The 55,135-nt window shown below is 67.2% G+C and carries 52 protein-coding genes, 1 tRNA gene and 1 pseudogene (2 of these 54 only partly in view); 22 read left to right on the top strand and 32 right to left on the bottom strand.

Annotation, left to right across the window (positions count from 1 at the left end; genetic code table 11):
- Positions 1–843 carry the 3' portion of a serine/threonine protein kinase gene (locus BLU17_RS02515; protein ID WP_091993937.1) on the top strand. 201 nt of this gene lie to the left of the window's left edge, so only the last 843 of its 1,044 coding nucleotides appear in the window; its start codon lies beyond the left edge, outside the window; the stop codon is at positions 841–843.
- A 29-nt stretch (positions 844–872) separates the two neighbouring features.
- Here BLU17_RS02515 and BLU17_RS02510 read toward each other — a convergent pair whose 3' ends face one another.
- Positions 873–2,831, bottom strand: coding sequence for a DUF3857 domain-containing transglutaminase family protein (locus BLU17_RS02510; RefSeq protein ID WP_091993934.1), 1,959 nt, complete (start codon positions 2,829–2,831; stop codon positions 873–875).
- Positions 2,832–3,267: 436 nt separating this feature from the next.
- Here BLU17_RS02510 and BLU17_RS02505 point away from each other — a divergent pair, with 436 nt between their 5' ends.
- Entirely contained in the window at positions 3,268–4,668 is a 1,401-nt protein-coding gene (locus tag BLU17_RS02505) for an L-lactate MFS transporter (protein WP_091993931.1), read from the top strand.
- 12 nt (positions 4,669–4,680) lie between these two features.
- A complete protein-coding gene (locus tag BLU17_RS02500; RefSeq protein ID WP_091993929.1) occupies positions 4,681–4,809 on the top strand; it encodes an MFS transporter small subunit in 129 nt (42 codons plus the stop codon).
- Between the two features lie 90 nt (positions 4,810–4,899).
- Here BLU17_RS02500 and BLU17_RS02495 read toward each other — a convergent pair whose 3' ends face one another.
- The 14 genes from BLU17_RS02495 to BLU17_RS02430 form a co-directional block, all read right to left on the bottom strand.
- Positions 4,900–5,922: an XdhC family protein gene (locus BLU17_RS02495; protein ID WP_091993926.1), complete on the bottom strand. Its 1,023-nt coding sequence runs from the start codon at positions 5,920–5,922 to the stop codon at positions 4,900–4,902.
- A complete protein-coding gene (locus tag BLU17_RS02490) occupies positions 5,895–6,470 on the bottom strand; it encodes an SRPBCC family protein (protein WP_091993924.1) in 576 nt (191 codons plus the stop codon). Before BLU17_RS02490 ends, BLU17_RS02495 begins: the two co-directional genes overlap by 28 nt.
- A complete protein-coding gene (locus tag BLU17_RS02485; protein WP_091993921.1) occupies positions 6,461–7,741 on the bottom strand; it encodes a vWA domain-containing protein in 1,281 nt (426 codons plus the stop codon). The genes BLU17_RS02490 and BLU17_RS02485 overlap by 10 nt, the downstream gene beginning before the upstream one ends.
- Positions 7,742–7,746: 5 nt before the next feature.
- Positions 7,747–8,634, bottom strand: a complete 888-nt coding sequence (locus BLU17_RS02480) for an AAA family ATPase (protein ID WP_091993918.1) — start codon at positions 8,632–8,634, stop codon at positions 7,747–7,749.
- 79 nt (positions 8,635–8,713) lie between these two features.
- On the bottom strand, positions 8,714–9,511 hold the full coding sequence (locus BLU17_RS02475) for an FAD binding domain-containing protein (protein WP_091993916.1): 798 nt from the start codon (positions 9,509–9,511) through the stop codon (positions 8,714–8,716).
- A 13-nt stretch (positions 9,512–9,524) separates the two neighbouring features.
- Complete coding sequence (locus tag BLU17_RS02470) at positions 9,525–11,915, bottom strand: xanthine dehydrogenase family protein molybdopterin-binding subunit (RefSeq protein WP_091993913.1); 2,391 nt, start codon at positions 11,913–11,915, stop codon at positions 9,525–9,527.
- Positions 11,916–11,929: 14 nt separating this feature from the next.
- A complete protein-coding gene (locus BLU17_RS02465; RefSeq protein WP_091993910.1) occupies positions 11,930–12,427 on the bottom strand; it encodes a (2Fe-2S)-binding protein in 498 nt (165 codons plus the stop codon).
- A 506-nt stretch (positions 12,428–12,933) separates the two neighbouring features.
- Positions 12,934–14,346 (bottom strand): branched-chain amino acid transporter BcaP, encoded by a 1,413-nt coding sequence (gene bcaP / locus BLU17_RS02460; protein WP_091993907.1) that lies wholly within the window; start codon positions 14,344–14,346, stop codon positions 12,934–12,936.
- A gap of 298 nt (positions 14,347–14,644) precedes the next feature.
- Complete coding sequence (rqpR, locus tag BLU17_RS02455) at positions 14,645–15,301, bottom strand: response regulator transcription factor RqpR (protein ID WP_091993904.1); 657 nt, start codon at positions 15,299–15,301, stop codon at positions 14,645–14,647.
- Entirely contained in the window at positions 15,298–16,269 is a 972-nt protein-coding gene (locus tag BLU17_RS02450; protein WP_245746688.1) for a sensor histidine kinase, read from the bottom strand. The genes rqpR and BLU17_RS02450 overlap by 4 nt, the downstream gene beginning before the upstream one ends.
- Positions 16,270–16,675: 406 nt before the next feature.
- Positions 16,676–17,446, bottom strand: coding sequence for a ferredoxin--NADP reductase (locus BLU17_RS02445; protein WP_091993902.1), 771 nt, complete (start codon positions 17,444–17,446; stop codon positions 16,676–16,678).
- A 565-nt stretch (positions 17,447–18,011) separates the two neighbouring features.
- Positions 18,012–18,656: a LysE family translocator gene (locus tag BLU17_RS02440; protein WP_091993899.1), complete on the bottom strand. Its 645-nt coding sequence runs from the start codon at positions 18,654–18,656 to the stop codon at positions 18,012–18,014.
- A gap of 122 nt (positions 18,657–18,778) precedes the next feature.
- Positions 18,779–19,576 carry an endonuclease/exonuclease/phosphatase family protein gene (locus tag BLU17_RS02435; RefSeq protein WP_091993896.1) on the bottom strand — a complete coding sequence of 266 codons (798 nt, stop codon included), beginning with the start codon at positions 19,574–19,576 and terminating at the stop codon, positions 18,779–18,781.
- Positions 19,577–19,608: 32 nt separating this feature from the next.
- Entirely contained in the window at positions 19,609–20,085 is a 477-nt protein-coding gene (locus BLU17_RS02430) for a hypothetical protein (RefSeq protein WP_425434056.1), read from the bottom strand.
- Positions 20,086–20,611: 526 nt separating this feature from the next.
- Here BLU17_RS02430 and BLU17_RS02425 point away from each other — a divergent pair.
- From BLU17_RS02425 to BLU17_RS02415, 3 genes and pseudogenes are all read left to right on the top strand, one after another.
- Positions 20,612–21,001, top strand: coding sequence for a hypothetical protein (locus BLU17_RS02425; protein WP_143189159.1), 390 nt, complete (start codon positions 20,612–20,614; stop codon positions 20,999–21,001).
- 128 nt (positions 21,002–21,129) lie between these two features.
- Positions 21,130–22,254, top strand: a pseudogene (locus tag BLU17_RS02420) (NAD(P)/FAD-dependent oxidoreductase); the annotation flags it as partial.
- 174 nt (positions 22,255–22,428) lie between these two features.
- Positions 22,429–22,740, top strand: a complete 312-nt coding sequence (locus BLU17_RS02415; protein WP_091993887.1) for a high-potential iron-sulfur protein — start codon at positions 22,429–22,431, stop codon at positions 22,738–22,740.
- 58 nt (positions 22,741–22,798) lie between these two features.
- Here BLU17_RS02415 and BLU17_RS02410 read toward each other — a convergent pair whose 3' ends face one another.
- Both BLU17_RS02410 and BLU17_RS02405 read right to left on the bottom strand, forming a co-directional pair.
- Positions 22,799–24,313 carry an amidase gene (locus BLU17_RS02410; RefSeq protein WP_091993884.1) on the bottom strand — a complete coding sequence of 505 codons (1,515 nt, stop codon included), beginning with the start codon at positions 24,311–24,313 and terminating at the stop codon, positions 22,799–22,801.
- A gap of 195 nt (positions 24,314–24,508) precedes the next feature.
- A complete protein-coding gene (locus BLU17_RS02405; RefSeq protein WP_091994204.1) occupies positions 24,509–25,207 on the bottom strand; it encodes a dienelactone hydrolase family protein in 699 nt (232 codons plus the stop codon).
- A 620-nt stretch (positions 25,208–25,827) separates the two neighbouring features.
- Here BLU17_RS02405 and BLU17_RS02400 point away from each other — a divergent pair.
- Entirely contained in the window at positions 25,828–26,973 is a 1,146-nt protein-coding gene (locus BLU17_RS02400; protein WP_091993881.1) for a branched-chain amino acid ABC transporter substrate-binding protein, read from the top strand.
- A 94-nt stretch (positions 26,974–27,067) separates the two neighbouring features.
- Here the strand turns inward: BLU17_RS02400 and BLU17_RS02395 are convergent, their stop codons facing one another.
- The gene (locus BLU17_RS02395) at positions 27,068–28,324 is read right to left on the bottom strand and encodes an MFS transporter (RefSeq protein WP_342713798.1); all 1,257 of its coding nucleotides are present in this window, start codon (positions 28,322–28,324) and stop codon (positions 27,068–27,070) included.
- A 115-nt stretch (positions 28,325–28,439) separates the two neighbouring features.
- Here BLU17_RS02395 and BLU17_RS02390 point away from each other — a divergent pair, with 115 nt between their 5' ends.
- Complete coding sequence (locus BLU17_RS02390; protein ID WP_091993874.1) at positions 28,440–29,108, top strand: HugZ family pyridoxamine 5'-phosphate oxidase; 669 nt, start codon at positions 28,440–28,442, stop codon at positions 29,106–29,108.
- Between the two features lie 413 nt (positions 29,109–29,521).
- Complete coding sequence (locus BLU17_RS02385) at positions 29,522–29,830, top strand: H-NS histone family protein (protein ID WP_091993872.1); 309 nt, start codon at positions 29,522–29,524, stop codon at positions 29,828–29,830.
- Here BLU17_RS02385 and BLU17_RS33000 read toward each other — a convergent pair.
- On the bottom strand, positions 29,821–29,988 hold the full coding sequence (locus tag BLU17_RS33000; protein WP_176928889.1) for a hypothetical protein: 168 nt from the start codon (positions 29,986–29,988) through the stop codon (positions 29,821–29,823). The genes BLU17_RS02385 and BLU17_RS33000 overlap by 10 nt on opposite strands.
- 158 nt (positions 29,989–30,146) lie before the next feature.
- Between BLU17_RS33000 and BLU17_RS02380 the strand changes: the two genes are divergently transcribed.
- Positions 30,147–31,328 carry a cation diffusion facilitator family transporter gene (locus BLU17_RS02380; protein ID WP_091993870.1) on the top strand — a complete coding sequence of 394 codons (1,182 nt, stop codon included), beginning with the start codon at positions 30,147–30,149 and terminating at the stop codon, positions 31,326–31,328.
- Positions 31,329–31,353: 25 nt separating this feature from the next.
- Here the strand turns inward: BLU17_RS02380 and BLU17_RS02375 are convergent, their stop codons facing one another.
- The 3 genes from BLU17_RS02375 to BLU17_RS02365 form a co-directional block, all read right to left on the bottom strand.
- Entirely contained in the window at positions 31,354–31,824 is a 471-nt protein-coding gene (locus tag BLU17_RS02375; protein ID WP_174480071.1) for an Lrp/AsnC family transcriptional regulator, read from the bottom strand.
- A gap of 77 nt (positions 31,825–31,901) precedes the next feature.
- Positions 31,902–32,534, bottom strand: a complete 633-nt coding sequence (locus tag BLU17_RS02370) for a 3'-5' exonuclease family protein (RefSeq protein ID WP_091993866.1) — start codon at positions 32,532–32,534, stop codon at positions 31,902–31,904.
- Between the two features lie 8 nt (positions 32,535–32,542).
- On the bottom strand, positions 32,543–33,193 hold the full coding sequence (locus tag BLU17_RS02365; protein ID WP_091993863.1) for an MBL fold metallo-hydrolase: 651 nt from the start codon (positions 33,191–33,193) through the stop codon (positions 32,543–32,545).
- Positions 33,194–33,959: 766 nt separating this feature from the next.
- On the opposite strand from BLU17_RS02365, the gene BLU17_RS02360 reads away from it, so the two are divergent.
- Positions 33,960–34,559, top strand: a complete 600-nt coding sequence (locus tag BLU17_RS02360) for a septal ring lytic transglycosylase RlpA family protein (RefSeq protein WP_091993860.1) — start codon at positions 33,960–33,962, stop codon at positions 34,557–34,559.
- A gap of 159 nt (positions 34,560–34,718) precedes the next feature.
- Here the strand turns inward: BLU17_RS02360 and rsmI are convergent, their stop codons facing one another.
- Complete coding sequence (rsmI, locus tag BLU17_RS02355; RefSeq protein WP_091993858.1) at positions 34,719–35,621, bottom strand: 16S rRNA (cytidine(1402)-2'-O)-methyltransferase; 903 nt, start codon at positions 35,619–35,621, stop codon at positions 34,719–34,721.
- A 16-nt stretch (positions 35,622–35,637) separates the two neighbouring features.
- Between rsmI and BLU17_RS02350 the strand changes: the two genes are divergently transcribed.
- From BLU17_RS02350 to BLU17_RS02330, 5 genes are all read left to right on the top strand, one after another.
- Positions 35,638–36,168 carry a YraN family protein gene (locus BLU17_RS02350; RefSeq protein WP_245746687.1) on the top strand — a complete coding sequence of 177 codons (531 nt, stop codon included), beginning with the start codon at positions 35,638–35,640 and terminating at the stop codon, positions 36,166–36,168.
- A 115-nt stretch (positions 36,169–36,283) separates the two neighbouring features.
- Positions 36,284–36,871 (top strand): phosphoheptose isomerase, encoded by a 588-nt coding sequence (locus BLU17_RS02345; RefSeq protein ID WP_091993852.1) that lies wholly within the window; start codon positions 36,284–36,286, stop codon positions 36,869–36,871.
- 28 nt (positions 36,872–36,899) lie between these two features.
- Positions 36,900–37,685: a BON domain-containing protein gene (locus BLU17_RS02340; protein ID WP_091993850.1), complete on the top strand. Its 786-nt coding sequence runs from the start codon at positions 36,900–36,902 to the stop codon at positions 37,683–37,685.
- The gene (locus BLU17_RS02335) at positions 37,685–38,020 is read left to right on the top strand and encodes a c-type cytochrome (RefSeq protein WP_091993847.1); all 336 of its coding nucleotides are present in this window, start codon (positions 37,685–37,687) and stop codon (positions 38,018–38,020) included. Before BLU17_RS02340 ends, BLU17_RS02335 begins: the two co-directional genes overlap by 1 nt.
- A gap of 67 nt (positions 38,021–38,087) precedes the next feature.
- Positions 38,088–38,163 (top strand) — tRNA-Ala (locus tag BLU17_RS02330).
- A 409-nt stretch (positions 38,164–38,572) separates the two neighbouring features.
- On the opposite strand, the gene BLU17_RS02325 is transcribed toward BLU17_RS02330, so the two are convergent.
- Positions 38,573–39,019 carry an SRPBCC family protein gene (locus BLU17_RS02325; protein WP_091993844.1) on the bottom strand — a complete coding sequence of 149 codons (447 nt, stop codon included), beginning with the start codon at positions 39,017–39,019 and terminating at the stop codon, positions 38,573–38,575.
- Between the two features lie 146 nt (positions 39,020–39,165).
- On the opposite strand from BLU17_RS02325, the gene BLU17_RS02320 reads away from it, so the two are divergent.
- Positions 39,166–39,459 carry a hypothetical protein gene (locus tag BLU17_RS02320; protein WP_091993841.1) on the top strand — a complete coding sequence of 98 codons (294 nt, stop codon included), beginning with the start codon at positions 39,166–39,168 and terminating at the stop codon, positions 39,457–39,459.
- A gap of 252 nt (positions 39,460–39,711) precedes the next feature.
- On the opposite strand, the gene BLU17_RS02315 is transcribed toward BLU17_RS02320, so the two are convergent.
- A complete protein-coding gene (locus tag BLU17_RS02315; RefSeq protein ID WP_091993839.1) occupies positions 39,712–40,020 on the bottom strand; it encodes a DUF4148 domain-containing protein in 309 nt (102 codons plus the stop codon).
- A gap of 277 nt (positions 40,021–40,297) precedes the next feature.
- Between BLU17_RS02315 and BLU17_RS02310 the strand changes: the two genes are divergently transcribed.
- The 4 genes from BLU17_RS02310 to BLU17_RS02295 all read left to right on the top strand — a co-directional run bounded on the left by BLU17_RS02310 (position 40,298) and on the right by BLU17_RS02295 (position 44,152).
- Positions 40,298–40,552, top strand: coding sequence for a BufA1 family periplasmic bufferin-type metallophore (locus BLU17_RS02310; protein WP_091993837.1), 255 nt, complete (start codon positions 40,298–40,300; stop codon positions 40,550–40,552).
- Complete coding sequence (gene bufB / locus BLU17_RS02305; RefSeq protein ID WP_245746686.1) at positions 40,549–41,418, top strand: MNIO family bufferin maturase; 870 nt, start codon at positions 40,549–40,551, stop codon at positions 41,416–41,418. Before BLU17_RS02310 ends, bufB begins: the two co-directional genes overlap by 4 nt.
- Positions 41,415–42,194 (top strand): HvfC/BufC N-terminal domain-containing protein, encoded by a 780-nt coding sequence (locus BLU17_RS02300; RefSeq protein WP_091993835.1) that lies wholly within the window; start codon positions 41,415–41,417, stop codon positions 42,192–42,194. The genes bufB and BLU17_RS02300 overlap by 4 nt, the downstream gene beginning before the upstream one ends.
- A 653-nt stretch (positions 42,195–42,847) precedes the next feature.
- The gene (locus tag BLU17_RS02295) at positions 42,848–44,152 is read left to right on the top strand and encodes a solute carrier family 23 protein (protein WP_091993833.1); all 1,305 of its coding nucleotides are present in this window, start codon (positions 42,848–42,850) and stop codon (positions 44,150–44,152) included.
- Between the two features lie 84 nt (positions 44,153–44,236).
- Here BLU17_RS02295 and BLU17_RS02290 read toward each other — a convergent pair whose 3' ends face one another.
- Positions 44,237–45,904, bottom strand: a complete 1,668-nt coding sequence (locus BLU17_RS02290) for a Na+/H+ antiporter (RefSeq protein WP_091993830.1) — start codon at positions 45,902–45,904, stop codon at positions 44,237–44,239.
- A 520-nt stretch (positions 45,905–46,424) separates the two neighbouring features.
- Here BLU17_RS02290 and BLU17_RS02285 point away from each other — a divergent pair.
- Positions 46,425–47,687, top strand: a complete 1,263-nt coding sequence (locus BLU17_RS02285; protein ID WP_091993828.1) for an EAL domain-containing protein — start codon at positions 46,425–46,427, stop codon at positions 47,685–47,687.
- A gap of 109 nt (positions 47,688–47,796) precedes the next feature.
- Here BLU17_RS02285 and BLU17_RS02280 read toward each other — a convergent pair whose 3' ends face one another.
- From BLU17_RS02280 to BLU17_RS02255, 6 genes are all read right to left on the bottom strand, one after another.
- A complete protein-coding gene (locus BLU17_RS02280) occupies positions 47,797–51,426 on the bottom strand; it encodes an indolepyruvate ferredoxin oxidoreductase family protein (RefSeq protein ID WP_091993826.1) in 3,630 nt (1,209 codons plus the stop codon).
- A gap of 209 nt (positions 51,427–51,635) precedes the next feature.
- Positions 51,636–52,577: an ion channel gene (locus tag BLU17_RS02275; protein WP_176928900.1), complete on the bottom strand. Its 942-nt coding sequence runs from the start codon at positions 52,575–52,577 to the stop codon at positions 51,636–51,638.
- A gap of 302 nt (positions 52,578–52,879) precedes the next feature.
- A complete protein-coding gene (locus BLU17_RS02270) occupies positions 52,880–53,125 on the bottom strand; it encodes a hypothetical protein (RefSeq protein WP_091993823.1) in 246 nt (81 codons plus the stop codon).
- A 73-nt stretch (positions 53,126–53,198) separates the two neighbouring features.
- Positions 53,199–53,420 carry a hypothetical protein gene (locus BLU17_RS02265; RefSeq protein ID WP_091993821.1) on the bottom strand — a complete coding sequence of 74 codons (222 nt, stop codon included), beginning with the start codon at positions 53,418–53,420 and terminating at the stop codon, positions 53,199–53,201.
- Between the two features lie 215 nt (positions 53,421–53,635).
- Positions 53,636–54,610: a carbohydrate kinase family protein gene (locus tag BLU17_RS02260; RefSeq protein ID WP_091993819.1), complete on the bottom strand. Its 975-nt coding sequence runs from the start codon at positions 54,608–54,610 to the stop codon at positions 53,636–53,638.
- A gap of 4 nt (positions 54,611–54,614) precedes the next feature.
- On the bottom strand, positions 54,615–55,135 hold the end of the coding sequence (locus tag BLU17_RS02255) for an AGE family epimerase/isomerase (RefSeq protein WP_091993817.1). It continues 844 nt past the right edge of the window; only the last 521 of its 1,365 coding nucleotides appear in the window; the start codon falls outside the window, past its right edge — the gene reads right to left on this strand; the stop codon is at positions 54,615–54,617.

Raw genomic sequence — 55,135 nt, 5'->3', positions numbered from 1 at the left:
GGGCCGCCGCTCGTCGCCAAGTTCTATCGCCCCGGCCGCTGGAGCAGCGAAGCGATTCTCGAGGAGCACGCGTTCGTCGCCGAACTGGCTGCGCGCGAGATTCCCGCGGTGCCCGCGCTCGTCTTCGAAGGACACACACTGCACGCGTTCGACGGTTTTCGCTTCGCGCTCTTCGAGCGGCGCGGCGGCCGCGCGCCCGACCTCGATCGCAGCGACACGCTCGAATGGCTGGGGCGCTTCATCGGCCGCATTCATGCCGTGGGCGCGACCGGGCAGTATCGCGCGCGCCCCGCGCTCGACATCGAAACCTACGGCTACGAGCCGCGCAGGTTTCTGCTGGAGCATGGTTTCGTGCCCGCCGATCTACGCGAAGCGTGGCAGGCCGCCGTGACGCTCGCGCTGGAAGGCGTGGAGGCGGCGTTCGAGCGCGCGGGCGAGGTTCCCAGGCTGCGCCTGCACGGCGACTGCCATCCGAGCAACGTGCTCTGGACCGATGCCGGCCCGCATTTCGTGGATTTCGACGACAGCCGCATGGGTCCCGCTATCCAGGATTTGTGGCTGCTCTTGCCCGGCGACCGCGCAGGCGCCTCGCGCGCGCTGGCCGATCTGCTCGCCGGTTATGAGGACTTCTGCGAATTCGAGCCGCGCGAGTTGCATCTCGTCGAAGCGCTGCGCACGCTGCGCCTCCTCCACTACTCGGCGTGGCTCGCCCGCCGCTGGCACGATCCCGCGTTTCCCGCGGCCTTCCCGTGGTTCAACACGCAGCGCTATTGGGAAGAGCGCATTCTCGAACTGCGCGAGCAGATCGGCGCGATGCAGGAAGGGCCGCTCTGGCCGGTCTAACCGCTGGCCGGTCTGACGCGCGCGCCGGTTCACTGGGCGCGCGCCGGGCTTTCCGGCGTTGCCCCCTGCGCAGACGGCTTGACGATCAATTGCGCGCGCAGATCGCGCGCCATTGTCTCGAACGCGGGGCGCATCTGCGCGAAATCGTCGGCGCTGCAGACATCGCTCGCGAAGTGCGTGCGCCCCGTGCGCGTGACGCGCAGCACGTTCGAGGCCGGGTCGAGCGCGTATTGCGAGCTGAAGTCGATGAAGCGGTTATCGGCGTGCTGCGGCATCGGCACGTCGAGCACGCGCATGCCCGGCGGCAGCGCGATGCGCGCCCGTTCGGTCACCACCACGTTGCGGCACACGAAGGGCTGCGTGCGGCGCGATTCGCCGAGCCAGTAGCGCAGATTCGCATCGAGCCCGCCCACGAAGCTCGTGAGCGTCGGCACGGGCGTGGTCATTTCCGGGTCGACGAAGCTCTCGAAGGTGCCCGTCAGCGTGAGCACGAGGGGGCCCGCCGTGGCGTCGAGCGGGCTCGAGGCGAGCGTGGCGTTGCCGCGCACATTGGCGTTGCGCAGTTCCCATTGCAGCGATTCCTCGCGCTGCGCGGGCGTTTGCAGGCGCAGCACGCTGCGCGTCTGCTCGGCCGACCAGCCTTCGGCCTGCAGGCGGTAGATGAAGCGCGCCGAGCCGTCCGGCGCGACGACGATGTCGAGATCGCTCTCTCGCGTGGTCGTGGCCGTGGCGGGCGTGCGCACGCGCGTGCCGCCGCCGGCGAGCACGGCGGTGCGGTCCATGTCCGTCGACGGCAGATAGCCGAATTCAATATTGCTCGCCGTGGAATCCGCGAACATCTGCAAATCGGGCAGCCAGGTGATGACGTGATTGATTACGCCGAAGCCGGGCACATCGGGCAGCGTGTAGACCGTGCCGCTGTTCACGAGCGCGGGTACGCTGCGCACGCCCACGGCTTCGAGCAACGCGCCGTAGAGCGCGACGTGGTCCTTGCAGTCGCCGTAGCGGTTGGCGAGCACGTCGGCGGCGCGGTGCGGCGTGATCTCGCCGCGCCCGATGTTGATCGCCACGTAGCGGATGTTGCGGCGCACCCAGTCGTAGAGCGTCTGCGCCTTCGCGCGCGGCGTGTCGTCGTGCGCGGTGAGCGTCCGCGCGAGGCGCACGAGGGTCGCGTCGCCCGCGCCCGGGTCCGCGGCGGCCTCGCGATAGACCTTCGCGAACGCGGCGTAGTCGGGGAAAGTGGACACCATCAGCCGGTCGCCGTAGCTCACGTAGGCGACCGAGCCGTATTCGAGGCGCTCGAAATTCGTCTTGTCGTAGCGGTACTCGTAGCGCGTGCGGCCGTTGCAGGTGGCGGGCGGCAATGCGGTGAAGCCGCGCGCGTCGGCGTAGAGCGGCACTTTCGCCGGCAAGTCGTAGATCACGCGGAAGTCGTGCGTGGGCGCGAGGTCGGGCGGCGTGAAGTCGCTGAACCAGCCGGGCACCACGGGCACGCGCTGGATCTTGCGCCACGTAAGATGCACGCGCGCGCCCGGTTCGACGGCCGGAAACACGATGACCTTGTCCTGCACGTCCTGGAACATCGGGGCGTCGAACGAGCGCACTTCCTGCACGTCGCGGATCTGCTCGGGGCGCACGTCGTGGCGGCCGCCCGCGGCGTCTTCGGTCCACGCTTCGAGCACCTCCACGTGGGCCATCTCGCGGTTGAACCAGACGTAATACTGGCCCACGCGCGCGACGCCGGCCTCCGTGTTCACGCGCAGCGTGAGCGTGTCGAGCTTCGTGTACGATCCGTCCGCGTTGACGGTGAAGGTCTGCGTTTCCGATTCGTTGGTGTAGGGCGCCTGCGCGGCGCTGCCGGCCGGATTCAGCGCGCCCGCCTCGAGGGGGACTGGCGCAAGCTGGGCGACGCCCGCGCGCAGGTCGGCGGCCAATGCTCCCGTGGCGGGGCCGAGGGCGGCGAGGCAAAGAGCGAGAGCGAGGCGCATGGGAGGCTCGGCTGGTGTCGGGTCGCGGATGAGCGCTACTTCCGTCACTTAAAAGTCGCGCACCTGGCTTGTCAAGCGGGTGGCGCGCACAGTGGGCGGCGCGCGCAATGTATCGAGCGTTGAGTCTGGATTCCGGGCCGCCCTGTGGACGCGCGCCTGCATCGCTCTCGCGGGCGTCATGCGGCGGCATCGTCCCTTTGCTGCGCGCGCAACAATCGATACGAGCGGGCGAGAACGGGCATATGCATAGCCGCCTCATATTGCCAAGGCTGCGCCCGAGGACTAACGTTCGAGGCAGCCGTCAAGCGGCAACTCAGTGTTCCGTGCGTTTTCGCACAAAAGGGCACACAAAAACCACGCCTACCAACAGCCATTTTGGATGCGACCAGGGCAAGCGTTCTCGTCTTCCCAAACTTTGGCCGCCTCAGGAGACCCCATGAGCAGCGTTGCAGATTCGACGCGCGGTGCGCAGAGCGCACCTTTCTTTTCCAAGGAGGCGACTGTCGCCCCACCGGGCTTTTCACGCTGGATGGTGCCGCCCGCGGCGCTCGCCGTGCATCTGTGCATTGGCCAGGCCTACGCGTTTTCCGTGTTCAATGCGCCGCTGACGAAGGTGATCGGCATTACGCAGTCCGCGCCCGACGACTGGTCGCTCACCACGCTGGGCTGGATTTTCTCGCTCGCCATCGTGTTTCTCGGCCTTTCCGCCGCGTTCGGCGGCAAGTGGCTCGAACGCGTGGGCCCGCGCCGCACGATGTTTACGGCCGCATGCTGCTTCGGCGGCGGCTTTCTCGTTTCGGCGCTCGGCGTGTATCTGCACCAGATCGCGCTGCTCTATCTCGGCTACGGCGTGATTGGCGGCATCGGGCTCGGGCTCGGCTATGTGTCGCCGGTTTCCACGCTGATCCGCTGGTTCCCCGACCGCCGCGGCATGGCCACCGGTCTCGCCATCATGGGCTTCGGTGGCGGCGCGATGATCGCCGCACCGCTTTCCGTCATGCTGATGAAGCACTTCGCGAGCGACACGAGCGTAGGCGTCGCGCAGACCTTCGTGGTGCTCGGCGTCGCGTACTTCATCTCGATGTCGATTGGCGCCGTCACCATCCGCGTGCCCGCGCCCGACTGGAAGCCCGGGAACTGGACGCCGCCCGCCACGACGAAAAAGCTCGTGTCGAGCCAGCACGTGCACATCGACCAGGCGCTCAAGACGCCGCAGTTCTACCTGATCTGGCTCGTGCTGTTCCTCAACGTGACGGCCGGCATCGGCGTGCTGGGCCAGGCTTCGGTGATGATCCAGGAGAGCTTCAAGGACACCGTGAGCGCCGGCGCGGCGGCGGGCTTCGTCGGCCTGCTCTCGCTCTTCAACATGGGCGGGCGCTTCGTGTGGGCCTCGGCTTCGGACTGGGTGGGCCGCAAGAACACCTACTACATCTTCTTCGTGTTCGGCGCGGTGCTCTATTACGCGGTCCCGCAGTTCGCGCAGAGCGGCAACATCGTGTTCTTCGTGCTCGCGTTCTGCCTGATTCTCTCGATGTACGGCGGCGGCTTCTCGACCGTGCCCGCGTATCTCGCGGACATGTTCGGCACGGCGTTCGTCGGCGGCATTCACGGCCGTCTGCTGACCGCGTGGGCTGCGGCCGGCGTGGCGGGGCCGGTGCTCGTGAACTACGTGCGCGCGTATCAGGTCGCGCACGGCGTGGCGAAGGCCGACGCCTACACGATGACCGTGCACATCATGGCCCTGTTGCTCGTGGTCGGCTTCATCTGCAATCTGCTCGTGCGCCGCGTGGACGAGAAGCATCACATGAGCGAGACGCAACTCGCCGCTGGTAAATAAGGAGAACGCACAATGTCTACCCAGGCTGCCCCGAAATCGTCGAACAAGGTGTTGATGGCGATCTTCTGGCTATACGTGCTGGTGCCGCTCGTCTGGGGCGTGACCAACACGCTCACGCAGGCGATGAAGCTGTTCGGCTGATGCCTTGACCTGAAGCGCGGGCGCGAGCCGCCCGCCGTCCCCCCGCGCCGCGGGCCGCCGACGCGAGTCGCGGCCCGGCAAGCGTCCGCCTCACGCATCGCACGTCGATCCCGCTCCCGCCGCGTGCTCGCGCGCGGCCTTCGCGCCTTCCACCTGCAGAATCGTCGGCAGCGAGACGCCGTTCTTCGCCGCCGTGACTTCCGCGAGAATCGACACCGCGATCTCGGGCGGGGTGCGGCTGCCGATATAAATGCCCACCGGCCCGTGCAGCCGCGCGAGTTCGGCTTCGCTCAGATCGAACTCCTTGAGCCGTTCGCGCCGCGCCGCGTTGTTGCGCCGCGAGCCCAGCGCGCCCACGTAAAACGCGGGCGTCTTGAGCGCTTCCATCAGCGCGAGGTCGTCGAGCTTGGGGTCGTGCGTGAGTGCGATCACGGCGCAGCGCTCGTCGAGCTTCATGTCGAGCACGGTGTCGTCGGGCATGGTGCGCACGAGCGTCGTGCCGGGCACGTCCCAGGTGTCGGTGTACTCCTCGCGCGGGTCGCACACGGTCACCTGGTAGTCGAGGCCCGCCGCGATCTGGCAGAGATAGCGCGAAAGCTGCCCCGCGCCGATCACGAGCATGCGGTAGCGCGGGCCGTGAATCGTCAGCAGGCGCGCGTCGTCGAAATGCACGCCGTCCGTTGCGTTCGCCGCGCCGAGCGTGGCGTTGCCGGTCGCCATGTCGAGTGTGCGCGCGACGAGTTCGCCGCGCTCGACGGTTTCGAGCAGCGCGCGAATATTCGAGGCTTCGCTCAACGGTTCGAGCACGAGCTGGATCGTGCCGCCGCATGGCAGTCCGAAACGATGCGCTTCTTCAGCCGTGATGCCGTATTTCACGGCCTCGGGCCGCGCGATCGGCACGCCTTCGCGGCGCACGCGGTCGATAAGATCGTCTTCGATGCAGCCGCCCGAAACGGAGCCGACCACGAGGCCGTCGTCGCGCACCACGAGCATCGCGCCCTCGGGGCGCGGCGACGAGCCCCACGTCTTCACCACCGTCACGAGCAGCGCACGGTGGCCCGCTTCGAGCCAGCGCACGCTCGACTTCAGAACTTCGAGATCCACGCTGTCCATGATCGTTTCCTCTTTTGCTGATCCTCCGCGCCTTCGCTTTCGCCTTCGGTCGCGTTTTGCCCGGCTGGTTCGGCGCTCGCTTCGTCTGCTTGCTCTTGCGCCGCGCCGCCGCCCAACTGTTCGCCGAAGCGCTTGAAGAACTCGGCGGCGATCTTGCGCGCGGCGCCGTCCACGAGCCGCGAGCCGATCTGCGCGAGCTTGCCGCCCACCTGGGCCTTCGCCGTGTAGGTGAGCGTGGTCGATCCGTCGCCGGCGGGCTCGAGCTTCACGTGCGCGTCGCCCTTGCCGAAGCCGGCCGCGCCGCCCTGGCCTTCGAAGACGATCGTGTAGCTGTTCGGGGCGTCGATGCCGGTGAGCTGCATGCGGCCCTTGAAGCGCGCCTTCACCGGGCCCACGGCGGCGGTCAGCGCGACGGCGTATGCGTGCTCGCCGTCGGCCTCGATGCTCTCGCAGCCCGGTATGCACGCCTTCAACATCGCCGTGTCGTTGAGCGCTTCCCAGGCGCGCGGCTGCGGCACCGGCAACGTGTGGCTTTCGGTCAACTCCATCGTGTTTTTCCTTGTGCCGGGCGCTCATCGAACATGTGCAATGCGCGTGCCGGCTGGGCGGCCGGCTTCGCTTCGCACAGGCTGCGCGCGAACGCTTCCAGGCTGGCGAGATTGTGGACGGGGTAATGCGCGTCGACGTGCGGCAGCATGGCTTGCACGCCGCGCGCCTTCGGTGCGAAGTCGCGGTAACGCAGGAGCGGATTGAGCCAGATCACGCGATGCGCGAAGCGGTGCAGGCGCGCCATTTCCTCCGCGAGCAGGCCGCATTCGTCGTGGTCGAGCCCGTCCGTGACGATGAGCACCGTGGCGCGGCCGCCGAGCATGCGGCGCGCCCAGCGGCGATTGAATTCCGCGAGCGTGGCGCCGATGCGCGTGCCGCCCGACCAGTCCGCGACCTGGGTGGCGAGCTGTGCGAGCGCGATGTCGGGGTCGCGTTCGCGCAGCGCCCGCGTGGCGTGCGTGAGGCGCGTGCCGAACAGGAACACCTGCAGGCGCTCGCGCGATTGCAGCAGCGCATGGCAGAAGTAGAGCACCGCGCGCGAATAGCTGCTCATCGAGCCGGAGATGTCGAGCAGCAGCAAGAGCGGCAGTTTGCGCTCGACGGGCGCCCGATATTTCCATACGGTCCAGTCGCCGCCCGCGCGCACGGCGTGCCGCGCGCTCGCGCGCAGGTCGGCGTGCGTGCCGCGCGACGATGCCTTGAGGCGTCGCGTGCGCGCGGTCGCGAGCGGCAGGCGGCGCGCCCGGATCAGGTGGCGCAGCGCGCGCCATTCGTCGGCGCAAAGCGTGTCGAAGTCGCGCTGGCGCAGGCGTTCTTCGGCACTGAAGGTGGCGTGCGCGCGCAACTCGTGCTCTTCGTGCGAGGGCGGGGGCCTCGCGCCGGAGCGCGCGGCAGGACGCGTCGCGAGCGCGTCGGCGAGCCGGTTGTTGCGGCGCGGCGGCGGCACGCCGCCTTGCACCTTCGGCAGCAACAACGCGCGTAGCTTGCCCTCGAAATCGGGATCGCGCCAGAAGAGCGCGAATGCGGCGTCGAAAATCTCGCGCTCGTCGGGCGCGCCCGTGAGCAGCGCGGCCAGCGCCGCGCGCACGTCGCCGCGGCGGCCGAGATCGATGTGGCGCAGCGCCTCGATCGCGTCGGCCGCGCACGACGGCGACATGGGCAGGCCCGCGCCGCGCAGCACGCGCACGAAATGCACGACGTTGCGCGCGAACGTCGGCGCGAGCGCGGGCACGGCGGCGGTCGTGGCGGCTTCGCTTGCGGTGCGGGACATCGTGCTCACTCCGCGAGCGCGAGCGTTTGCGCGATGCGCTGCGCGTCGAGTTGCGCGAGGTCGTCCTGGTACTTCAGCAGCACGCCGAGCGTATCCTGCACCGACTGCGGATCGAGTTCCGTCACGGCGAGCGCCGAAAGCGCGCGGCACCAGTCGATCGTCTCGGCGATGCCGGGCGCCTTGAAGAGATCCATCGTGCGCAACTGATGCACGAACGCCACCGCGCGCCGCTGCAGGTGCACGGCGGTTTCGGGCGCGCGCGCGGCGACGATGGCGAGTTCGCGCGCGCGGTCCGGGTAGCCGAGCCATTGATAAAGGCAGCGCCGCTTGAGCGCGTCGTGCACTTCGCGCGTGCGGTTCGAGGTGATGACGACGAGCGGCGGCTCGCTCGCGCGCACCGTGCCGTATTCGGGTATCGATACCTGGAAGTCCGAAAGGAGTTCGAGCAGGAACGCTTCGAACGGTTCGTCGGCGCGGTCGATTTCATCGATCAGCAGCACGCGGCGTGCGGCGGGATTCTGCGGATCGGGTTGCAGCGCCTGAAGCAGCGGCCGTTTCAGCAGAAATTCGTCGCGATAGAGCGTGTCGTTGCGCGGCTTTTCGCCCGCCGCTTCGGCAAGGCGCAGCGCCATGATCTGGCGCGGATAGTCCCACTCGTAAAGCGCGCTGGCCGTGTCGAGTCCTTCGTAGCACTGCAGGCGCAACAGCGTCGTGCCGAGCATCGCCGCGGCCGCCTTCGCGAGCTCGGTCTTGCCCACGCCCGGCTCGCCTTCGAGAAAGAGCGGGCGTTGCATGCGCAGCGCGAGAAAGAGCGCCGTGGCGAGCTCGCGGCTCGCGAAATAGCCGTGCGCTTCGAGCTGTGCGAGGGTGTCGTCGATCGAGGCGGATTGCATGGGCGCTCCAGGGCGCGATTCAAAGGCGGCAAGCGCTCCCGCGTTCGCCGATGCGGGAGCGTTCGCCTTCGGGACGGATTCAACCGCTGGCCTTCGCCACCGCACGCGCCGCGAGCACCGGAATGAGGTGCGCGCGATATGCCGCGCTCGCATGCAGGTCGGTGTTGAGGTCGTCGGCGGGGATCGTCACCGCGCGCGCGGCTTCGGGCGTGAAGTTCGCCTTCAGCGCGTCTTCCAGCGCGCGCGCGCGGAACACGGAAGGCGCGGCACCCGTGACCGCCACCCGCACGTCGCCCGCATGCTTCGCGACGAACACGCCGGTGAGCGCGAAGTGCGAGGCCGGATTGCGAAACTTCTCGTAGGCCGCGCGCTCGGGCGCCTGGAACTCGACGGCCACGATCAGCTCGTCGGGCTCAAGCGCCGTTTCGTACATGCCGCGGAAGAAGTCGTCGGCCGCGATGCGCCGCCGGTCCGTCACCACGGTCGCGTTCAGCGCGAGCACCGCCGCCGGATAGTCGGCGGCGGGATCGTCGTTGGCGAGAGAGCCGCCGAGCGTGCCGAGCGCGCGGACCTGGCGGTCGCCGATCCTGCCCGCCAGGTCCGCGAGCGCCGGCAACGTGTTGCGGATCTGCGCATTTTCGGCGACGTCGGCATGGCACACGGCCGCGCCGATCTTCACCGCCTTGCCGTCCACCTGCACGGTTTTCAGCTCGGGAATGCGCGTGACGTCCACGAGCGTGGAGGGCTGCGCGAGGCGCAGCTTCATCGCCGCGAGCAGGCTTTGGCCGCCGGCCAGGAACCTGGCGTCGGCGTCGGCCGCGAGGGTCTTCACGGCGCCTTGCGCGTCGCTGGCGCGCTGATAGTCGAATGCGTACATGGAGCGCCTCCGCTCAAGGTTGTGAAGGGGTCTGCGCGGCCTGGATCGCTTGCCACACGCGATGCGGTGTTGCAGGCATCTGCAGGTCCTTCACGCCTAGCGGCGCGAGCGCGTCCAGAATCGCGTTGATGACGGCGGGCGGCGAGCCGATCGCGCCGGCCTCGCCGCAGCCCTTCACGCCAAGCGGATTGTGCGTGCACGGCGTGCCTTTCGCGGTTTCCACCGTGAACGAGGGCACATCCGACGCATGCGGCATCGCGTAGTCCATATACGAGCCCGAGAGCAACTGGCCGCTCTCGTTGTCGTACACGCACCGTTCGAGCATGGCCTGGCCGATGCCCTGGCCGAGCCCCCCGTGCACCTGCCCTTCGACGATCATCGGGTTGATGACGTTGCCGAAATCGTCGACGGCGGTAAAGCGTTCGATGCGCGTCTCGCCCGTGTCGGGATCGACTTCGACCTCGCAGAGGTACGCGCCCGACGGATAGGTGAAGTTGGTCGGATCGTAGAACGCGCTTTCGTCGAGGCCGGGTTCGAGCGTTTCCAGCGGATAGTTGTGCGGCACGTAGGCGGCGAGCGAGATTTCGGCGAAGGTCTTCGTGCGGTCGGTGCCCGCCACGCGGAACACGCCATTGGCGAACTCGATGTCTTCCGCGCCCGCTTCGAGCATGTGCGCGGCGATCTTCTTCGCCTTCGCCTCGATCTTGTCGAGCGCCTTCATGATGGCCGAGCCGCCCACGGCGATCGAGCGCGAGCCGTAGGTGCCCATGCCGAACGGAATGCGCGCGGTATCGCCATGCACGATTTCGATCTGTTCGATCGGCACGCCTAATCTATCGGACACGACTTGCGCGAAGGTCGTCTCGTGGCCCTGGCCGTGGCTGTGCGAGCCCGTGAACACGGTGACGGAGCCGGTCGGGTTGACGCGGATCTCGCCCGCCTCGAAGAGGCCCGCGCGCGCGCCGAGCGCGCCCGCGATGTTCGACGGCGCGAGGCCGCACGCTTCGATGTAGCACGAGTAGCCGAGGCCGCGCAGCTTTCCTTGTGCCTTCGACGCGTCGCGGCGCGCGGCGAAGCCTTTCGCGTCCGAGAGTTCGAGCGCGCGGGAGAGGCAGGCTTCGTAGTCGCCGGTGTCGTAGGTGAGACCCACGGGCGTCGCATACGGGAAGCGCGTGATGAAGTTGCGGCGGCGAATTTCGGCCGGGTCGAGGTTCATCTCGCGCGCGGCGGTTTCCACCAGACGCTCGACCACATAGGTCGCTTCGGGGCGGCCCGCGCCGCGATAGGCGTCGACGGGCACCGTGTTCGTGAACACGGCCTTCACCTCGGCGTAGATCGCCGGCGTGGTGTACTGGCCCGCAAGCAGCGTTGCGTAGAGGATGGTCGGCACGCTGGAGGCGAACGTCGAGAGATACGCGCCCATGTTCGCCGTGGTGTGCACGCGCATGGCGAGGAACTTGCCGTCCGCGTCGAGCGCAAGCTCGGCTTTCGTCACATGGTCGCGGCCGTGCGCGTCGGAAACAAAGGATTCCGAACGCTCGGCGGTCCACTTCACGGGGCGGCGGATTTTCTTCGCCGCCCACGTGAGCGCGACGTCTTCGGCGTACAGAAAGATTTTCGAGCCGAAGCCCCCGCCCACGTCGGGGGCGACGATGCGCAGCTTCGTTTCGGGCAGCGCGAGTACGAACGCCGCCATGAGCAGCCGTTCGACGTGCGGGTTCTGGTTCGCCACGTACACGGTGTAGCTGTCGTCGTGCGGCGAGTAGCTCGCGTTCACGGCGCGCGGCTCGATGGCGTTCGGCACGAGCCGGTTGTTGACGATGTCGAGCGTCGTCACGTGCGCGGCCTTGGCGAACGCGGCGTCGGTCGCGGCCTTGTCGCCGTGGCCCCACGTATAGCAGGTGTTGTCCGGCACGCTTTCGTGCACGAGCGGCTGGCCCGCGTCGGCGGCGTGCGCCGTGTCGACGGCGGCGGGCAGTTCTTCGTAATCGACTTCGACCAGTTCCGCGGCGTCCTTTGCCGCCTTGATCGAGTCGGCGATCACGAGTGCGACCTGGTCGCCCACGTGGCGCGCCTTCTCGGGCGCGATCACGGGATGCGGCGGCTCGTGCATGGGCGTGCCGTCGACGCTGTGGATCAGCCAGCCGCACGGCAGGCCGCCCACGTTCTCCGCGGCGAGGTCCGCGCCGGTGAATACGGCCACGACGCCGGGCGCGGCCTTCGCGGCATTCGTGTCGATGCTCCGGATGCGCGCGTGCGCGTGCGGCGAGCGCACGAACACGGCGTAGGTTTGCGCGGGCAGGACGACGTCGTCGGTGTACTGGCCGGCGCCGGTGAGGAAGCGGAAGTCTTCCTTGCGCTTGACGCTCGCGCCGATCATGCGGCTGGGTTCGGGTGCGTTCATGGCGGCCTCCCGAATCAGGCGGCCGTGGCGGCGGCGCTCGCGCCCGCGCGCATTTCGCGCGCGCCCGCGACCACGGCCTTCACGATGTTGTGATAGCCCGTACAGCGGCAGAAGTTGCCGTCCAGGCCTTCGCGCACGTCCGCTTCGGTGAGGTCGGGCCTGGCGGCGGCGAGCGCGGACGCGCACATCACCATGCCCGGCGTGCAGAACCCGCATTGCAGGCCATGGCATTCGCGGAACGCGGCTTGCATGGGGTGCAGCGCGCCGTTCTTCGCGAGACCTTCGATCGTCGTCACCTCCATGCCGTCGCATTGCACGGCGAGCTGATTGCACGACTTGATCGCGCGGCCGTTCAGGTGGACGGTGCAGGCCCCGCATTGCGCCGTGTCGCAGCCGACGTGCGTGCCGGTGAGACGTAGCTGTTCGCGCAGGAACTGGACGAGGAGCGTGTGAGGTTCGACCTCGGCGGTCACGGGCGCGCCGTTGACCGTGAGGCGGATACTGATCGCCATTGACTGTCTCCAGTGTCGACCGGAGCCGGCGCTTTGGCGCCCGATCCGGTCCCGCGCCCGAAGGGCGTCGCCAGAAGTGGCGCTGCGCTTTGACTCCGGTCCCATACAACGTGACGGGATATAGAGACCTGCCTGGGCCCGCTTTTTTACACTGAATCCACCGCCATAACCGCCCGCAGAAAACTCGCCCGTCTAACGCATTGCGCCTCATTGCGCGCGCAACGCACGCTGCCGCGCAAAAACGCGGCGGCGGTTCGGGCGAAGCGGGTGGAGCGGAATCTGGGTCCGGCTGGTGCCTTGCTGTTCAGTGAAGCCTGGGGTGACGCCCGGACAGTAAAGCACAATTTGCCGGATTGCGCTGCGCGGGGTTTTACCCGCCGCGAGCGATGCGGCACGCCATGAAAAACGGCCCGCGCCGAAGACCGGAGCGGGCCGTTGCGTTGCAGCGCAGCGATAATTGGCGTTCAAGCGTCGGCGAACGCGGACGTCGCCACGATGCGTGCTCGCTAGTCGTGATGCGCGTGCGGCGCGTGCGCGAGGCGCGAGCGATGGCGCGAATAGCCGAAGTAGACGAGAAGGCCAAACGCGGTCCAGATCAGGAACGCGGCCCACGTGAGCGCCTGCAGGTTGATCATCAGGAACAGGCACGAGCCCACGGCGAGAATCGGCACCACGGGCACGCCGGGGCAGCGGAACGCGCGCGGCAGATGCGGATGCGTCTTGCGCAGGACGAGCACGGCGATCGACACCATCGAGAACGCCGCGAGCGTGCCGATGTTGATGAGTTCCGCGAGCACGTTGAGCGGCACGAGCGCGCCGATCAGGCCGAAGAAGATGCCCACGAGCCAGGTTGTGAAGAACGGCGTGGCGAAGCGCGGATGCACCTTCGAAAGCTTCGCGGGCAGGAGGCCGTCGCGCGACATCGCATAGATGATGCGGGTCTGGCCGTAGCTCATCACGAGGATCACGGTGAGCATGCCGAGCACGGCGCCCAGATCGATGAAGCCCGCGGCCCACTTCTGGCCCGCCACCTGCAATGCGAACGAAACCGGGTGGCCGACATGAGCGAACTGCGCCGAGGGGACGATGCCGGTCACGACCGCCGCCACGGCGACGTAGAGCACCGCGCACACGGCGAGCGAGGCGATGATGCCGATCGGCAGGTCGCGCCTGGGATTCTTGACCTCTTCGGCGGCCGAAGAGACCGAATCGAAGCCGATGAACGCAAAGAACATCACGGCCGCGGCGCCGAACACGCCGTTCCAGCCGTTGGGCATGAACGGATGCCAGTTCGCGGGCGTGACGTGGAACGCGCCGACGGCGATCACGAGCAGCACCACGGTCACCTTGATCGCCACCATGACGTTGTTGATGCGCGTGGATTCGCGCACGCCCACGGAAAGCAGCGCGGTGATGGCCATCATCACGAGGAAGGCGGGCAGGTTGAAGAGCGTGTGCACGCCGGGCACGGCGCCCGGCGCGGCGGTGAGCGCCGCCGGCAGCGTGAGACCGAAGCCCGAGAGCAGCGACTGCAGATAGCCCGACCAGCCGACCGAGACCGCCGAGGTGGCGAGCCCGTACTCGAGCATCAGGTCCCAGCCGATCACCCACGCGGCCAGTTCGCCGAGCGTTGCGTACGAGTAGGTGTAGATCGAGCCGGCCACGGGAATGGTCGAGGCGAATTCGGCGTAGGCGAGCGCGGCGAAGCAGCAGGCCACGGCGGCGATGAGGAACGAGACCATGAGCGCCGGGCCGGCCTGCACGGCGCCCGTGCCGGTCAGCACGAAGATGCCGGTGCCGATGATCGCGCCGATGCCGAGAAAGGTGAGGTCTAGCGCGCCGAGCGCCTTTTTCAGACCGGCGCCCTGGGCGCTGGCCTGCAGCATGTGCTCGATATTCTTCTTGCGAAAGAGGGACATTTGGCGGGGGAACTCCACGTAAAACGAAAACGCGCGAGGACGTGAAGCCGGCGCGACTCGCCTGCCTTCATCGGCTTCGCGTGCCGGATGTCTGGGGAAAACCCTAAATTTTAGCGGATGTCGCGTCCGAGCCGGCTTGAGCCGGGGCGGAAATGCTGGCCTCGCGCGGATGATTACGCCGCCAACCGGCGCGTGCGCGCGCGATCCTTGCCGGGACCCGCGCAAACGGCGGAAGCCATTTCCGGATCGACCGAGTATGGCGAGAAGGCCGCCTTGATGTCGCAGGGGCCTGCAACAATCAGGCGCTGACGGTGGGCGAGAGATCGACGAGCCGGTTGCTCATCACGTAGAAGGTCAGCTCGGCGTTGTTGGTGAGCTTCATCTTTTCGAGCAGCCGCGTGCGGTAGACGCTGACGGTCTTCACCGAGAGCGAGAGGGCGTGCGCGATGTCGGTCAGGCGCTTGCCCGAGGCGAGCATGCACAGCGTCTGGTATTCGCGGTCGGAGAGCTTTTCGTGCGGCAGTTGCTCGCCGTCCACCAGCACGTAGTCCGCAAGCGCCTCCGCCATCGCCGGGCTCACGTACTTGCGGCCCGCGGCGACCTGCTGGATCGCGGCGATCATCTGCGCGGCGTCCACCGTCTTCGAGAGATAGCCGGCCGCGCCGGCCTTCAGCGCGCGCACCGCGTATTGATCCTCGCGATACATCGAGAACATCAGCACCGGCACGCGCGGCGCCTTTTTCTTCGCGCGCTTGAGCACCTCGACGCCGTTCATGTCCGGCAGCGAGATGTCGAGCAGGACCACGTCGCAGGCATGCTTCGCGATGGCGGCGAGCGCCTCGGCGCCGGTCTGCGCCTCGATGACTTCGCTGGCGATGCCGCGATCGATCAGCAACTGGCGGACGCCCTGGCGCACGACTGCATGGTCGTCGACGAGCAGGATGCGATGGGTCATGAGCGGGCGCCTTCTGGCAGGATGACGGGCGAGGCGGGATGGGCGGACGCGGCGAGCAGCGCGTCCCAGGCGAAGCGGGCGCGTACCGTCGTGCCGCGCTGGGTCGCATCGTCATGCGCATGCGCGATGCCGCCGCTGGCGGCGCGCAGCGAGCCGCCGAAGGCGGCGCAGCGTTCGCGCATGCCGGCGAGGCCGTAGTGACCGGCCCCGCCGCGACGATGCGCCGGGCCGCGGCGTGCGAGACCGATGCCGTCGTCGGCAACGGTGAGCGTGAGATGGCGCGCTGTGCTTTCGAGCCGCACCTCGGCACGCGTGGCCTGCGCATGGCGCGCCACGTTGACGAGCGCCTCCTGAGCGACGCGGAACACGGCGAGCGCGGCGTTGGCGGGCAGACGCGCGAGTCGCGCGTCGTCGCTGGCGCTTGCAAATTGTGCGGCGAGCCCGCTGCGCGCCGCGAAGCCGCGCATCCAGGCTGCGAGCGCGGGCGCGAGGCCCGCGTCGAGTTGCGGCGCGTGCAGGCCGTCGAGCACGTGGCGCATCGCGCCGGTCGCGGCGTCGAGTGAACGGGCGACGAGCGCAAGCGCCTCGGCGCATTGCGGCGGGGCGCTTGCGGGCAGCCAGGTATGGACGTTGGCGAGCGCGAAGCGCGTGGCGGCGAGTTCCGCGCCGACGCTGTCATGCAACTCGCGCGCCAGACGGCGACGCGCGGCCTCGTCGGCGTGGATCGCCTGATTGGCGTGGGTGTTGGCGTCGCTGGCGCGGGAACGGCGCGTGCGCCGCGCGGCGCCGCGCGCTGGCGCGGCAATTTGCCGCTGCATCAGCACGAGGTCTTCGAGCTCGGTCAGCGTGGCCGCTTCGTTGGCGGCAAAGCGGGCAAGGAAGGCGAGTCCGTCGGCGGCATGGGCGGCGCGCGATGCATCGCCGCCTGGCGTGCACGCGTTCGGCGCGGCGTGTCTCGACGTGTCCATCATTCTCCCGTTCAGAAACCGGTTTCCGCTGACAGTCTCCGCCGACGTCGGACCCTCCCGGCGTGGTCGCTGACAGCACGGCGCAGCGTAACGAAATTTACATCCGGTAACAATCGGGCCTTGGCCCCGATGCGGTCGGATGTCCCATATGTTGCACTGCGATAATATCTTAAAAAAAAGAAAAACTTCAGATTGGACAAGGGTTAGCGAAAGAATCTAAGGTGTAGCATTAAGTCGCAGGCCGTTGTCATGTAGGAAAAACACCGACAGGAAAGTTACCGCTGTTGTGTGACAACTGTAACCGCATGAGCGACTAAATAAAGGGCGCGGGCCAAGACGTACAGACGAAAAAAAACCGGAGCGCGAGGCTCCGGTTCTGCGATTCGGGCGGCCGAGGGGCTCGCGCTTAACCGACGAACGCCTTTTCCACCACGTAGTGGCCCGGCTCGTTGTTGCTGCCTTCCTTGAGGCCGGCCTTTTCGAGTAGCTCGACGGTGTCGCGCAGCATGTGCGTGCTGCCGCAGAGCATGATGCGGTCCCGCTCCGGCGAGAACGGCGGCAGGTCGAGGTCTTCGAACAGCTTCTTCGTGTCGATCAGTTCGGTGATGCGGCCGCGGTTGTCGAACACTTCGCGCGTGACGGTCGGGTAGTACACCAGCTTCTCGCGCACGATTTCGCCGAGGTACTCATGATCGCGCAGTTCCTTGGTGATGAAGTCCTTGTACGCGAGTTCGTCGATGAAACGGCAGGTGTGCGTGAGCACGATCTTGTCGAAGCGGTCGTAAATGTCCGGGTCCTTGATGATCGACATGAAGGGCGCGAGGCCCGTGCCGGTGGAAAGCAGCCACAGGACCTTGCCTGGCAGCAGGTTGTCTGCCACCAGCGTGCCCACGGGCTTCTTGCCGATCAGAACCTTGTCGCCGACCTTCAGGTGCTGCAGGCGCGACGTGAGCGGGCCGTCCGGCACCTTGATGCTCAGAAACTCGAGGTGCTCCTCGTAGTTCGCGCTCGCGAGCGAGTACGCGCGCATCAGCGGCTTGCCTTCCACTTCGAGGCCGACCATCGTGAACTGGCCGTTGTCGAAACGCAGGGCCTGGTCGCGCGTGCAGGTGAAGCTGAAAAGCGTGTCGGTCCAGTGATGGACGCTCAGAACGGTTTCTTCGGTGAATTTGCTCATGGTTCCTGAAGTGCGAAACAAGCGCCGCCAGATTGCAGCGGTCCTGCCGGCCTGCTGTCCAGTACAGCGTAGCTTGACGAAATGCTTGGGGCCCGGCTGCCTGGCTCGACGCCAGGCAGGCAAGTCCACGGTTTTGCCAGCCGCCCCGTTGCGAACGAGGCGCAATCCGCCATTTTACCGCGCCCGGACCGCGAGGACCTGGCGGACCCGCTTGGACCATCGGCGCTGCAAGGGAGGGTGACCCGCTGCGGCGGTTTGCTGGCACCCGCACGCGGGCATGGCGGGAACGGCTGGCGATGGGCCAGGGTGGCGGCGCTTCTTGCCTCGTCCGGCCTCGCGGGCCGCACCAAGCTTTGCCGGGACCCGCGAGAGCGGGTTCTCGTGCCGCATGCAAGGCGCGCCAGGTACGACGCGCGCGTGCGAAATTTCGGCTAAATAATACCGGAAGGTCTGACAGCCCGCAGCATTGACCCTGCTGGCGGGGCAGTTTCGGCCCTCGCTTTTGGCCGCAGATGCAAGCGAGATCGCGCCATTTTCGCTAGTGCGGCGGAGCGCCGCGGCGCGCTCAGCGGTCGGCCGCGAGCTTCACGCCGAGCCCGATCAGCGCGGCGCCGCAAAATGCGTCGATCGGACGGCGCAGGCGCCGGTAGCCGCGCTGTGTTCGGTCGTCGGCGAACAGGAAGGCGAGGCTGCAATGCCAGCCGAACGACATTGCCGCGACCGTGCCGAGCGCGATGCCGTAGAACCACATCGGCGGATGGGCCGGAAACACCGCCGCAAACACGCTGGTCCAGAACACGCACGATTTCGGGTTCGTGAGGCAGGTGATGAGCCCCGCGCGCCACGTGCGCAGCCAGGCGCGCCGGTCGGCCGGCGGCGGCGGCGCGCTGACAGCCCGCGCCGCGGCGGCCAGCTCGCGCCGCACGCCCGAGCGCAGCAGCTTGACGCCGAACCACACGAGATAGAGCGCGCCCGCCACGCGCACGCCGTTGTAGAGCCAGCCGACCTGCTGCAGCACGGCGGCGAAGCCGAGCATGGCGAGGGCGGCCCAGAGCGTGGAGCCGACGCCCACGCCCGCCGCCGAGGCGACGCCCAGGCCGCGCCGGCCGGCGAGCGAAAGTTGCGTCACCATGAAGAAGTTCGGGCCGGGGCTGATGAGCGCGAACAGATAGACGACAGCGATCTGCAGCAACGTGGCGAAATAATGCATCGGAAGAGACCTGGCGCCAGACACGGCGCGCGACGCGACATGGTAGCGCGTCTATGCGTGCCTTTGCGTGGAGATCGGGGGAATGTCGCGCGCCCCGGCGTGACGCCCCCAGGCTTAGCGCATCATTCGAGCCGCAGGCGCGCCATGTAGGGCAGGTGATCGGAAAGCCACGCCGTTTCCTGCGCGGGCTGGATCAGCTCGACCGGCTGAAGGCCGCGCACGAACATCTTGTCGAGCGCGAGCGCCGGCGAGAACGCCGGGAACGTGCGCGCGGGCTCGCCGAGCAACGTCGCGACCTCCTGCAGGCCGTGTTCCGCGAAGAGCGGCACCGAATCGTTGCGCCAGTCGTTGAAATCGCCCGCCAGCACGAGCGGGCCTTGCGGCGCCTCCTTCACGATCCAGTGCGCGATCCAGTGCATCTGCCGCAGCCGCGCGCTGCGCGTGAGCGCGAGATGCGCGCACAGCAGCGTGACCGACTGCCCGGCCACGTTCGCGCGCGCGACGAGCAGCCCGCGCCGCTCGAAGCGGTGCGCGGAGATGTCCCAGCGTCCGCCGAGATCGAGCGGATGCGGCGATAGGATCGCATTGCCGTGCCGCCACGAGGGCTTGAACACGTTCGTGCCGAGCGCGATCTGCAATTCGAGTGCGTCGGCGATTTCGGTGGCCTGGCAGTGCCAGACGTCTTCGAGCGGATCGCCCAACTGTGCGCCGAAGGTCGAGGCGAGCACCGGTTGCGGCAGACGGCGCGCCATCGCCTCCTGGAGAAACCAGGCGTCGGCGTGGGTGGACTGGACCCAGCGCCGCATCGCCTGCCAGGCTTCGAAGCCGAGCGGCGAGCGGCCCTTGTGCAGATTCCAGCTTACGGCGACGAAGTCTTTGCCCGGCGAGGTGTCGATGAGCGGTTGTTCGGGATTTCGCATGCGTTTTTCTAACGGATTGGATCGCGTGGGCGTCACTGCGCGGACGGCGGCGCGAGCGTGGCGCGCACCCGGTACGCGAGCGACGGATTCTGGTCGATGATCGGCCAGGTCACCCATTCGCCCTGCGGCACGATCAACCCCGGATGGCTCGCGTTCACCTGGCGCGGCTGCGGCGGGAGCTTGCAGCCTTCGGGCGTGCTGGGCGCGACGTCGTTTTCGAGCGTTTCCTGCGCGTCGATCGCGAGGATGATGAGATTCGCCCTCACCTGCAGCGGCGAAACGGTAATCGTGCGGGAGAGGTCGATGCTGCCCGCAGGTTGATCCTTGCAACCCACGTTGTGCGAAACGACCTTGTTGTGCGTGTCGGTGCGGGCCTGGCCCACCGGGGTCGTGCCGTCGAACGAGTCGATCTGCTGGCCGTCGCGCATCACGTCCAGCGTCCATTGCACGACCGCCTGGGTGACGGGAACTTCGGCGGGAGCGGTTGTGGGCGGCGGTGGCGGCGCCATGGCAGGTGCTGCGGGCGGCTGCGGAGGCGGCGTCAGCGGGGGCTGCGCGGCCGGCGACGCGTCGGGCCCGGCGGCGGGCACGTAAGCCGGCTGCGCGACGCCTTGCGCCAGCGCGCTCGCGCTCAGTCCCGCCAGGACGGCGAACAGCGTGACGACGGCAAGGCAATGTTTCCACAACGTCATAGGGGGAGACTCCGTGCACGGGCACCGCGCGAAGCGAGCGCAACGGCAGGGCGGGTACGTTCTGACCTTCGATCCTATACCGGGTTCGCAAACGCCGGACCGCAGCGGTTCACCGAATATAGGGACGCCAGCGCAATGCTTCAACCACGACGCACTGAGGCATTGGTCATTGAAGCGCAACGAACATTCCTTCGCTGCGGTAATGGGTCGCCAATTGTTGTCCGGACTGCAACGCAGCCTTCTTGCTTATCGGGGCGGCTTTTCGATCGGCCGTGCTTACGCGGGCTCGCACACTCGCACATATCCGATATGCGCGAACGCGGCCGATCCGGTATGTCCTGCAATGCTTGCCGCCGTCGCCGCTCTGGTGGCCGTGCCGGCACTGGCGGGCGACCATGCGGCGACGCCGATCCCGCAAACGCCGCCCGTCCAGGCGCGTCCGATGGCGATGGCCGCCGCGAACCACGGCCCGAAGACGGGCGCCGAAGTGAAGGCGGAACGGGCCCGCGCCCGCGCGGGCGGCGAGCTGAGTCGGGACCCGAATTCGCCCGCCTATCCGCAGCGATATGCGATGGACGGCTACGCCGCGCCACGCGTGCGGGTCGCGAAGGGCTTCTTCCATGCGGTGGCGCGAACGGCGGCGCCCGCGACGCCTCGCGCCACCGTCAACCGGGTCGCCGTCCTTGCGCGACCTTCGCTCGATCCCTCTCTTTGTTCCCTTCCGCTCGTTTGACGCGAGAGTCTGGCGCGAGCGCGTCGTCGCGCGGCGTACAATTTTTCTCGTAAGGCGGTGCGCGCGTCGCGCCGCCAGCCGCATGGCGGAGTGACGCGCGGCGCGGCCGGCTCGCTTGCCGGCGCCGCGAAGGCGGACGCAGGGACATGGACCAGATCGAATGCGTGGTGATCGGCGCCGGCGTGGTCGGTCTCGCCGTGGCGCGGGCGCTTGCCGCACGCGGGCGCGAGGTGATCGTGCTCGAAGCCGCCGACGCCATCGGCACCAGCACCAGTTCGCGCAACAGCGAAGTCATTCACGCCGGGCTCTACTACCCGCGCGGCTCGCTCAAGGCCACGCTGTGCGTGCGCGGACGCGAGATGCTCTACGAGTACTGCGCCTCGCGCCACGTCGCGCATGCGCGCTGCGGCAAGCTGCTCGTCGCCACCGCGGGGAACCAGATTCCGCAGCTCGAGGCGATCCTCGCGCGCGGCAAGGACAACGGCGTGTTCGACCTCGTGCGCATCAGCGGCAGCGAGGCGATCGCGCTCGAACCGGCGCTCGAATGCGTCGCGGCGGTCTACTCGCCGCAGACGGGCATCGTCGACAGCCATCAGCTCATGCTCGCGCTCCTCGGCGACGCCGAGCGCGACGGCGCCGTGATCGCGTTCAAATCGCCCGTCGAGTCGATCGATGCGCTCGGCAGCGGCTTCACCGTGAAAACGGCCGGCGATGCGCCGGTCGGCATTCGGGCGGCGTGCGTCGTCAACAGCGCGGGCCTGTACGCCACGAAGCTCGCGAGGCGCATCCGCGGGCTCGACGCGCGCCACATCCCGCCGTTCTATCTCGCGCGCGGCAACTACTTCAGCGTTTCGGGACGCGTGCCGTTCACGCGCCTCATCTATCCGATGCCGAACGAGGCCGGCCTCGGCGTGCATCTCACGCTCGACCTGGGCGGCCAGGCGCGCTTCGGCCCCGACGTCGAATGGATCGACGCGATCGACTACGACGTCGATCCCCGCCGCGCCGATTCCTTCTATGCGCAGATCCGCAGCTACTGGCCCGCGCTGCCCGACGGCGCGCTGCAGCCCGCCTATGCAGGCATTCGCCCCAAGCTCTCCGGCCCCGGCGAGCCCGCCGCCGACTTCATGATCCAGGGCGCGGCCTCGCATGGCGTGCGCGGGCTCGTGAACCTGTTCGGCATCGAGTCGCCGGGACTCACGGCGTCGCTCGCGATCGCCCAACGCGTGTGCGAGATGGCTTCCATCGACTGATTCGCCGTACGTTGCGGCTCACTTATCTCCGGCATTGCAGCGTCGCGCCGACGCGCTTCGTTGTTAAGCTTCTTCGCGACGCCGCCGCCAGAGCGGCTCGGAGAACAAACGCGCGGCGCTGGACGCCGCGCGAAACCCCAGCGAACGAATCGCCACAATACCGGAGTGAGTCACATGAAATCGTCCCGCCGCAGCTTTCTGATCACGAGCATCGGCGTCGTCTCGACGCTCGCGCTTTCGCGCGAGGCTTTCGCCGACGCGCCCAAGGTTGCCGAATCCGATCCCACCGCCGTCGCGCTCGGCTACAAGCTCGACGCGGCCAAAGTCGACAAGGCGAAGTTCGCGAAGTACGCCGCCGGCGAGGACTGCGGCAACTGCTCGTTCTATCAGGGCAAGGCCACGGACGCGTTTGCGCCGTGCCCGATGTTCGGCGGCAAGCAGGTCGCGGGCAAGGGCTGGTGCAGCGCCTATAACAAGAAGGCCTGACGAAGCGGCGCAGCGCGTATCGACGTGCGCCCGCTTCGTTCGTGAAGGAGCAGGCGCGCTAGCGTCGCGCCTGCAGCAGCGGCGGCCGCCGGCCGAACCACGGGCGCGCCGCCTCCAGTTGCGCCGCGAGGCGCAGCAATAGCGCATCGTTGCCTTCACGCGCGGCGAACTGTACGCCTATCGGCAGCCCGCGCGAGTTCCACGCGAGCGGCACCGACATCGACGGCTGCCCCGTCAGGTTGAAAAGCTCCGTGCAGCCCGCCCACGCGAATGCCTTGTTCGAGGCTTCGGTCAGCAGCTTTCTCATCAGCACTTCCACCGGCACGGCCGTGACCGCGCGCATCTGCATGCGCTCGCTCTGGCTCGGCTTGAGCTCGCCGATTTTCACCGGCGGCGCGGCGAGCGTCGGGCACAGCAGCACGTCGTAGCGCTTCATGAGGTCGGCGAGCTGCGCGGTGATGCGCTGCTGCACGTCGAGCGCGGCCGGCAGCTCGCGCTCGCCAAGCTTGCGGCCGATGTGCGCCATCGCCCACGTCGCGATCTCGAACTCCTGGCGGCGCGGCTTCGTGCCCGTGATGTCGTCGGCGTTCAGCACGTACTGCTCGGCCACCACCGACCACAGCATCAGGAACGCCTCGCGCGCCGCCGCGTAATCGACGGGCAGCGAGTACGGCTCCACGCGATGGCCGAGCGAAGCGAGCAGTTCGGCGGCGTCGTCGAGCGCGCCGCGCACGTCGGGCGAGAGCGCGTCCGCGAACATCGGCTCGCACAGGAGCGCGATGGAGAGCGGCTTCGAGCCGTCGAGCGGCTCGCGCGCCGCGGCGAGGAAGGTGCCCGGCGCGCCCGGCGCCAGCGCGGGATCGCCGGCGATCAGATCGAGCGTGAGCGCGCTGTCGCGGACGCTGCGCGACACCGCGAGATCGACGCCCAGGGCGCCGGGCGGCGCCGGCGCGTTCGAAGCGGGCTGGAACCCGCGCGACGGCTTGAACCCGAAGAGCCCGCAGCACGACGCCGGGATGCGGATCGATCCGCCGCCGTCGGACGCATGCGCGAGCGGCACGATGCCCGCGGCGACCGAGGCGGCCGCGCCGCCGCTCGACCCGCCCGGCGTATGGTCGAGATTCCACGGATTGCGGCACGGGCCGAACAGCTCGGGCTCGGTGTAGGGCATCTGCCCGAGTTCGGACGCGCTCGTCTTGCCGAAGATGTTCAGGCCCGCCGCGCGAAAGCGGGTGACCACGGGCGCGTCGGCGTTCGGAATGTAGTGGCGGTAATGGCGGCTGCCGAACGTCATGCGCAGCCCGGCCACCGCCGCGCCGAGGTCCTTCACGAGAAAAGGCACGCCCGCGAGCGGACCGTCGCTGAGCGCCTCGACGCCGTCGCCGGTCGCCTCGATGCGCAGCGCGCGCTGGCGCGCCGCCTCGTAGTCCTTGAGGACGATGGCGTTGATGGCCGGATTGGCGGCTTCCGCGCGGGCGATGGCGGTGTCGAGCAGCTCGCGCGCGCTCACCTCGCGGCGGCGCACGAGATCGGCGAGGCCGATGGCGTCGTATTCCAGATAGTCGGACTGCAAGGCACGCACTCCTCGTCGTCGGGTTGGGGCAAGCGTCGAAGCTCAGGTGAAGCGCGTACGGCGGGAACGCGAGCGGGCGAAAGATGCCGCGCCCGCCGACGCCGATCATGCACGCGCGCCGATGCAGGAATGCGGGCGTGCGCACCGCGATGTCCGGGCCGCGGCGAGGCAGCGGACACCGGCCGGACCGCGGTATTACAGATGCCCGGCGAGGAAGCTCAGCGTGCGGCCATGCGCGAGCGCCGAGGCATGCTGGTTGTACGACGCGCGCACCGGGCAGTTGAAGCCGTGATCGGCGTTCGGGTACAGGTGGAACTCGGCGTTCGGGCGGCCCGCGAAACGTTCCTTCACCTGGCCCACGGCCGAGAGCGGAATGCCGTGGTCGAGCTCGGCGTAGTGGAACAGGATCGGCCTGGTAACCTTGTCGGCGAGGTCGAGCTGATTCTGGATGCCGCCGCCGTAGTAGGACACCGCTGCATCGAGCGAGCCGCTCGCCGCCGCGAGGTACGCGAGACGCCCGCCGAAGCAGTAGCCGATCGCCGCGACCTTGCCGGTGCACTCGGGCAGCGCGCGCAGCGCGGCCGCCGTCGCGCCGACGTCCCCGACGACAAGGTTGACGTCCGTCTTCTGCATCAGCTCGATACCGCGGTCGCGGTCGGCGCCGACGTAGTCGAGCTCGACGCGCGGCGCCGTGCGCCAGAACACGTCGGGGGCGATCGCCACGTAGCCGTCGAGCGCGTACTGCTCGACGATGTCGCGGATGTGGCCGTTCACGCCGAAGATCTCCTGCAGGATGACGATGCCAGGGCCCTTGCCGCCCTTGGGCAGCGCGACGTACGCGCCGAAGCTGTCATTGCCGGCGGGAATGTCGATCCATTTGGTCGAAACGCTCATGTCGTTCTCCGTGTTCATCAAAGAGTCATGCAGTGGGCCGCGGGGGCGGGCAGTTCGCGCCGCCCGTGGCGCATCGCGAATTCGGGGAGCCAGTTTGCCATATGGCCTCCAACCTCTGCAGCGCCTGTCGTTTCCTCGGGCCGACCGGCGCGGGCCCCGCGCGGTGCAACACGTCGTGAGACACGCGGTCGCATCGCATCGGTATCCGAAATTAATCGAATGCTTACTTGAGTCGGTGCGTGCGTCGCGCACGCCGCCCCGGAAGCGCATTCCAAACGTTCTCGCAAGCGCCTGGAGCCGCATGCCCAATAATTGGAACCGTGTCCGCGAGCCGCATTACATAACGCTTTCCGATCGATTTGTCAGGGTTTCGAACCGTTGTGGCCGAACGCATATTGGTACTCGCACCAATATCTGAAAAAAGTCCCCCAAATTAATTTGATCACCTACACTTGCGCGCAAGTATGGACGGGCGGCCCGCCATGAACGGGTCATTCGCCATGCTGGCCAGGTGCATCAAGGATGCATCCTGCGTGGTCGTCCGCACGGGGAGCGACACGTTCGGGGCGCGGGAGCACTGGGCGATTACGTAGCTTTTGGGTTCGAAACTGGAGACTTACATGAATATCAAGCTTCACAAGCTGTTGCCGATCAGCGCTGCGGCCATGCTGTTCGCGTCGTTCGCAACGGTGGCGAGCGCAGACGTCACGGTCAAGATTGGCCACGTCGCGCCGCTTACGGGCGGCATTGCGCACCTCGGTAAAGACAACGAAAACGGCGCACGTCTCGCAATCGAAGAGATCAATGCGAAGGGCCTCACGATCGGCGGCCAGAAGGTCACGCTCACGCTCGACGCACAAGACGACGCGGCCGACCCGCGCACGGCCACCCAGGTCGCGCAGAAGCTCGTCGACGACAAGGTCGTTGCCGTCGTCGGTCACCTGAACTCGGGCACCTCGATCCCGGCTTCGAAGATTTACAGCGATGCGGGCATCGTGCAGATCTCGCCGTCGGCCACGAACCCGGCCTACACGCAACAAGGCTTCAAGACGACCTACCGTGTCGTGGCGACCGACGCCCAGCAAGGTCCCGCGCTCGCGAACTACGCGGCGAAGAGCCTGAAGGTGAAGAGCGTCGCGATCGTCGACGACTCGACGGCTTACGGCCAGGGTCTCGCGAACGAATTCGAGAAGACCGCCAAGTCGCTCGGCATGAACGTGCTGTCGCATGACGCGACGAACGACAAGGCCGTGGACTTCCGCGCCATTCTCACGAAGATCAAGGGCGAAAACCCCGACGCGATCATGTACGGCGGCATGGACGCCACCGGCGGCCCGTTCGCGAAGCAGGCCAAGCAGCTCGGCCTGCGCGCGAAGGTGCTCGCAGGCGACGGCGTCTGTACCGACAAGCTCTCGGACCTCGCCGGCGACGCGACCGACAACATCGTGTGCTCGGAAGCCGGCATGGCGCTCGAGAAGATGCCGGGCGGCCAGGCATTCGAAGCGAAGTACGAAAAGCGCTTCGGCCAGCCGATCCAGATCTACGCGCCGTTCACGTATGACGCCGTGTACATCATCGTCGACGCGATGAAGCGCGCGAACTCGACCGACCCGGCGAAGATCCTGGCCGAAATGCCGACGACGGACTACAAGGGCGTGATCGGCGAGACGACCTTCGATTCGAAGGGCGACCTCAAGCACGGCGTGATCTCGCTGTACAACTACAAGTCGGGCAAGAAGTCGCTGCTCGACGTCGTGAAGATGTAAATCGCGTTCGGCGTATTTCGCTTTCGCGACTGGAAAGCCCGCGGGTTTCGGCCTGCGGGCTTTTTGTTTTGCGTTTTGCGCCGGATGCTTCTTTCTAGATTCCCAGCCGCCGCAGCACCTTCGGCCCCGCGAACGCGACGAGCGCCGCGCACAGCGCCACGACGGCGAGCCCGACCGTGAGATTGGTCACCTGCGTAATGCCGCCGATCACGACGGGCCCGAACAGCAAGCCGAAATACGCAAGGCCGGCGACGTGCGCGAGCCCTTCGGCCGCGTGGATGCCTTTCACGCGCGCAGCGGCCGCGAACAGCACCGGCATCATGTTGGCGAGGCCGAGGCCCATCAGCGTGAAGCCCGTGAGCGCCGTGAACGGGTACGGCAGCACGAGCGCGCCGATCATGCCCGCGCACGCGAGCGAGGCGCTCGCCAGCACGAGCTGCGGCGCGCCGAAACGCGCGCGCACGGTGTCGCCGGCGAAGCGCGCCGCCGCCATGCCGCCCGAGAACGCCGCATACGCCGCGCTCGCGAGCGCGGGCGTCGAGAGCACCACGTCGCGCATATAGACGGTTGCCCAGTCGTACATCGCGCCTTCGGCGATCAGCGCGACGAGCGCGATGGCGCCGAGCGCCCACAGCGCGGGCGTGCGCCAGCGGTTGCCGGTTTTCGCGTGCTCGCCATGCGTGGCGTGCGGCACGTGCGGCAGCACGGCGGGACACGAGACGAAGAGCACGAACGCCGACAGCGCCGACGCAAGAAAGAGGTGGAGTGCGGGCGCCATGCCGCGCGCGAGCAGCGCGCCGCCGATCGCCGCGCCCGCCATGCCGCCAAGACTGAACATGCCGTGCAGACTCGACATGACCGGCCTGGCGACGGCTTCTTCCACGGCGCTCGCTTCGGCGTTCATGGCGACGTCGAGCGTGGCCATGCCCACGCCGAACAGGGCCAGCACGACGAGCAGCATCCAGTAATAAGGCACGGCGAGAATCAGCGCGCCGCACACGGACATGATGAGGCCGCCGGTCAGGCATGCGCGGCGCGAGCCTGCGCGCGCGATCCAGCCGCCGAGGGTCGTCATCGCGGCGATCGAGCCGGCCGCCACGGCGAAGAGCGCGTACGAGAGCAGCGCCGGACTCAAATGAAACCTGTCGCGCACGGTGGGCACGTGCACGCCCCACGAGGCGTACATCATGCCCGCGACGAAAAAGAGCGCCATCGTGGCGACGCGCGCGCGGTGGCGTCTCGCCGCGGGCAGCGCGCGATGATGGGCGGCAGGGCTGGCCAGGGCGAGGGCCGGCTCGGTGTGGCGGTCGGGCACTTGGGCGTTCCGGGCAGAAGTGGCGGCGGGGCGCAGGAAGGCGCCCGAAAGCAAACGATGATTCTAACGAACGCGCCGCCGGCCTGCCGGAGCCGCGTTTGCTGCGCCAGGTGCTCTAATATCGGGAAAATCCGCCGTTCGAGGACGCGCCTTGAAGATTCCCGCCCACGCTCCGCTGCATTTGCTTCACCAGACGTCTGCCGGCACACTCGCCACGCACTCGCGCGAGCCGCGCGGATTTCCATATCCCACGCTGTTGCCGTTCGCGCCCGACGACCTGCACCGCCCGGTGATACTCGTGAGCCGACTCGCGGAGCACACGCGCAACCTGCTCGACGACCCGCGCGCGGGCTTTCTCGTCGCGCACGCCCCCGATGCCGACGTTCTGAACGCGCCGCGCGCCACGCTGCTCGGCCGCTTCGAAGCGGTCCCCGCCGCAAGCCAGGCGGCGGTGGCGCGGCGCTACTTGCGCTATCACCCCGACGCCGAACGTTACCTCGCGCTCGGCGACTTCACCTTCTGGGCCATGCGGATCGAGCGGCTGCGCTATATCGGCGGCTTTGGCGCGATGGGCTGGATGGATGCCGCCGATCTCGACGTGCTGGAGCCGCTCGCCGCCGCCGACGAGACCACGCTGATCCGCTTTTTCGAGGCTCACCCCGCAAGGCGCACCGGGCTGGATCTCGCAGGCGTTGACCGCTACGGCGCCGATCTCCTGATCGACGGCGCACGCACCCGCTTCGTTTTCGATACGCCGCAACACGATCTGCAATCCTTGCATGCGGTGCTAGCAGACTGCATCGAACGCCATGCATCCTGAGGCGGTTTTTTAGGCGCATACGGCGCACCTGGCCCGCATTTCCAGAACGATGGTCCTTGTTGCTTAGCAGCAATCGCTTTTCACGCTGTCGATTCGCGCAAAGTTGTCATGAAATGAAATGTTTCACGGATTGCGAGGCATTTAATTTTCATCCGTTGCCAATTATGAGATGTGAGATTTATCCGGCAAAAGAAGGATTTAGTAAAAATACCGATTTGCACGAAATGGCAATGAGTTAGACCCTTGTGGGAAGGGCGGCGGATTTCAAACCGGCTTAAATTATTTTTATTGCCCACGTCCCTCCCGCGATTCGATTTTGTGTTAATCTCGCCACCGATTTCCGAGGCGAGCAGCTATCAATCGGCATACTGGCGTGAGATCAGTAGCCATTATGATCAACCACAAGGGCACCTATGTCTTCCTACAAGGAACTCCTCGCTCAGCGAGAAAAGCTGGAAAAGCAGATTGAAGAGGCGAAGGCACGCGAATATGCCGAGGTCCTCGATGAAATCAAGCAAAAAATGGCCGACTACGGCATTACCCTCGCAGAACTGGGCGGCGGCCGCGCCAATGCCAAGGCTGCGAAGGCGGCAAGCCGGTCGCGTGCGAGCGTCGCGCCGAAATATCGCGATCCCGACAGCGGCAGCACGTGGTCCGGTCGCGGCAAGCCGCCGCGCTGGATCGCCGGTCAGGACCGCGACCGTTTTCTGATTCAGAAGTAAATCGCCTTGTCGCCGCGCCTTTCGAGGCGCAGCACATGAATCGAGGCATGCGCCGGCCCGAAAACCGGCTCGTGCAGCGGATCGGCTGATCCGTGAGACAGGAAGCCGCGCAGTCCGGGGGACGCGCGGCTTTTTGATTTTCTGATCGCATCGCTCAAGCTGGACCAGACGGGGCGAGCGTATCGGCGGCTGGAATGAGAATGCTTCGTGTTATTGTAGGCAACTGATTTAAAAGAGATTTTTAGGGATATCCATAAAATCGACGCACGCGGCCGTTACAATTGCGGTTATTCCCTAATTTGCTCTCTCGCCGCGCATGACTTCTTCCGCAGCCGCGCCGTTATCAGATAAACACGAGGTCGCGCGCCGGACCACGTGGGTCAGTGTTGCCGTCAATAGCGTTCTGGTGGTGCTGCAAATCACCATTGGCTTTTTCGCGCATTCGCAGGCGCTGATCGCCGACGGCGTTCATTCACTGGCCGATATCGTCTCGGATTTCGTCGTGCTGCTGGCCAACCGGCACAGCGGCGCAAAGCCGGACGCCGATCATAACTACGGCCACAGCCGTTACGAGACCGTCGCGTCGTTATTCCTCGGCGCATTATTGATTGCCGTCGGCGTCGGCATGCTGGCGCGCGCGGGCACGCGCATCGCGAATCTCGAAGATATTCCGCCGCTGCACATGAGCGCGCTGTTCGTCGCGCTCGTCGTGCTGGTTTCCAAGGAGGGGCTCTTTCGTTACATGCTGCGCGAGGCGCAGCGCGTGCGTTCGGCCATGTTGATCGCCAATGCGTGGCACGCGCGCTCGGACGCGGCGTCGTCGCTCGTGGTCGCGATCGGCATCGTAGGCAGCCTCGCGGGCGTGCGGCTGCTCGATCCGATCGCGGCCGCCATCGTCGGCTTCATGGTGGCGCGCATGGGCTGGGTGTTCGGCTGGGAGGCGCTGCAGGACCTCTCCGACCGCGCGCTGGACGAAGCCGCCGCCGCCGATCTGCGCACGCTGCTGCTGGAAACGCCGGGCGTGCTCGACGTACACGAAATGCGCACGCGCAAGACCGGCGACCTCGCGCTCGTGGATGCGCACATTCTCGTCGACCCGCTGATTTCGGTTTCGGAGGGCCACTACATCGCCGAAACGGCGCGCTCGCGGCTGCTCACCGATTCGCGGGTGCTCGACGCGTTGATCCACGTCGATCCCGAAGACGACATGCATGTGCGCTCCGTGGCCAACCAGCCGCCGCGCAACGACGTGGCGGCACGGCTGCGCGAAGCGCTGGCCGGGCACGGCGTGCATGTGGAAGCCGTGACGCTGCACTACTTGAGCACGGGGCTGGAGATTCAGGCGGTGCTGGCCGCGACGGACGACGCCCGCCGTCTTGCGTCCGTGGACCTCGAAGCGCTACGCGCGCGCCTCGGCGCGAGCCGGCTCGACGTGATGCAGTCGCTTGATGTGCACGGCGCGCTGGCTGCGCACGACAAGCCGCGCGAGGCGAGTTGAACCGGCGTCGCGCGGCTTCGGCTGTTCAAAGCGGCAGTTGCGTATCGAACTTGATTTCCCGCAGCACGACGCTCGTGCGCACCTGCGCCACGGCGGGAATGCGGAAGATGCGCTCGTGCAGGAAGGTGTCGTATGCCTTGATGTCGGGCGCCACGATCTTAAGGATGTAGTCCGATTCGCCCGTGGTGCTGTAGCACTCGGTGACTTCGGGGCACGTGGCGATTTCGCGCTCGAAGGCTTCGACGCCGCCTTCGGTGTGCCGCGTGAGGTGGATATGCGCGAGCGCGCAGACGTGCAGGCCAAGCTTTTCGCGATCGAGCAGCGCCGTGTAGCGCTGGATCACGCCCGACTGTTCCATGTCCTTGATACGGCGCCAGCAAGGCGTGCTGGAGAGCCCCACCTGGTCGGAGATTTCCTGAACCGAGCGGCGCGCGTCGAGCTGCAGCAGGCGCAGGATCTTCTGAGAGAACGTATCGAGTGTCAACTGCGCCTCCATTGCGTCGCTGTATTCCTGAATGTTAGAGGCCAGGAGAACAGAGCGCAATGAAAAGCGCCGACGATGAGGGAGTTCACCTAATTTGCCGGGGTGCTCGCGGCGTTTTGCCCTGAGTCGGCCCCATCAGCCGCCAGCGCCGCCTGCTTTGCGCGTAGATCGGCCAGCATGTTGCAGAAGAGGGCGCCTTGCTCGATCGCGTCGTCGAGCGCGACGTGCGTGTGCGGATGGTCGTCGAACCAGTGCCTCGGAAAGCGCGGCTTGATGCACTTGCGGTACGGCAGGCCCGTCATCGCGAACGCGAGCGTCTTGATGTCGAGCGCCGACCACGAGAACGGACACCGCCCCGCGAAGCGCATCATGTACCAGAACATGAAGGTGAAATCGAAGCCGGCCGGCATGGCCACGAACACGGGCTTGCCGGGCAGCGCCTCCACCCATTCCACGTAAGCAACGAGCGCTGCCGCCGGGTCCTGCAGGTCCTTGCGGCAGGCGGCCCATGCCTCGGGCTGCGTTTCCCACCACGCGGCCTGCACCGGATGCGGCACCGCGCCTTCGAGCATGTCGAGATTGGCCGAGAAGGTGGCGATCAAACGCTTGTCGGCGGTGTACGCCGCCGAAGCGAAACTCAGCATCGAATGCGGGCCGGGAATCGGACCGTCGGCCTCGACGTCGGTGCTGACATAGATTTCCTCAATTGTGGCTTGATTCATCGTACGTTTCACTTATCCAGGTACACGCTATCTGCGACGTAGGGGTTGGAACGGCGCTCCTCGCCGAACGTCGAAACCGGGCCATGGCCCGGCACGAACGTGACGTCGTCGCCAAGCGGCCAGAGCTTTTCACGGATCGAGCGGATCAGGTCTGCGTGATTGCCGCGCGGAAAGTCCGTGCGTCCGATCGAGCCTGCGAACAGTACGTCGCCGACGATCGCCACACGGTGCTTGCGGCTGAAGAAAATCACGTGCCCAGGAGTGTGTCCCGGGCAGTGGTAGACCTCGAGCTCCTCGTTGCCGAAGCGCACGGTGTCGCCGTCGTGAAGCCAGCGCGTGGGCTCGAACGCTTCCGCGTGCGCGAAGCCAAAGCGCGCGCTTTGCTGCGGCAGCATGTCGATCCAGAAGCGTTCGTCTTCCTGCGGACCCTCGATCGGCACGCCGAACTTCGTGGCGAGCGCCTTGGCGCCCGCGCAGTGATCGACGTGACCGTGCGTGAGCAGCACTTTTTCGAGCTGGACGCCCTGGCGCTCGATCTCGGCCTCGATCCGGTCGAGGTCGCCGCCCGGATCGACCACGGCGGCGCGCTTCGTCGTTTCATCGACGAGCAGCGAGCAGTTTTGCTGGAACGGCGTGACGGGAATCAGCGTGACTTTCATGCGGGCTCGTGGTGTTCGGGTCTTGCGGGCCGGCGCAGCGCGCCGTTTCGAGAGCGGCAACGCGCGCCAGAATACCCGGCCAAAAGACCGATTGTACCGGGGTGCAAGAAGCGCCGCCGACGCGCATGGCGTCGGCCTCAATCCCTTGTCAGACAAGGGATGTGGCGGTGCAAGGCGAACGGCTTTGTTACATCAATAGTGAAAAATCATGGGGATTTGTGGGCGGCGACCGTGACAGGAATAACTTTTGGGTATAATGCGACCCAACACGCACGGATTCCGTGCTTTCAAAGGGCGGTGTGACCCTCGTAAAAAAGAGGTCGCATACATCGCCGTCAAGCAGTGCCGTCGTTTGGGGGCAAGCCAAAAGCAGGCTGCCTTACAAGATGGCAAATCAGGTGTCGATCCGTTCGATGCCGCACGTCTTGCCCAGCCAGGCGCCGCGCGCCTGCAACGGCCTGCATGCCGTGACGCTGGGTGGGGCCTACGCCGCCGTTCCTGTGCGCCGTGAGTTTCCGGCGCGCCTGAACAAGCTTCATCGTTCGATGGCGGCATGTGGGGTCTGGTCAGGCTGCCGGGGAGAGGCTGCGCCAGACGTGAAAGATAACTAGCGGTTAGCGGCTTTAGGGGCTGCATCCGGGCATGGGCACGCGTTCGCCTTTTTTATTTTTGGCGAGCGATGGCGAAGCCATGCCTGCGACCGCCGAAGCCTTCCGGCACGCGCACACGTGGCGCGGGACGGGCTTCGAAACGTGATGGCAATGTTATGAACCTTAGACTGACTCGACGACGACTCGGGAGTCTCGCAGCCGTGGCCGCACTGGCCGGTTGCGCCATGCCGTCTGGCCCTCAGAACCAGGCCGCAGGCGACGCCCTTCGAACGAAGGACGCCGCATTCGCCGCGCCGCAGGGCTACGGCTCCGCGCTCGCGGCGCTGCCCGCATCGGGCACCGCGAGGGACAACTCGCTCGCGAACGCCGAGGCGATCGACGAGAGCAGCCCGGACGTCCACTCGTTCCACCAGATCGGCCGCGCCTCGTGGTACGGCCGCGCGTTCCACGGCCGCCGCACCGCGAGCGGCGAGCGCTTCAACATGCAGGCGCTCACGGCCGCGCACCGCACGCTGCCGCTTGGCTCGTATGTGCGCGTGAGCGTGCCCGGCACCGCGAAGTGGGTGGTGGTGAAGATCAATGACCGCGGCCCGTTTGCACGCGGCCGCGTTCTCGACCTCTCGTATGCCGCCGCCAAGGTTCTTGGCCTGCAGCATTCGGGCACGGCGAAGGTGAACATCGAAGGTCTTTCGCGCCAGGAAGCGAAGGCCGCGCAGGCGGACATGGTCGCCGCCAACTCGAACCTCGACCACTGAGCGGTTTCGTGCGGGCATGGCGCCTGAATGCGCCGCGCGCGCACGAAGCGGAACCGCCGACACCGTTGGATGCATATGCGAAGGGCCGCCTTTTGGGGCGGCCCTTCGGTTTTCGGCGCATGCTTTTTTGGCCGCTCCGGGCTGTCTTTGACCAGCCGCTCAGTTGTCCTCTTCTTCGTCGCCTTCACCTCTGAGCTCGAGCGCACGCGCGTAAAGCGCATTGCGCGACGCGCCCGTGAGCGCCGCCGCGACCTTCGCCGCGCCCTTCAGCGGCATTTCCTGCAGCAGCAGGCGCAAGAGCGCGTCGTGATCGGCTTCGCCTTCCGGCTGCGCGCCCGCGCCTTCCACCACCAGCACGAACTCGCCGCGTTGCCGGTTCGCATCCGCCGCGAGCCACGTTGGCGCTTCGGCCAGGGTGCCGCTCCAGAGCGACTCGTGTAGCTTCGTCAATTCGCGGGCGATCAGGATACGCCGCGCGGGACCGAACGCATCGGCGAGCGACTGCACGGTTTCGGCGATGCGGTGCGGGGCTTCGTAAAACACCATCGCGTGCGTATGCGTAGCGAGCGGTTGCAGTGCGGCTGCGCGTTGCCTCGGCTTGGGCGGCAAAAAGCCGAGGAACGTGAAGGTCGATACCCAGTCGCCGGCTGCGCAGAGCGCCGTTGCGAGTGCGCTAGCGCCGGGCAGCGGCACGACGTTCAGGCCGGCGGCGCGCACGGCGTCCACCAGCTTCGCGCCCGGATCGGAAATTCCGGGCGTGCCCGCATCGGAGACGCAGGCCACGCGCTCGCCGGCGCGCAGAAACTCGATCACGCGCTGCGCGGCCTCGCGCTCGTTGTGCTCGTGCACGGCGATGAGCGGTTTCGAAATGCCGTAGCGCGCGAGCAGCTGGCCGGTGTTGCGCGTGTCTTCGGCGGCGATGCGATCGACGAGACCGAGCACATGCAGCGCTCGCAAGGTGATGTCGGCGACGTTGCCGATGGGCGTTGCCACGACGTACAGCGTGGCGGCCGGATACTGCTGGGCCTGTGCGAGTTCGAAAGGGGACGAGAGGGACGCCATGACACGGAACGCGCGAATGCAGGAAAGGAGGCCGCCATTGTGCCACGGGGGCGAGAACGCGCCCGAACGAGACGGCGGCCGCGCACGCGTAGACAACTTTAGCGCGCGGGCCCAGTCGAATGCCAGACGCCGCGCGACGGGCGCGCGCTTCGAGGCTCACGCGCTTGCGTATTTGCGCCGCGAACGTCTGGAACTGGTCGCGCGCAACGTGCACTGTCGAGGCGGCGAACTCGACCTCGTGATGCGCGAGCGCGACGGCACCCTGGTATTCGTGGAAGTGCGAGCGCGCGCACGTCCCGAATTCGGCGGCGCGGCGGCGAGCGTGGGATGGCGCAAGCAACAGCGCGTGCTGCGCGCGGCACGCCACTTCCTCGCGACGTGGCGCGCCGCCAATGTGAACGACAAAGCGAACGACAAAGCGAATGACAAAGTGCGAACGCTGCCCGCATGCCGCTTCGACGTGATCGCGTTCGAGAGCGGCCGGCTCGTGTGGCTGCGCGACGCGTTTCATGCCGACGCCGGCGCCGCGGATGCATACGGGGGCTGAAAAACAAGGCCAATAAAAAGAAGGGTGAAAATGAAGGCCCTCGAGTGCGCTAAACTTGCGGCACGCCGCGCCACGCGGAAATTTTGTGATACCCGCCGTACAGATTAGAGAGTCGATGTCCGTCGAACGAATTCAACAGCACTTCCGCGATAGCGCTGCCCTCAAGCTCGCGGCCATGGAAACCCTGGCGGTCCCGATTGCCGCTGCGGTCGATACGATGTTCGCCGCGCTCGCGAACAGCAGCAAGATCCTCGCATGCGGCAATGGCGGATCCGCCGCCGACGCCCAGCATTTCGCCGCCGAACTGATCGGCCGCTTCGAACGCGAACGCCCTGGCCTGCCCGCGCTTGCGCTCACCACCGACGCCTCGGTGCTTACTGCCGTCGCCAACGATTACGCGTACGACCAGGTGTTCGCGAAACAGGTGCGCGCGCTCGGCCAGCCCGGCGACGTGCTGCTCGCCATCACGACCTCGGGCAATTCGGCAAACGTGCTGGCGGCCATCGAGGAAGCACACGAGCGCGAAATGATCGTGATCGCGCTGACCGGCAAGGGCGGCGGCGAAGTGAACGCCGCGCTCGCCGATACCGACATCCACCTGTGCGTGCCGAGCGACCGGACGGCGCGCATCCAGGAAGTGCATCTGTTAACTATCCACTGCCTGTGCGACGGCATCGACGCGATGCTGCTGGGCGAGGACTGATACCGTGGGACGAAGGGAGGGGAAGTTGATGAGCAGATACGGCATGACGCGCGCGCTGGCACGGACCACGCTGACGATCGGCTTCGCAGCCTCGCTCTGCGCAAGCCTGCAGGGCTGCTTCCTGGCGCTGGCGGGCGCGGCGGGCGGCACGGCGCTGGTGGCGACCGACCGCCGCACAGTAGGCTCGCAAACGGAGGACCGCGAGATCCAGGTAAAGGCCCTCGCCGATCTGGGCAAGCAATTGCCCGATTCGGCGCATGTGAACGTGGCGGTGTTCAACCAGCGCGTGCTGCTCACCGGCGAAGTGCCCGACGATGCTTCGAAGCAGAAGGCCGAGAGCATCGTGCGTGGCGTGACGAACGTCGAGTCGATCGTCAACGAGCTGGCGATGCAGCCCGCGAGTTCGTTCTCCTCACGCGCGAACGACTCGTACCTCGAAGGACGCGTGAAGGCGGAACTGATTGCCTACAAGGACATCTCCGCGAACAACTTCAAGGTGGTGAGCGAGCGCGGCACGATTTATCTGATGGGACTCGTGACGCCGGACGAGGGCAGCATCGCCGCCGATGCGACCAGCAAGGTGATGGGCGTAGAGCAGGTTGTGAAGTGCTATCAGTACATCAAGCCTGAGCAGGCGGCGGTGGCGAATGCGGCTGCGCCGAGCGCACCGGCTGCTGCTGCGCCCGTGGCAGATGAGCCGACGGTAGGGGCGGTGCCGGATGCAGGCGTGACCTCTAAGCCGATCGAGCATCAGGCGCCCGCGCCGGTGACCAATTCTTCGGCTACGCGGTCGGGGAATACGGGGGCGTTGTGATGCTGCGTCTTGTTGCTGGGGTCTTGGCGGGGCTGGCGGTCGGTGGGTTCGCTTCGCCGGTTTTTGCTGCCGTTTCGGATGGGATGGCGGTGGCTCAGGCCAATGCGTGCATGGGATGCCATGCCGTGGATCGCAAGTTGGTTGGGCCATCCTTTAAAGACGTCGCAGCGAAATACAAGGGCGATGCCGCGGCACAGGCCAAGCTGGAGAAGAAAGTGCGCGACGGTGGCGCTGGTGTATGGGGCGCGATTCCTATGCCCTCCCACCCGGGAATGAGCGCCGCCGATATCCATACGGTGGTTACCTGGGTGCTGGCTGGAGCGTCTTCGAAGTAATTTTGCTTCGGGTCAAATTTCACACTTGGCAAAACTGAATAGGGCTGTGTAAAATCAGTGGCTCGTTGGGGCGGTAGCTCAGCTGGGAGAGCGTCGCGTTCGCAATGCGAAGGTCGTGAGTTCGATCCTCATCCGCTCCACCATTAAATATTCCACGAAGTTCCGCAGTATTCCGCAAACCCCGCGCGCCGTAAGGCTCGCGGGGTTTTTTATTTCCACTACGAGATCGCGGTTTCCGTTGACAGCCGGGGGTATTTCGGCACAGCCGGCCCGCCGGAGTTTATTGAACCCGAGCTGGCTCACCGTGTTCCGGACGCTTGGGTCAGGCCTGTAACCGCAGAGGCCTCTGGATGACCACCGTCGGCTGATGCAGCAATGGGCGGATTACCGATCGCGGCTTCGCGGTCATGCCGATGTCCGCGCCGATTGGTGGTTCGCACGCGATCCATATCCTTCGAACGCGCGCCGTGCTCCCCGACGCATTCGATCACCGAAAGGACGATTGCGCCCCCGAACACAAGACTCCGCCCAAGGGCACAAGCGCCCCTTTTTTCATTGCGCGATCTCCGCCTCGACCAGCTTCGCGAGCAAGGCCAGCGACTCCTGCCAGCCGAGATAGCACGCTTCGGCCGGGATGATCTCCGGTATGCCTTCCTGCACGACGTTCATCTCCGTGCCAAAGAACACCGAGCGCAGATCCACTGTCGTTTGCATGCTGCCTGGCAGGCTCTCATCCTCGAATACGCCCGTGTAACGAAGGCGTTCGTTCGGAACGAGTTCGAGATATTCGCCGCCGAACGCATGACCCAGCCCGGTCGTGAAGTTGGTGAACGACATCCGGTAATGGCCGCCGACCTTCGCATCGAGGTGATGAACCGTGCAGGTGAAGCCGTTCGGCGGCAGCCATTTCGCGACCGCGCCGGCGTCGAGGAATGCGCGGTAGATGCGCTCCGGCGGCGAGCGCAGCACGCGATGAAGGCGGACGATATGTGAAGCCATGCCGGTCTCCAGGCGAGGTTGAACACCCCGCAATAGTAGGTCACCGCGCCAAACCCATCGCCTAAACTTCCCATATCGAAAGCCCGGCAGCTACCCATCGTCGGGCATCGCCCGCAGCCGCACACCCGCGGCACCCGGAGGCCACCATGAGCGCCCAACCGCTTGCCATGCATCAGGTCGATTACGAAGGCTTCGAGATCCACGTCAGCGCCACCCCAACCGATGAGGGCGCGAACCGCTATACCTACATGGCTTATGTCTGCCACCCGGGTGCGAATCCCGCGCTGCCGGGCCACGCGGTCACTTACCACGCGGACGGCGACGAAACCTGGCGCAGCGAGCAGGACGCCACCGACGAGGCCGTGCATGTGGGCCGCAGCATCGTCGATGGAACCCACCCCGATCTTTCCGTGCTCTCGCTCGTGACGCACGGCTTTTGAGCGCGGCGCGGCGCCGCCTCGACCCGCTTACGGCGATGCGGGCCAAACCGGCGCGTGACGAAGGGAAACGAAGGTGGAAAAAGGCCCGGACCGCAGTCCGGGCAAAACCGCCGGCTTCCCGGCGGCGGAGGTATTTCGTGGATGCGTCGCGCGAATTGCGGGCGCGGCGCAGAAAAAGCGACGGGCCCGCTCTCTCTCGATCCGGAGAGCGGGCCCGTGGGGCGAAACGCGCGCGGTGCGCGCAAGCCGCGCTTATTGGCCGAAGTAGATCGGCTTGATGTTCGGCGCGCGGTCGCCGGCCTGGACGCTGCCATTCGTCGATGCGCCGTAGGCCGTGGTTTCGGCTGCGCCGTTCTGCTGGGCGACGCGTGCCTGCGCTGTCTGCAGATCTTGCGGGTAGTACGGGCTCGAGAGGCCCGGGCGGTAGCCGGCCTTCTCCAGCTGGACGAGCTCAGCGCGAACCTGGGCGCGCGTCACGGGCGCCTGGTTGGCTTGCGCGAACGACAGGGCCGGAGCGGCGAGAACGGTAGCGGCGAGTGCAGTAGCAATCAGATTCTTCATGGTAATAACCTCCGAAAATTATGTGGTCGTTTCGTAACAATCATATTGTTCGAACCGTTGACGAGACTTTATTGCGCTGTACTCCAAAGAAAAATACTGGATCTCATCAAACTTCGTTACGGTAATTGCAATAATTCGCCTGCTGATCGATGGCCGGCTGCGGCGATGCCTGGCGTGGTGAGGCAAAATAGCGCGCGCGACGCCGCAAGCGCTGCTGCGGCCGGAATCCCAATCGCGCATTGCGACACCTCATTTAGATGTTCAAGGAGAACACGCCATGAAGAACTCACTCGGCCGTCAGGCGCTGATTGCCGCCGCGCTGGCGGGTCTCACGACGGCCGGCGCGGGCGTCGCCCATGCGGACGACACCGTGAATTGCTACGGCGTAGCCAAGGCCGGCCAGAACGACTGCTCGAGCAAGACCGGCGTGCACGACTGCGCGGGCCAGGCCAAGGTCGATCACGACAAGGGCGACTTCAAAACCATGCCGAAGGGCACGTGCGAAAAGCTGGGCGGCACGCCGGAAAAATGAGCGCCACAGGTGAGGCGATTTTCGCGGCGCGCGAGATGAGTGCGCCGCGCGGCGTGGGGATCGGCCTGCGCCACGCGCATTACGAGGCCTTCATGGCGGGACCGCCCGACGTCGACTGGGTCGAGGTCCACAGCGAAAACTATTTCGGCGACGGCGGCTACGACCTGCACGTGCTCGAAACCGTGCGCCGCGATTTGCCGGTGAGTCTGCACGGCGTGGGACTCGGGCCTGGTTCCGCCGTGCCGCTCGATACGGCGCATCTTGCGAAGCTCGCGCGGTTGGTGGCGCGCATCGAGCCCGCTGTCGTCTCGGAGCATTTGTGCTGGGGCGCGAACGCGCGAGGTGCGCTGCACGATCTGCTGCCGATGCCGCTCACGCAAGGCTCGCTCGATCATCTTTGCGCGCGCGTCGCGCAGCTACAGGATGCGCTCAGGCGCACCGTACTGATCGAAAATGTTTCGACGTACGTAAGATTTTGCGGCGACGAGTACAGCGAAGCCGAATTCCTCGCGGCGCTCGCGCAGCGCACGGGCTGCGGCGTGCTGCTCGACGTGAACAATCTGTACGTCAACCAGTGCAATCACGGTGAGGACGCGCTCGCGGCAATGGCTGCGCTGCCGCCGCGGATCGTAGGCGAGATTCATCTCGCGGGGCATCGCGCGACACCCTCCGCCGTGATCGACGATCACGGTTCGCGCGTCGCGCCCGCTGTCTGGTCGCTGTATGAGGCGGCGCTCGTGCGATTCGGCGCCACGCCGACGCTCATCGAATGGGACACGGCATTGCCTGCGCTGGACGTGCTGCTCGACGAGGTGCGTATCGCTAGAAGCGTCGGTCGACATGGTGAGGCGGGGCGTCGGCCATGAAGGAGCGCGAGACGCTGGACGCGATCCAGCAGGCCTTCGCCGCCGCACTCGACGATCCGGCCGCCGACGCCGCATTGGCGAGCCACATGCTGCCCGCCGATGCCGCGCTATTGCACGAGCGCCTCGGCCTTTATCGCGGCAACGTGCGCGGGGCGCGGCGACATGCGCTCGCCAATGCCTATCCGGTGCTCGCGGCACTCGCCGGCGACGCGTACTTCGACGCCCTTGCGCTTGCCTACGCGCGCGAACATTCTTCGCGCGATGCGGATTTGAACCGCTTCGGCGCGCGACTGCCCGAATTCGTCGAGCGCTATGAAACCGACGCACGCTACGCATATTTCGGCGACGTCGCGCGGCTCGAATGGTCGTTGCACGTTGCCGGCTACGCGGCCGACGCCACGCCGCTCGACATACGGCAGTGGCAGGCGCTGGGCGCGGAGCGGCTCGCGCAATCGCGTCTCGTGGTGCATCCGGCGTGCGCTGCGCTTGCCTTTCGCTTCGACGCGGTGGGAATCTGGCGTGCGCACCAGCCGGGCGGCGTGTGGCCCGAGCATGTCGCTGCGCCTTCATGGGCGTTGGTGGTGCGTCCGCAATGGCGTCCCACCGTGCTCGTGCACGCGCGCGCCGCGCACGTGGCCTTCGTTGCGCTGCGCGATGGCGCGACGCTCGATTCGGCGCTTGCCCGGGCATTCGAGATCGACGCGGCTTTCGACTTCGGCGGCCAGTGGCGCGCATGGATCGAGACGGGCGCAATCGTCGGACTATGCAGTGCGTGAGCGCACCGTGCGAGAGCGCGTTGATTGGCGCCGAGCGAAGCCGGGGCGCTACGCCGCGGGCAACCGCCTGGCGGCATGGCGGCCCACCGCGATCAGCGAAGCGCGCATGCCGGATTACGAGAGACGAGAAGGCGTTGCGAACGCGATGCAGTTGAGCGAAGCCGCGTAGAGCCGGCGAGCGAGGCTTGGCCGGACGACGGGTGCGATTGCGCGGGGGAACTGGCGGAGGCCGCGAGCGGCGAAGCCGAGCGGGCAAAAAAAAACCGCTCAGGCGGGGGGGCAAGAGCGGAGAAGTCGGAGAGTTTACAACTTGCAACCTCTGCATGAGCTGTCGTGGAGTCGTGCAGAAACCTCAGTGTAGGTTTGGCGCATCGGGGCTGACATAGGAAGAGTCTTAAATGCCCTTCGGCAGTGACTTAAGCGCCGGCCCCGTGAAGCCGGCCCCGCGGCTGGCGCACGGCGGATCGCCCCGCGATTTCCCCGCGATCCTCCCCATGACGCCGCCTTTGTTTCCGGCGCCCTACATCCGGCTTGCCACGCCGATTGCGGCTCCGTACACTGCCGCCTGACTTGCATCAAGGGCGGCCGTTGCATCGTTGCGTGCGCGCCAACAATCAAAACCAGACCGCAAATCACGCCGACAAGAGGAACCCATGTCCGACTCCTTTTTCCCCCGCTGGCGCGCGCAGACGGGCGATGCCCGCAGCGTCGTGGCTCCCGACGAGCGTTTGCCCTGGCCGCAGATGTTCGCCATGGGCGTGCAGCACGTCGTCGCCATGTTCGGCTCGACCGTGCTCGCGCCGCTGCTCATGGGCTTCGATCCCAACCTCTGCATCTTCATGTCGGGCGTCGGCACGCTGCTGTTCTTCGTGGTGGTGGGCGGGCGCGTGCCGAGCTATCTCGGCTCGAGCTTCGCGTTCATCGGCCTCGTGATCGCCGTGACGGGCTATGGCGGGCAAGGACATAACCCCAACATTCCGGTCGCGCTCGGCGGCATCGTTGCGTGCGGCGTCGTCTATGCGTTGATCGGCGTGCTCGTCTCGGCCGTCGGCACCAAGTGGATCGAAACGCTCATGCCGCCCGTGGTGACCGGCGCGATCGTCTGCGTGATCGGGCTGAATCTCGCGCCCATCGCCGTGAAGGGCGTGAGCGGCTCGACCTTCGATTCGTGGATGGCCATCGTCACCGTGCTCTGCGTGGGCGGCGTGGCCGTGTTCACGCGCGGCATGCTGCAGCGCCTCCTGATTCTCGTCGGCCTTTTGATCGCCTATGTGATCTATGCGGTCGTCACGAACGGCATGGGCCTCGGCAAGCCGGTCGACTTCTCGATCGTCGCGAACGCCGCCTGGTTCGGCATGCCGAAGTTCACCTCGCCCGTGTTCGACCCGCACGCCATGACGCTGCTCGTGCCCATCGCCGTGATTCTCGTGGCCGAGAATCTCGGGCACATCAAGGCCGTTTCCGCGATGACGGGCTACAACCTCGACCGCTACGTGGGCCGCGCGTTCATCGGCGACGGCCTCGCCACCATCGTCTCGGGCTTCGCGGGCGGCACGGGCGTGACCACCTACGCGGAAAACATCGGCGTGATGGCGGTGACGAAGATCTACTCGACGCTCGTGTTCGTGATCGCCGCGGCCATCGCGCTCGTGCTCGGCTTCTCGCCGAAGTTCGGCGCCGTCATCCAGACGATTCCGGGGCCGGTGCTGGGCGGCGTTTCGATCGTCGTGTTCGGCCTCATTGCCGTGACGGGCGCGCGCATCTGGGTCGTCAACAAGGTGGACTTCTCGGACAACCGCAATCTCATCGTCGCCGCGGTCACGCTCGTGCTCGGCGCGGGCGACTTCTCGCTCAAGCTCGGCGGCTTCGGGCTGGGCGGCATCGGCACCGCCACGTTCGGCGCGATCATTCTCTACGCCCTGCTGCGTCGCAAGCCGGCGCAGGAAGCGGCGGTCTAAGCTTCGTGCGCTCGCGCGGCGCCGCATCAGGCGTCGCGGGGCGCCGCGCTTTCCCTCGGCAGACACGGCGCGCGCAACGCACGCTCATCCGCGATTGCGTCCGCGCGTCGTCATCGCCGTTTCCGAAAGATCGACTTCGCGCATCAGCTTCGCCAGCGTTTCGTCGTTGATCTGCGAATGGTTGCGCAGGTGGAGCAGCGTCGCGCGTTCGGCGCGCATCGCGGCGAGGCGCATCTCCAGCTCGAGCGCCTCCGCGCGGCGCGCGTGCGCGCTGCGGTCGCGGTCGGCGTCGAGCGACGCGAGGCGCCGGCGGTAGGTGTCCATCACGCGCGCGGTTGTGTCGGCGGCGTGGGCGGCTTGCGATTCGTCGAGATCCGCGCTCACCTTTTCGTGCACCGCGTCCACCGCGCGGATCGCCGCCTGGGCCGCCTGAATGCGCGCGGCGCGCTCCTCGGCCGCGTGCGGTCCCTGCGCGCCGCGCCGCACGCCGCGCAGCAACAGCGGCAGGCCCACGATCGCCACCAGCAGCGAAGCGAGGATCACGCCCGTCGCGATGAAGATGGCGCTGTCGCGTCCGGGCAGCGGACTGCCGTTCGCGAGCGCGACGGGCAGCGAGAGCACGCCCGCGAGCGTCACCGCGCCGCGCACGCCCGCCACCGTCGTGATCGCCACCGTGCGCAGGCCAGGCACCGCGTTTGCCACGCCGTGACGCGCGGCGTCGCGGCTCGCCGCCCAGCGCAGCAGCCACACCCACCCGAAGCGCATCGCGTAGAGCGCCGCCAGCACCGCGGCGATATAGCCGAGCAGACGCAGCATCTGCATGTTGCTCGTATGGTGCGCGTCGAGCAGCGCCTGGCCGAGAATGCCGGGGAACTGCAGTCCGAGCAGCGTGAACACCATGCCGTTGAAGACGAACTCGATCATCGACCACGTGCTCGTCGCGCGCACGCGTGCCGACACCGGTCCCTTGTGCGCGACGCTCGTGTAATTCATCGTCATGCCCGCCGACACGGCCGCGAGCACGCCAGACACTTCGAGGTGTTCGGCGAACAGGTACGCCGCGAACGGAATCAGCAGCGTGAGCACGACGCCGGGCGCGGGGTCGCCGTCTTCGGTCACGTTGAGAAATCGCTCGGAAACGAAGCTGAAGAGCCAGCCGATCGCCGCGCCCAGGGCGAGACCGCCCGCCGCGATCAAAACGAAACTGACGGCCGCCGCCCGCAGCGAGAAATAGCCGGTGAGAGCGGCGGCCACGGCGAACTTGAGCGCGACGAGGCCCGAGGCGTCGTTCATCAATGCCTCGCCTTCGAGAATGTGCATGAGCTGCGCGGGAATCCGGTCTTTGCCGGCGATGGCCGAGAGCGCGACGGCGTCGGTGGGCGAGAGCACGGCTGCGAGCGCGAAGGCCACGGGCAGCGAAATTTGCGGCACGAGCCAGTGCGCGAAGTAGCCGACGGCCACGACCGTCAGCAGCACGAGGCCGAGCGCGAGCAGGAGGATCGCGCGGCGCTGCATGAAGAACTCGCGCTTGGGCATGCGCCAGCCGTCGGCGAACAGCAGCGGGGGAACGAAGAGCGCCATGAAGATGCCGGGATCGAACGTGACGTGCGGATTCACGCGCGGAAACGTCAGCAGCGCCCCGATGCCGATCTGCACGAGCGGCAACGGCAGCTTGACGGGCGTGACGCGCGTGACGATGCCCGATACGGCAACGGCGAGCAGCAAAATGAGAACGGTGAAGAGGATGTCCATCGAGCAGGCAAAAAGCGACGTAGCGGGGGCGAAGCGGGGAAGCGCAAGGGAGGAAAGCCCGGCTCTCCTCCGCGCGCGATGGTGCATTGCGTTCTGGCGCGCATTGGAGGGGCGCGCCGATCGAGGGAGAGTGTAGCCCGACGAAGACGCGCGCCGCCGTGAAGCGCGCACGGCCGCGCCGGCAGCCGGGTGCGGTTGGCCCGCATTGGCACGGGCCAGGGCGCGCGATCGTCGCGATTCGCGCGCTTGTGTGCGCCACTGCCCGAGCAAGCGCGCGAAGAAAGGCGCACGATTATGGTGCGCTGCCCGGTGTCTCGCGCGGTGCACGGCGTGCCCTTTCGCGGCGCACGCGATGGGCGCGAGCGCATTTGTCGATGCGTGCCAGATCGCGGCGCGAGCGAGCACGGACCTTGCTTGGTCCAGTCCTGTGACGCAACGAAAATCAGGCTATGGATGAACGTGCAGGCCGTGCGAGGTTCGCGCTGCATTGCAGCGTCCTTCCTATGCGCTAGAGGATGGCATGATCACAGAGCAACAGGACAAAACCGCCGTGGTTCCCCACGGCTTCGATCTCAGCGTCACCTCGGGGCTGCAGCGCTACAGCGCGCATCACGGCGACCTCACGCTCACGAGCGTGTTTCAGCCAGTGTTCAGCCTCTCGCACATGCGCGCGGTGGGCTATGAAGGCTTGCTGCGCGCGCACGATCCGCTCGACCGCCCGGTCTCGCCGCTCGACGTGTTCGGTGACGCCGCGCGCGTGGGCGAGGCGCTGCTGGTGGACCGGCTCGCCCAGGGGCTGCATCTGGAGAACTTCGCGCTGCTCGGCGCCGAGCGCGAATGGCTCTTTCTCAACGTGCATCCGGGCACGCTGATCGAGGCGTATCACTCGGCGGCGCTGCTCGCCAACCTGCGGCGCCTGAACATCGCGCCGCGGCGCGTGGTGCTCGAGGTGCTCGAGGACGAAGCGACCGATCTCGAGGCGCTCGCGCAGGCCGTGGCGTCGTTTCGCGAGCGCGGCTTTCTCGTCGCGCTCGACGACTTCGGCGCGGGCAACGTGGACATCGGCCGCGTTTGGCAGCTCAACCCGGATATCGTGAAGCTCGACCGCATCATGCTCATGCACGCGCAGCATCGCGCCGACATGGCCGCGACGCTGCCCGCGCTCGTTGCGCTGCTGCACGACGCGGGCAAGCTCGTGCTGATCGAGGGCGTGGAGACGGAGCACGAGGCGCAGCTCGCGCTCGCCTGCAACGCGGACTTCGTGCAGGGCTTCTTCTTCGCGCGGCCCGCGCCCGGTCTCACCGACGCCGCGCACGTGCAGGGCGTGATTGCCGAGGCGACGGAGCGCTTTCGTCAGCAGACCGAAACGCGCGAGCGCGGCGAGACGAACCGGCTCGCGCCGTACCTGCGCGCATTCGAGCGCGCGGCCGAGCGGCTTTCGGCGGGCGAGCCGCTCGAAGAGGTGTGCTGGAATTTCCTCGCGCTCGATCATGCGGCGCGCTGCTATCTGCTCGATTCGAACGGCAGGCAGGCGGGCCGCAACGTGGTGCTGCGCGTCGATCGCGCCGAGCGCGACGCGCGTTTTCTGCCGCTCGAAGACGCACAGGGCGCGAGCTGGCTGCGTCGTCCGTACTTTCGCGCGGCGCTCGTGACGCCGGGCATGCATGTGACGGGGCCGTATCTGTCGATCAACGAGGCGCTGCCCTGCGTGACGCTTTCGATGGCCGTGCAGGCCGGCGAGCGCCTTTGCGTGCTGTGCGGCGATATCGACTGGTTCGAGTAGCCGCGCATCCGGGACGAAAAGGGCGGCGAGTGCGGACCCTGCCAGCCGGATGAACGCACGGGAAAAGCGCGCCGCCCAGACGAACGGCGTGCTCCCGGGCGTCCTCCCGTCATTTCGCGACGACCACCGGAATGCCGCGCAGCGCGCCCGCGCCCTTGAACGACGCGAGCGCTTCGTCCACCGCGGCGCTCGTCTTCACGACAATGCCAAGGCGCGCCGCCAGTTCGCGCTCGCTGCGCTTGACGGCCGCGAGGTTCGCGAGCTTCACGTGGCCGTAGCCGCGCACGCGCTGATGCAGACCCGCGAGCTTCGCGAGATCGGCGGCATTCCCGGCCGTGATGCACGGCAGCGCGGCACGCAGCGTCGCTTCGTAGTCGTCGGCGAGCGCGCGTTCCATCCTGCGTTCGAGCGTGCGGCCGAACGGATCTAGCCGCGTGCCGCGCATCCCGCGCCCCTTCGAGAGCAGCGCGAGCGCGCTCCAGAGCCACTGGCCGAACTGCAGCTTGCGCGGCGTCTGGCCGTGCTTCGCGCGCGCGATCACGGGCGGCGCCATGTTGAACTTCACCTTGAAGTCGCGGCCCGCCGTGCCTTCGAACTGCGCTTCGAGCGCGGCGCGGAATGCCGGATCGGTGTGCAGGCGCGCGACTTCATATTCGTCCTTGACGGCCAGCAGGCGGTAGAACGTCGTCGCGACGGCGCGCGCGAGCACTTGATCGGCGCTCTTGTCGGCGGCGCGGGCGGCGTCGGCCAACGCACGATAGCGCTTCGCATAGCGCGCGCCGCCGTAGGCAACGAGACGCGCTTCGCGATCGGCGACCAGTTCGTCGAGCGTTTGCGTGAAATCCGGCGCGCGCTGCGGCGCGGCGGCCTGCCTGCGCGCGGCGTCGAGCGCTTCGAGCGCGGCCGGGTCGGCGGCTGCCATGCGCCCGATCGAGAACGCGAACAGGTTGGCCTGCACGGCCACGTTGTTCAGCTCGATCGCGCGCATGAGCGCCGCGAGCGAGACCGGCACGAGCCCGAGCTGCCACGCGAAGCCGAGCATCACGATGTTCGCGCCGATGGTGTCGCCGAGATAGCGCTGCGCGAGGGCCTGGGCATCGCACCTGGCGAGCGGGTCTTGCTCGCGCGTCGTACCGCCCGTCGCCGCGTGGCGCATCTTCGCGAGCAGCGCGTCGGCGTGCAGGTTCGCCTCGGGGTTCTGCACGAACGACGCGTTCGGAATCTCGTGGGTGTTCACGACGATGCGCGTGCGGTCGTGGCGCACCGTCTGCAGCGCGTCGGCGCTTGCGCCCACCACCATGTCGCAGGCGAGCAGCAGGTCGGCCTGCTGCGTGTCGATGCGCACCTGGTTGAGCAGCGCGTCGGTGGCCGCGAAGCGCACGAACGAGAGCACCGAGCCGCCCTTCTGCGCGAAGCCCATGAAGTCGAGCACCGAGGCGCTCTTGCCCTCCAGATGCGCGGCCATGCTGATGAGCGCGCCCACGGTCACGACCCCCGTGCCGCCGACGCCCGTGACGAGGATGTCGTAGGGCGCGTCGTCGAGATGCGTGGCCGGAACCGGCAGCGCCTTCACGCGCACGTCGAGCGCCTGCGGGTCGAACGCCGCGCCCGCGGCCTTCCTGAGCTTGCCGCCTTCGATCGTGACGAAGCTCGGGCAGAAGCCGTTCACGCACGAGAAGTCCTTGTTGCACGACGACTGGTCGATGCGGCGCTTGCGGCCCAGTTCGGTCTCGACGGGCTCGACCGAGAGGCAGTTCGACTGCACGCCGCAGTCGCCGCAGCCTTCGCACACTTCCTCGTTGATGAAGAGGCGCCGGTCCGGGTCGGGGAATTCGCCCTTCTTGCGGCGGCGGCGTTTTTCGGCGGCGCAGGTCTGGTCGTAGATCAGCACGGTCACGCCCGGCGTGTCGCGCAGTTCGCGCTGCACGGCGTCGAGTTCGTCGCGGTGATGGAACGTCGTGCCCTTCGGGAACAGGCCGTGATGGCCGTCGTATTTTTCGGGCTCGTCGCTCACCACCACGAAGCGCGAGACGCCCTCGGCCTCCACCTGGCGCGCGATCTGCGGCACCGAGATGCTGCCGTCCACGGGCTGACCGCCCGTCATCGCGACGGCGTCGTTGTAGAGGATCTTGTAGGTGATGTTGGCCTGCGCGGCCACCGCCTGGCGGATCGCGAGGATGCCTGAATGAAAGTAGGTGCCGTCGCCGAGATTCTGGAACACGTGGCGCGTGTTCGTGAACATCGAATGCGCGGCCCAGTCCACGCCTTCGCCGCCCATCTGGATCAGGCCCGTGGTGTCGCGCTCCATCCACGAAGCCATGAAGTGACAGCCGATGCCGGCCTGCGCGATGGAGCCTTCGGGCACTTTCGTCGAGGTGTTGTGCGGGCAGCCCGAGCAGAAGTAGGGCGTGCGGCGCACGGCGTCGGCGGCGTTCGAGAGGATCTGCGGCGCGACGAGATCGACCACGCGCTCGCGGCGGTCGAGCGCGGGCCGGTGCTTCGCGAGCCACGCGGCGAACACGGGCAGGATGCGCGACGGGCGCAGCTCGCCGAGTTCGGAGAGCTGCGGCGTGCCGTCCTCGGCGTGCTTGCCGGTCACGGTCGGGCGCGCGTCTGCCTTGCGGTTGTAGAGGTGATCCTTGATCTGCTGTTCGATCACGGGGCCCTTTTCCTCGATCACGAGCACGTCGGCGAGGCCCGCGACGAACGCGTCGAGGCGCGACAGTTCCAGCGGAAACGAGAGGCCCACCTTGTAGATGCGCACGCCCGCGCGATCCAGATCCTCGACCGTGAGGCCGAGGCGGCGCAGCGCCTCCATCAGATCGAGATGCGCCTTGCCGCACGTGACGATGCCGACGTTCGCGTGCGGGCTCGGCGCGATCCACTTGTCGATGCTGTTCGCGCGCGCGAAGTGGCGCACGGCGTCGAGCTTGGCCGCGAGGCGCTGCTCGATGGCGAGGCTCGGCAGATCGGGCCAGCGGTTGTGCAGGCCGCCCGGCGGCGCGTTGTGACCTTCGGGCGCCTGCCAGCCGGTTTCGAGCGCGTCGAGATCGACGGTCGAGCCTGACTCCACCGTCTCCGAAATCGCCTTGAAGCCCACCCACGCGCCCGAGTAGCGCGAGAGCGCCCAGCCGTAGAGGCCGAATTCGAGCATGTCCGCGACGTTCGACGGATTCACGACGGGCATGTGCCACGCCATCATCGCGAAGTCGCTTTGATGCGGCATCGACGACGACACGCAGCCGTGATCGTCGCCGGCCACCACGAGCACGCCGCCGTGCGGCGACGAGCCGTAGGCGTTGCCGTGCTTGAGCGCGTCGCCGGCGCGATCGACGCCGGGGCCCTTGCCGTACCACATCGCGAACACGCCTTCGACGGTGCGCTCGGGGTCCGCTTCGACGCGCTGCGTGCCGAGCACGGCGGTGCCGCCGAGTTCTTCGTTGATGGCGGGCAGAAAGCGCACGTTGGCGGCGTCGAGCAGCTTCTTCGCCTTCCACGCCTGCTGGTCGACCATGCCGAGCGGCGAGCCGCGATAACCGCTGATGAAGCCCGCGGTGTTCAGCCCGCGCGCGGCATCGACGGCGCGCTGCATGAGCGCGAGGCGGATCAGCGCCTGGGTGCCGGTGAGGAAGATGCGGCCGCGCGTGGCGGTGAGATTGTCGGCGAGCTGGTAGTCGGCGAGAGGCGGGGCATCGAGCGGCGAAGCAGCGGTATCGCCGAACGCGGGGCGCGCGGTCATTGGGGGAGTCTCCATTTATTGCTGTCGTACGCTCCTGGGGAGCGCGGCGGGAAGAGCCTCTATTTTTTCGCGCCAATGACGGAAATTTTTTGCTAACTCTCCGGCGCTGCCGGTTTTTCGCGCGAGAGGCCACCCGCGATCGCCCGATTTCGAGCGAGATTTTTCGCTATGTCCGCGCCAACCGGGCGTGGCCCGCTCCGGGTGTCCCCTCAGATCACGCGAGGCCCGTAAGGTTTTGCCCCATCGAACGGCGTGACGTCGTGAAAGTGCGCGTAGTCCATCGTGCTCACGCCGTCCACGTCGCTCATCAGATCGACGTAGCGGTAGTGCCAGCGGATCTGCCGGTTGGACCAGCTATAGCGCGCCTGCATGGTCTGCGCGGTCGACTCGTCGGAGCCCTCGATCACCAGGTGCAGCGTGGCGTGCTGGCTCGCGAGCGTCTCGGGCGTGATGCCGTAGAGCGGGCTCGTTTCGTCGATCACATGCATGAGATTCCAGCCCAGCGTGAAAAGCGGATGCTGGTCGCACACGAGCTTGAGGTCGTGAATGCGCCGCGCGCGATAGCCGTCCGACGACGTCTCGACGCGGATCAGCCGCAGCTTCGCGCCCGCTTCGGCGATCACGTTCTGGCGCGCGTTGGCGGCGCGCGCCATCAGCGTCATGCGGCCTTCGATGGGATGCACCACCACTTCGCGGGCGAACATGATCTTGGCGCGCGGGCGCGAGAAGCGCGCGAACACGAGGCCCGTGGCCAACGCGACCCCGGCCATGCCGACGAAGATTTCGAGCGTGGCGACGACATGCGCGTAGATCGTCTGCGGATGCATGTCGCCGTAGCCGACCGTCGCGAGCGTTTCCACGCTGAAGAAGAACGCGCCGAGAAAGCCCTGCGGGTACTGGTTGGCGATGGGCGCGGCGCCGAGCTGGTAGAGGCATGCGAACACGCCGTTAAGCAGGAGGAAGAGGCCCGCGAGCGAGGCGAAGAACGTGGGCCAGCGCATGGTGAGCGCCGTGTGATAGAAGTCGCCCCAGGTTTGCAGCGGCATGCCGTAGACGAGCACTTCGTGCGAGCCGATCAGCAGCTTGCGCGGCGCGCCGCGCATTGTCCGGCGTTTCGCTCTGCTGGACGCCCCGGCTTTGCGGGGCGCCATGTCCACGCCCGGCGAATCACCGGATGCCGGTTCGGCCTCCTGGGCGGCTTCCTGGTTCGCGAAGCGCTCCGGCGTTTCGGGCGTCATGATGGTCCCTGCGGATCTGTCGTGAGAAGACGAGCGTAGCAATGCCGACGGGACAGGACAAGCGGGCCGGATGCCCGGCGAAGCCGCGTTCCGCAAGACGGCAATGCACCGGCGGCCGCTGGGCGGGGCGGCACGCGCGGTCGCGTCGCGCCGGCTATACGGGCGGGAGCACGCGGGAACGAGGCGGGAACGGGCGGCAGGGCAAAGCGGACCGTTTACGGAAACCCGTGCGGCTTCGGAATGCCCGCACCGTGCTCGATGTCGGCGATGGCCTGGCGGCGCGCGGCGTCCACGGCTTGCGCGGGGGCGTCGAAGCCCGCATTGCCGCCGATCGTGATCCACGGCTGCACGGCCTTGTCGCGATGCGTGATCTGATACTCGGCGTCCCAGCGCGCGCCCTGCAGTTCGAGCGGATGCACGTGGATGGCGTAGACGCCATAGAGAAAGAGCTGTTCGGTCATGATGACCTCCACGGTGCCATCGCGTCCCGCGCCGGCCGGTTTACCCGCGCCGCGCCGCGCGGCCGATGGCGACCTACAGTTCGAGTTCGCCAAGAATGCGGTGCGCCAGCGCCTTGGCTTCTTCGAGAGCTTCTTCCGGCGTGCCCGACGCGGCTTCGACTTCGTAGACCGCGTTCTCGAGTTCCTCGCCGTCGTCGCGCGCCAGGGAGACCAGGCCCTGGTACTGGCCGGCGTTCATGGGCCGCACCGTTGCGACGGCCGTGTAGATCCCCTTGGTGTAGGTGACGTCTTCCATAACGTGCTCCCCTTGTCGTGCTCCGTTGGGAAGGAAACCCTCGTCGGGCTGCGTGGATCCCGCCATGCGGGTGAGTGCGCGCTTCGCTCGCTCACCGGCAACAAGAGGGAAATTCCATGCTAGCACGTTGCCCGCGCGGCTGCGGGACACGCACATGACGGCGGCGCGGCGCTTTCGTGTCAGCGCCGCGCCGCGTCCCGGCGATGCACCGTGCGCTAGTCGGCGAGCAGCGCAACGACTTCGTCGAGCGTCGGCGAATGGGCGCCGGGCCGGCGGCACGCGGCCGCGCCCGCGGCGAGCGCGAAGGCGAGATGCTGGCGCCAGGTGCGCTGCGGCGCGCTCATCAGGCTGAACAGCAGCCCGCCGATGGAAGCGTCGCCCGCGCCGACGGTATCGGCCACCTCGACGCGTGGGGGGGCCGCTTCGAGCACCTCGTCGCCCGCGTAGAGCGTGGCCGCCTGCGCACCGCGCGTGACGAGCAGCGTGGCGGCCGGATTGAGCGCGCGCATCGCGTCGATGGCTTCGGCCTCGGTCTTGCCGGCGAACAGCATGCGCAGGTCTTCGTCGGAGACCTTGATGAGGTCGGCGAGCGCGGCCATGCGGCGCAGGACCGGCTCGTAGCCGTGCGCCATGAGGTTGCGGTAGTTCGGATCGAAGCTGATCTTCACGCCGGCCGCGCGCAGTTCGGCGGCGAGCATGGCGAGTGTTTCGCCGAGCGGCTGGCGCACGAGGCTGATGCAGCCGAAGTGCGCCCACTTCGCGTGCGCACGCCAGCCTTCGGGCAGCTTCGCGGGGTCGAAGGCGAGGTCGGCGCTGTTGTCGCCGATGAAGTAGTACGCGGGCGGATGCGTTTGATGGACGATCGCGAGCAGCGGCGCGCGCTCCACGCGTTGCATGAAGCGCATGTCGAGACCGGCGGCCACGCTCGCGTTCCACAGCTCGTCCGAGAAGTTGTCGACGCCGAGCGATCCCACGCACGCCGTGGGCAGCCCGAGGCGCGCCACCGCGCGCGCGACGTTCCAGCCCGCGCCGCCCGGATGCGCGCGCCAGTGCGAGTCCGCACCCGGCTGCGAGGCGTGCGGCGCGCCCTCGGGCGCAGCGCTGCGCACGAGATCGGTGAGGATGTCGCCGGCCGAGATGAAGGCCGGGAAGCCGGACGAGAAGTCCGGACCGGTGCTGCACGTGCTCATCGTCTTAGTCCTCGGACTGGTTCTGGCCGCTCGCGGTGCTCGTGGTGTTCGTGGTGCTCGCGCCGTTGCCGCCGTTCGCGCCGGCAGCGGCGGTTTCCTCGCGTTCGCGTCCCGCGGCCGGCGCCATGCCGCGCCCGGGCAGCGCGTTCAGCGCTTCGTAGCATGCGCCCATGGTGTGATAGTCGGTCTTGCCGGCGGGGCTTTTTTCGTCACTGTACTTGCGGTTGTCGCAGGTGAGTATGCGATACCACGCACCGTAGCGATGATCGACGAAGTTCGCCCAGCTATAACGCCAGATCTCGTCGTACCAGTCCCAGAAACGCTCGTTGCCCGTGCGCTTGCCGAGCAGCGCCGCCGTGGCGAACGTTTCGGCCTGCACCCAGAAGTACTTGTCGTGATCGCACACGGTGCCGTCCGGGCCGAAGCCGTAGTAGAGGCCGCCGTGATCGTTGTCCCAGGCGCGCGCCATGGCGGCGTCGAACAGTTCGATCGCGCGCGGCAGCAGCCACGGCAGCGGACGGTGGC

Source organism: Paraburkholderia lycopersici (genome assembly GCF_900096975.1).
GTDB classification, from domain to species: Bacteria; Pseudomonadota; Gammaproteobacteria; order Burkholderiales; family Burkholderiaceae; genus Paraburkholderia; species Paraburkholderia lycopersici.
This window is presented reverse-complemented; position numbering and strand designations above follow the sequence as displayed.

Excerpts from the sequence above, each read along its gene's own strand:
- BLU17_RS02510 (WP_091993934.1), bottom strand. The coding sequence starts at position 2,831 with ATGCGCCTCGCTCTCGCTCTTTGCCTCGCCGCCCTCGGCCCCGCCACG.
- BLU17_RS02505 (WP_091993931.1), top strand. The coding sequence starts at position 3,268 with ATGAGCAGCGTTGCAGATTCGACGCGCGGTGCGCAGAGCGCACCTTTC.
- BLU17_RS02500 (WP_091993929.1), top strand. The coding sequence starts at position 4,681 with ATGTCTACCCAGGCTGCCCCGAAATCGTCGAACAAGGTGTTGATGGCG.
- BLU17_RS02495 (WP_091993926.1), bottom strand. The coding sequence starts at position 5,922 with ATGGACAGCGTGGATCTCGAAGTTCTGAAGTCGAGCGTGCGCTGGCTC.
- BLU17_RS02490 (WP_091993924.1), bottom strand. The coding sequence starts at position 6,470 with ATGGAGTTGACCGAAAGCCACACGTTGCCGGTGCCGCAGCCGCGCGCC.
- BLU17_RS02485 (WP_091993921.1), bottom strand. The coding sequence starts at position 7,741 with ATGTCCCGCACCGCAAGCGAAGCCGCCACGACCGCCGCCGTGCCCGCG.
- BLU17_RS02480 (WP_091993918.1), bottom strand. The coding sequence starts at position 8,634 with ATGCAATCCGCCTCGATCGACGACACCCTCGCACAGCTCGAAGCGCAC.
- BLU17_RS02475 (WP_091993916.1), bottom strand. The coding sequence starts at position 9,511 with ATGTACGCATTCGACTATCAGCGCGCCAGCGACGCGCAAGGCGCCGTG.
- BLU17_RS02470 (WP_091993913.1), bottom strand. The coding sequence starts at position 11,915 with ATGAACGCACCCGAACCCAGCCGCATGATCGGCGCGAGCGTCAAGCGC.
- BLU17_RS02465 (WP_091993910.1), bottom strand. The coding sequence starts at position 12,427 with ATGGCGATCAGTATCCGCCTCACGGTCAACGGCGCGCCCGTGACCGCC.
- bcaP (WP_091993907.1), bottom strand. The coding sequence starts at position 14,346 with ATGTCCCTCTTTCGCAAGAAGAATATCGAGCACATGCTGCAGGCCAGC.
- rqpR (WP_091993904.1), bottom strand. The coding sequence starts at position 15,301 with ATGACCCATCGCATCCTGCTCGTCGACGACCATGCAGTCGTGCGCCAG.
- BLU17_RS02450 (WP_245746688.1), bottom strand. The coding sequence starts at position 16,269 with ATGGACACGTCGAGACACGCCGCGCCGAACGCGTGCACGCCAGGCGGC.
- BLU17_RS02445 (WP_091993902.1), bottom strand. The coding sequence starts at position 17,446 with ATGAGCAAATTCACCGAAGAAACCGTTCTGAGCGTCCATCACTGGACC.
- BLU17_RS02440 (WP_091993899.1), bottom strand. The coding sequence starts at position 18,656 with ATGCATTATTTCGCCACGTTGCTGCAGATCGCTGTCGTCTATCTGTTC.
- BLU17_RS02435 (WP_091993896.1), bottom strand. The coding sequence starts at position 19,576 with ATGCGAAATCCCGAACAACCGCTCATCGACACCTCGCCGGGCAAAGAC.
- BLU17_RS02430 (WP_425434056.1), bottom strand. The coding sequence starts at position 20,085 with ATGGCGCCGCCACCGCCGCCCACAACCGCTCCCGCCGAAGTTCCCGTC.
- BLU17_RS02425 (WP_143189159.1), top strand. The coding sequence starts at position 20,612 with ATGCTTGCCGCCGTCGCCGCTCTGGTGGCCGTGCCGGCACTGGCGGGC.
- BLU17_RS02415 (WP_091993887.1), top strand. The coding sequence starts at position 22,429 with ATGAAATCGTCCCGCCGCAGCTTTCTGATCACGAGCATCGGCGTCGTC.
- BLU17_RS02405 (WP_091994204.1), bottom strand. The coding sequence starts at position 25,207 with ATGAGCGTTTCGACCAAATGGATCGACATTCCCGCCGGCAATGACAGC.
- BLU17_RS02400 (WP_091993881.1), top strand. The coding sequence starts at position 25,828 with ATGAATATCAAGCTTCACAAGCTGTTGCCGATCAGCGCTGCGGCCATG.
- BLU17_RS02385 (WP_091993872.1), top strand. The coding sequence starts at position 29,522 with ATGTCTTCCTACAAGGAACTCCTCGCTCAGCGAGAAAAGCTGGAAAAG.
- BLU17_RS02380 (WP_091993870.1), top strand. The coding sequence starts at position 30,147 with ATGACTTCTTCCGCAGCCGCGCCGTTATCAGATAAACACGAGGTCGCG.
- BLU17_RS02375 (WP_174480071.1), bottom strand. The coding sequence starts at position 31,824 with ATGGAGGCGCAGTTGACACTCGATACGTTCTCTCAGAAGATCCTGCGC.
- BLU17_RS02370 (WP_091993866.1), bottom strand. The coding sequence starts at position 32,534 with ATGAATCAAGCCACAATTGAGGAAATCTATGTCAGCACCGACGTCGAG.
- BLU17_RS02365 (WP_091993863.1), bottom strand. The coding sequence starts at position 33,193 with ATGAAAGTCACGCTGATTCCCGTCACGCCGTTCCAGCAAAACTGCTCG.
- BLU17_RS02360 (WP_091993860.1), top strand. The coding sequence starts at position 33,960 with ATGAACCTTAGACTGACTCGACGACGACTCGGGAGTCTCGCAGCCGTG.
- rsmI (WP_091993858.1), bottom strand. The coding sequence starts at position 35,621 with ATGGCGTCCCTCTCGTCCCCTTTCGAACTCGCACAGGCCCAGCAGTAT.
- BLU17_RS02350 (WP_245746687.1), top strand. The coding sequence starts at position 35,638 with ATGCAGGAAAGGAGGCCGCCATTGTGCCACGGGGGCGAGAACGCGCCC.
- BLU17_RS02345 (WP_091993852.1), top strand. The coding sequence starts at position 36,284 with ATGTCCGTCGAACGAATTCAACAGCACTTCCGCGATAGCGCTGCCCTC.
- BLU17_RS02340 (WP_091993850.1), top strand. The coding sequence starts at position 36,900 with ATGAGCAGATACGGCATGACGCGCGCGCTGGCACGGACCACGCTGACG.
- BLU17_RS02335 (WP_091993847.1), top strand. The coding sequence starts at position 37,685 with ATGCTGCGTCTTGTTGCTGGGGTCTTGGCGGGGCTGGCGGTCGGTGGG.
- BLU17_RS02325 (WP_091993844.1), bottom strand. The coding sequence starts at position 39,019 with ATGGCTTCACATATCGTCCGCCTTCATCGCGTGCTGCGCTCGCCGCCG.
- BLU17_RS02320 (WP_091993841.1), top strand. The coding sequence starts at position 39,166 with ATGAGCGCCCAACCGCTTGCCATGCATCAGGTCGATTACGAAGGCTTC.
- BLU17_RS02315 (WP_091993839.1), bottom strand. The coding sequence starts at position 40,020 with ATGAAGAATCTGATTGCTACTGCACTCGCCGCTACCGTTCTCGCCGCT.
- BLU17_RS02310 (WP_091993837.1), top strand. The coding sequence starts at position 40,298 with ATGAAGAACTCACTCGGCCGTCAGGCGCTGATTGCCGCCGCGCTGGCG.
- bufB (WP_245746686.1), top strand. The coding sequence starts at position 40,549 with ATGAGCGCCACAGGTGAGGCGATTTTCGCGGCGCGCGAGATGAGTGCG.
- BLU17_RS02300 (WP_091993835.1), top strand. The coding sequence starts at position 41,415 with ATGAAGGAGCGCGAGACGCTGGACGCGATCCAGCAGGCCTTCGCCGCC.
- BLU17_RS02295 (WP_091993833.1), top strand. The coding sequence starts at position 42,848 with ATGTCCGACTCCTTTTTCCCCCGCTGGCGCGCGCAGACGGGCGATGCC.
- BLU17_RS02290 (WP_091993830.1), bottom strand. The coding sequence starts at position 45,904 with ATGGACATCCTCTTCACCGTTCTCATTTTGCTGCTCGCCGTTGCCGTA.
- BLU17_RS02285 (WP_091993828.1), top strand. The coding sequence starts at position 46,425 with ATGATCACAGAGCAACAGGACAAAACCGCCGTGGTTCCCCACGGCTTC.
- BLU17_RS02280 (WP_091993826.1), bottom strand. The coding sequence starts at position 51,426 with ATGACCGCGCGCCCCGCGTTCGGCGATACCGCTGCTTCGCCGCTCGAT.
- BLU17_RS02275 (WP_176928900.1), bottom strand. The coding sequence starts at position 52,577 with ATGGCGCCCCGCAAAGCCGGGGCGTCCAGCAGAGCGAAACGCCGGACA.
- BLU17_RS02270 (WP_091993823.1), bottom strand. The coding sequence starts at position 53,125 with ATGACCGAACAGCTCTTTCTCTATGGCGTCTACGCCATCCACGTGCAT.
- BLU17_RS02265 (WP_091993821.1), bottom strand. The coding sequence starts at position 53,420 with ATGGAAGACGTCACCTACACCAAGGGGATCTACACGGCCGTCGCAACG.
- BLU17_RS02260 (WP_091993819.1), bottom strand. The coding sequence starts at position 54,610 with ATGAGCACGTGCAGCACCGGTCCGGACTTCTCGTCCGGCTTCCCGGCC.